Origin of the sequence: Microcoleus sp. Pol12B3 (assembly GCF_036701355.1) — a bacterium.
Classification (GTDB): Bacteria; Cyanobacteriota; Cyanobacteriia; order Cyanobacteriales; family Microcoleaceae; genus Microcoleus.
The window spans coordinates 1-57,671 of record NZ_JAUBQS010000013.1 but is presented as its reverse complement, the minus strand read 5'-3'; the positions used below and the strand labels follow the sequence as shown (position 1 = coordinate 57,671).

Here is a 57,671-nt window from a genome sequence, read left to right as displayed (position 1 = left end):
TCGAACTCACGTTTTCCCGCTCCAGAGTCGGGTCCGGAAACTCGAACATATCGACAGCAGCGAGACCTTTTTTCGCTGGTTGGCGAGTCTTCGACTGCGGAGTTTTGCTGGTTCTGGGTTTTCTGGGGTTAATTGCCGATCGGGGATCGGATAAAAAGTCTTGTGTAGCAAATTCTTCCGAAGATGTGGGAGAATTTGCTCCAATTCTGCTGCCGCGGCCCTGTGGCAGTGGCAAAGTCGCAGGTTCGGGCGATCGAATTTCTGAATTGCCGTTTTGCGGTTGGGGAGGGCGGCGGCGGCCCGATTTGCCAGACTGACTTGCTTTGCCGGACTTAGGCTGCTTTGAGCCGGAGTTGGGAGAGGATATCGACGAGGATATCACCGATAATATCGATCCTTTGGGAAACCGCTCTGCCACGTCTTACTCCTTCATCACTAATGTAAAGTTCAAGTTTAAGATTTTTCAGCTTGCCAGCCAATCAATTTTAGATTTTAGATTTTAGATTTTAGATTTGCCCCAGACGCTGCATGGTATCAGCAACCAGGTTTATTGCTCGCAAATTATCGCAAAGCTTAGGTTTTTAGTCAAGAAACCCTGTTATGAAAGTGACAAGTGGGTGCAGGAAAGTTTTCTGTGAAAAACAATCCTCAATCTCACATCCCCAATTATCAGCATTTGTCCTAGCTATCCGTTGGATTTTCCGGTAACGCCCCATCCAGAGTATCAGAATTTGCCTCTCGTGGGTAAGTTTTGATTGCCCATTCTGTTTGGCGGAGGACGCCCCGCAGCATGGCGACTTCATCCACTGTCGGATAGGCTCTGTTGTACAAACGCCGAAATTTTTCCATCCGGCTTGCTGCTGTGTGCTGCTGCAAATATCCTATTTTTAACAGCAAAGTTTCTAGTTGCTGGTAATATCCCTCTAAATTTTCCAAGGAAGCACTGGCGAGGGGAATTGAGGGATTTTCTGTCTGGCGGGTGGCAAGTTGTTCTTGGTAACAAGTTGATAAATTATCTGTGGCATCGGGTATTGAAGAGGCAGAGCCTCTGGATATGCGTTCCCTGGCTGAGCCTGGGAACGAGGCATCTTCTTCTTCCTTCCCTCTTCCTTCTTCCCTCTTCCCTCTTCCCTCTTCCCTCTTCCTTCTTCCTTCTTCCCGGTATAGTTCGTAACAGCAGATAGCGACGGCTTGGGCGAGATTTAGGGAAGTGTAGGCATTGCTGCTGGGAATGCGGATCAGGCGCTGAGCGCGGTTTAATTCGGCATTGGTCAAGCCGCAGTCTTCTCGACCGAAAATTAGGGCGCTGGGGGCTTCAAGGAGCCAAGGCAAGGCATCTGCGGGTTCTTCTAGTTGTGTTGGCAACGATCGACAATCATCCCCTGTAGTTGCGATCGCTCTGACACACCCAACCAAAGCAGCGGGCAAACTCTCGACTACTTTGGTAGTTTCCAATATGTCGGCGGCGCGAACAGCCATCAGTCGGGCTTCTTCCCCTAAATGATCGCATTGAGGATTTACCAAAACTAATTGGTGCAAACCCATATTTTTCATGACACGGGCAACAGAACCGACATTCAATGGACCGGCAGGTTCGACTAAGACGATTCGGATGTTGGCGTCGGCCGTTTCGAGCATTTTTATTTCGGGAGGTGTTAGGCAGAAATTGGTTGTTTTGTTTGTTTTGATTAAAATTTAATCTGTAATGTAATGTCAAAGTTAGCATGGCCAAGCAGCGATCGAAATCTGATTTACCGACAAAAATGTGCCCAGTCTGCGATCGACCTTTTACGTGGCGCAAAAAATGGGCCGACTGCTGGGATGAGGTCAAATACTGCTCCGAACGTTGTCGTCGCCGCCGTTTGGCGGCTCAAGATTAAGAAGTTAGGGCAAGTTGCTCGATCGAAGCTAAGATTGCAAAGGAAAAATTTTAGGTTATTAGGTTATAAATTATGGCATCGCAACAAGTGCAACCAAAGCTAGTTATTCACGGCGGTGCCGGCAGTTCTCTACACAGTAAAGGCGGAATTGAGGCGGTGCGAAAATCGCTTTACGATGTTTTGGACGAAGTTTATCCGCTGCTGAAAGACGGTGCAAGTGCCGTAGATGCAGTGGTGCGGGGGTGCCAATTGTTGGAAGATGACCCGCGATTCAATGCCGGTACTGGTTCTGTGGTGCAGTCGGACGGTCAAATTCGGATGAGTGCTTCGCTGATGGACGGTTTGATGCAGCGTTTCAGCGGGGCGATTAATGTTTCTCGCGTTCAACATCCGATCGAACTTGCTCAATTTTTGCAGCATTCGGACGATCGAGTTCTCTCTGATTTTGGTTCGGCGGAATTGCTGCGAGAACTTCAATTGCCGATTTACGATCCGATGACGGATTTGCGCTTGCATGAGTGGATGCAGGAACGCCAAGGCAATTTTAGTAAAGCAATGGCTGACGTGGTTGCCGAACCGGCCGGTATGGGTACGATCGGAGTCGTAGCTTTGGATGTGCATGGACGCTTGGCTGCTGGAACTTCGACTGGTGGCAAGGGTTTTGAGCGGATTGGGCGGGTTAGCGACTCGGCGATGCCGGCGGGAAATTATGCGGCCCAAAGTGCGGCGGTAAGCTGTACGGGGATTGGCGAGCACATTATGGACGAGTGTTTGGCCGCGCGAATTGTGGTTCGGGTGACAGATGGTTTAAGTTTGAAAGCTGCTTTTGAGCGTTCTTTTACTGAAGCTGACGAGCGTCAACGGGATTTTGGCGCAATTGGAATTGATGCTAGCGGGGCGATCGCTTTCGGCAAAACTAGCGAGGTGATTTTGGGTGCTTTTCACAACGGTATGGAAATGGGTGATACTTTGGAAATGAGCAAGGGAACGCTGATTTTTATTGCTTAGCAAAGATTAGATTTGTTGCTTTTTTTGGATGCGATCGCGTATTCGCCGCGCGATCGCATGATTGGGACTACCTCCTGTTTACGTCTTAACCGTCTTGCCGGTAGCTCTACATAACATGAGTTCAAACGATATTAAAGAATTAGCAGAACTGCTTCGACGCTTGCGGCAAGAAGATAAAAATCTTCGCGTGTTCGGCGCAGATTCTCACCAATACAAACTGGAACAAACGCTTGCGGAAGCTGAGTTGCAGAGTTTCGAGCAGAAACATAAAATCAAGCTGCCCAAAGATTACCGTTTATTCTTGAAAGAAATTGGCAACGGTGGAGCAGGGCCCTTCTACGGTTTGGAGCTTCTTGAAAAGGCCGCACAGTATCGCGATTTGAGCAAACCATTCCCTTTCACCAAAGCAACAGACTCTTATTCAGATGAGGAGTTGGAGGAGTGGGGCGATAGAGACGAATATCCCGGCGTGTTGGAGTTATGCCATCAGGGGTGCGCCATCTACTCTTATCTCGTTGTAAACGGCCCCGCACACGGCACGATTTGGAACGGCAGGGAGGATTTCTATCCAACGGAATTGTCTTTTGGCAGATGGTATCGCCGCTGGGTTGAGAAGGCATTGCGGACTCTTGAAAATGAGCCGCTTGTGGATAAGCTCGCATTGGGAATGTCCAAGGAACAAATCTTAGCGGCAGCGGGAGGCGACTGGCAAGAACGAAAAGCCCTTTGTAACTCAATTTATTTCTTTGAAGCTCCAGAAATCCCGGCTCAACTTGAGTTAAACGAAGACAAAATAGTTATCAAAATCAACCTTTGGCCTTTCATATTAGCGCAGCCATAGGAAGGGCGGCATTACGCCATAATTAATAACCTCCTAATAGCCTTGGCGGTTGCTATAATACCCGCTTTATTTTTTAGTCTTTTAGAGAGGGACTTCGTTTGTGTAGTTTGAGGTAAAAAGCGATTTCAATCGCCGAGTGACACAGAAGATAACTAAAATGGATTTGGTAGAAAAAACATTAAATCAATTATAGTACAACAATTTAAGCGATCGCGTCACCTTTGTAATCTTAAATCTGCAGTTGCCAAAGTTTAACAGTACCGTTCTCCCCGCCGCTAACCAGAGTTTCAGCCAAAAGCCCGATCGCCACCGCAGACACAGGGCTAGAATGTCCATCTAAAGTGTGCAGCAATTCGCCGCGAAAATTCCAAAGTCTAACAGTACCGTCAAAACAGCCCACTGCAAAGTATTTCCCGTCGGGGCTAATTGCGGCGGCGGAAGTAATGCGAATTCCTGTGTGCACGGAATGCAATAAGTCGCCTGTTTGCAAATTCCAAAGTTTGATAGTTTGGCCACCATGATTGACAAGAATTTGGCTATCGGAAGAAATCGCTACATAATTTTCGCTGCCAAATGTTCGTCTCACTTCGCCTCCGGGCAATTCCCACAAAGTGACTGTGGCGCGACAGAAACCGCTGGCTGCATTGAGGCCGCTGGCCACTAGCATTTTGCCGTTGGGACTCAGGGCGATCGCACTAATGTCATCCCCTTGATAGCCTTCCAAAACTTGCAGCAGTTGGCCGCTGTTGAGGTGCTGAAGCTTGATTGTGCCGCGGGTGGTGCCGATCGCCAAAATTTGCCAGTCGGGGCTTACGGCGACAGATTCGTGGCGGTGCACGTCTGCCAAACGCTTCAGCAGTTGGCCGTTTTGCAGGTTCCAGAGTTTGACTGTGCCCGCGCGCGATCGCGTCAGCAGCGTTTTGCTGGCGGGACTGAAAGCCACTAGCAACACGGCTGTTGAATGTCCGAAAATCGTCTGCCGCAGTTCCCCGCTGTGCAAACTCCAAATTTTCACTGTACTGTCGTCAGAGCCCGTTGCCACTAATTGTCCGTCGGGACTGATAGCTGCAGACAAAATCCTGTCTGAATGGTGAAGAGTGGCTTTTAAGATGGCGCCGGTTGAGGTTTTTAGCTGCGTTTTATATCCTGCTATTTCCAGCCAGTCGATCGCATCTCTCCAATTTTTGAGAGCATTTCGGGGTCGATTTGTCAATAATTCTATGTATCTGTACAAAGTTTTTGACAAATCAACTTCGACACCTTTGATTTGTTTGTTCAGAAAAACCGCGATTTCCGCTGGGCTGTAGCCGCACAACAAGCCACAGAGATGCCGCTTTTCTACGGGTGTCAGCCCTCTTCTGGTGTGGGGGGCGAATTCTTGTTTGGCATTTGCCAAGTCGGTGTAAAGCTTTTGGATTTCCCAGCGGTTGCTTGCCCGTGCAAATGGTTCTTCTGGTCGATGGAGGGTAGAGGGTATCATTTGCGGCAGTCGCGATCGAGTTCCTAGTCAAATTCCTAACCAAAATCCTAACATTCGCTGTGCGCGATCGAACTGTTGTCACCGCTAATCTATTTTTAACACGGCCAACAGGGTAATGAGTTTCAGGTAGAAAATCTGCTCTTTTACTGTTGGCAAAATAACTATACATCAATCGGAGAAATAGAAAATGCCTGGAATTGCGATCGCTTTATTTTTCATCCTAGGTTTAGTTTTAAGTCTTGTTGGCTATTTTTGGGGATTAGTTCAAGCTTTTGGACAGGAAACTATTTGGGGAGTGCTTTACTTGCTTGTCCCCTTGGCTTCATTGGTTTTTTATATCAAAAATTGGAGCAATAAAAAAATTAGAAAAACATTTTTACTTCAATGTGCGGGATTGCTAATGTTTGTATTGGGAGGCATTACTGCTTCAGTATTTTATGGCAAAAATTTTGTAAAAATCTCTGACTCTGGGCCTAATGTAAAGCAGCCGGCTAACGAGCAATCGCCCTCTTCTTTTCCTTCTGATTTCAACACTTCTCAATCACCCTATCAAGAGTTATCTCCTGCTTTCGAGTCATTTCCTGTTGCCGCAGCACCTGTTGCTGAGCCTAATTCTGCTCCTGTTGCTCAAAAAGATCACTTCAAACAATCGATGAAACTCGGCTATATCTACTACGGGCAGGGAGACTATCAAACCGCTTTAATCAATTTTAACAGAGCTTTACAGGTACGTCCGGGCGATGCTTATGCTGTTAAGGCTGTTTATAACACCAAAAGTGCGATCGTCCAAAGCAATGTCAAATAATAATCCGTGCATTAAAAGTTGCCTACAGCGGATAGATAAGTAATTTACATTGTTTTTAAACTCAACAACTATTAAACTAATGAAAATTTTCAAGAAAACAGCAAATAAACTAATAATTAAAACTACGAGTTTCTGATAGTCTGCTATTAATTTGTTTCTTCCTCATCATTGGATTATTGCAGATTATTTTAGCATCAAATTGGATAATGGGAGGTATATTTATGTTGTTTTCGCTGTCCTTGTTGGACGGCGCGATAGATGAAACATACATTTCTGATAAAACTTTTAGCAAAATGACTGTTAAACGACGGGGTGTATGGTTTAATGATGTTACCGAAGGCTCAACTCACGAGATTTCTGCGGTGGAATGAGAGGAAGTGGGAGATAGCGATGGAAATCGTAGCTATTATGTTTATTTGTGGATGTTCGGGGGCTATATCATCTGTTTAAGAAGCTATTCACTAACAGAACAACACAAAATTGCTGATTTGATTCGCAGCTATATCTCGATTAGCGATAATCGCACCCTTAGCAATGTATTTGCTTTGCAAGGCCGTAAATCGTAAGTATCCTGTGGGGAAGCCCAAATTAATAACTAACGATAATTAAGCAGGTGTAAATAAACTTGACAATGTAACAAAATGTAAACCTGTACTCACCTGGGTGATTACTTTCCTACAGATTGCGAAGCTAACTTTTTATTCGCGATCACATAATTAATATATTTTTAAGATTCATCTATTTTAAATCATAAAAAGCTATCTTAAACCCAGCAGGTAAATTCGCGAGATTTGTTGTCGGTTAGAAGTTTTAGTGCTAACCTATTACCAAAATAAAAGGGGTCAGGGCAGAAGACGACTTCAAATAATATATAAGTTAACAATTCGACCGATCGGGTTAGTAAGGCGATCTGTAACATCATTTTTGGAATTTAAGGGCCAGGTAAATGAAAATAATCAAGCAAACAGCAAGTGAATTAATAATTCAGACTCAAAGCATATTTGATTTTTGGTTTCCTAGTTGTTTATTCATGGCTTTTGGACTGTTCGGGCTGGCTTTTGATTATCATAAAGCAACTCTGAGCTGCCAGCGATTGCAGGCAAAACAAGGCAGTTGCCAAATTGTGCGATCGAATTTACTGGGTTCAAAAATCCAAGAAATTGAGCTTGCTTCTTTGCAGGGAGCTAAAGTTCAAAGATGCGGCTATAAAACCAGAGTTGTACTTTTAACTTCTGTTGGCAATGTTCCTTTCACTCCTAACTCCACTAATTGGGGAACCCAAGACGCTGTTGCTTCCGACATCAATTTTTATGTTAAAAATGCCAAAGATCGATTGCTGCGTTTAAGTCAAGAAGATCGCTGGTTGGGATGGACAGGAGGCATATTTTTGCTCGCAGCAGCCGCAGTGATCGTTTTGAGAAATAATGAAACCTACAGCTTCGATGGAAATTTAAACACCTTGACTGTTAAACAGCGGGGTTTGTTGGCACGTAAAGTAATTGAATACTCTCTGTGCGAGATTTATGGTGTGGAAGTAGATCGAACCAAAGATAGGCAAAATGACACTTGGTATGAAGTCAGACTGTTAGTTTGTGGAGGATCTCGCATATCCCTGCCCAACACTATGAGCCCCTACGAGCAAGTAGAAATCGCTAAAGCGATTAACAACTATCTGCACCAGCAAAAATAAAAAAAATAGCCGATCGCGATCAACCCGATTTCTCAAGTTTGCCGACTTACGCAGAAACCGGGTTTTTCACCAAAATCTCTTCTACAGTGCCATCGCTTCCGTTATAAAAACCCGGTTTATTTGGTATTTAGTGCGAAATTCGTGGGTGGAAACTCATCATCTAAAAAGTGAACAACCGTTCACTTTTTAGGTTCTTTCAACTTCCAACCTGGTTTGACAACTTGCCGGGAACGCGCAATTACTAAACAATCCTTCGGCACATCTTCTGTCACCACAGAACCCGCAGCTACAGTAACATCTTCTCCCAAAGTGATCGGTGCAACCAGCACGGTGTTAGAACCAGTTTTACTCCGATCGCCTATTTGAGTTTTGTGCTTGTTTTTTCCATCATAATTTGCCGTAATTGTCCCAGCACCGATGTTGACTTTTTCTCCCAAAGTCGCGTCGCCTAAATAAGACAAGTGAGCGACATTAGTTCGATCGCCTATTTGAGTATTTTTCAATTCTACAAAATTGCCGACGCGGCAGTTCGCCCCAATTTCTGCGTGTGCCCGCAAGTGTGCGTAAGGGCCAATTCGCGAATTTTCAGAAACCATACTGTCAGAAACCACCGAATAAAGCACAGTCACATTTTCTGCAATTTGACTGTTTTCGATCAAACTGCCGGGGCCGATGCGACTCCCCGATGCGATCAAAGTGTTTCCCCGCAAGTGAGTTTGCGGTTCAATTACCACATCCGGCTGCAACTCTACGGTATCGTCAATGGTGATGCTGTTGGGATCGAGCAGCGTCACTCCCGCCGTCATCCACTTGTCCTTTATCCGCGTTTGCAAAATATCGCAAGCTGTAGCTAAATGCTTGCGATCGTTAATTCCCAATATTTCTTGATAATCTTCCACATCCACCGCCATCACCGGACTGAGGAAATTTACCGTATCAGTTAGGTAATATTCTTTTTGGTCATTATCTGCCTTCAATTCTGGCAAAATTTTCTCTAAATCCGGCCAATGAAAGCAGTAAACACCTGCATTAATGCGGTGATTTTGCTTTTGAGCTTGTGTGCAGTCGCGGTCTTCGACAATTTGCTCGACTAAGTTTTGACTGTCGGTAAATACTCGGCCGTATCCTTGGGGATTCGGCAAATTAGCTGTCAATAAAGTAGCAGAGTTTTGGTGCTTTTTGTGAATGGCAATCAATTGTTTGATAGTTTCTGCCCTCAGCAAAGGAACATCTCCATTTAAGACCAGCAAGTCTCCTTGAAATCCCTCTAAGTGAGGCAGCAATTGTTGAATGGCGTGACCTGTTCCTAATTGTTCGGTTTGTTCAACAAATTCTAGGGAAGGAAGTTGAGAATTTTTCCCTGATATTTCTTGACCTCTCATCAGCGATTCTTTAACGAGTTCGCCTCGATAACCGACGATGACAAGTCGCCTGGTAATTTGAATTTCTTGACAACTTTGGAGGACTCGCTCAACTAGCGATCGACCGCCCAATTCGTGTATAACTTTGGGCAAGTCAGATTTCATGCGCGTGCCGCGTCCAGCCGCTAAAATTGCTATTGCTACCATTGTGCGATCGAGTTATTTGCTATAAAAACTTGAATATTGACTAACTGATGATATCACTCGCTGCCCACCGATGACACTGCGATCGCACAAATTTTTCATCTAAAATTTCCCATCTCGCATCTGCGCGATCGAGGCTTTTTGCAGCCGGATGTCGCTTTTAGGGGCGATGCTTGCGGTTCAACTTAAGGCTGTTACGGTATCTGGACTTGCGCGCCCGGTATCAATTACCAGGTTGAAGCAGCGGTATTGGGCTACCGAGGGAGCATTGGTAACAAGTTAAGCTAAGAAAGCATTTGTCAATCAGCAATTATGCTCAACATTTACTCGGATTTTGGGCATAAAACTGAGATTTGGGCGATCGAGGAATCCTGCCGAGGGTGATATTTATACCTACTCCCTCTCAAATCGTGAATTTTCCACTCCTCAAAAAGCAGTTTTTTTGAGTAATATTACTGATTGACAAATGCAATTAAGTTTTAACTTGTCACCAATGCCGAGGGAGAGGATTTTCGCCTGTCCTGCAAACCTGAGTTCGGTTTGTAGAAAGGACTGAAGTCTTTTCCCAAGGGATGCCAGGGGTAGCGAGAGTGATAATTTGCATCTTTGGGCTAGGATTTGCCACGATACATTATACTATTTGTTGAATTTCAGTTATTGTGTTTTCAACTCCAAAAAACTCTTTCTGACTTTTTCATTTTTTCTACCTTTTACCTTCTACCTTCTATCTTCTGCGTTATCAGGTGTCCAGCTATGACAGAGCTTAATTTTCAGGAACTTGCCAAGCAGGGAAATCTCGCCACTGCGATCGCATCTTGGCTAAACAGCAAGTTGCAATCTGAAGGCATCACAGCCTCGGCAAATCTCGACGGCGATTGTTTGGATGTAATTGTTGAGGCCGAGCAGGTACCCATAGAAGATACATTAGTTGATTTTGTTCGCACCGAGCTGACGAATTTGCAGCCGGATTCGATTCGCAAAGTTAAGGTTGAGGGCCGAGAAAGCGGTCAGATTGCTGCTGCTTGGAGTCAAGAGTTTAGTGTGGAGAACAGCAATTTTGAACCGCAGAGCTTAGGGGGAGAATCTGTGCCAAATAGTGCTGTTGCTAATATGGACGATCGCACAGAGATGGAGAACAATTTTGAGGAGGAAAAACCGCCCGAACTTGCTGCATTTGAGAATCGGCTGCGATCGACTTTCATTGTAGTTGGGCTAGTAACGGGTATGTTGGCGATCGCCGTGGTGGCGTTTGTCGGTAAAATTGTGAACCAGCCAGCAGCAACTGCGGGGAATAATCCCGATGAAACAGCAAATTTAGCAACTGCACCAGATACTTTTCGAGAAGCCGTTAACAGCGCACTCAAAGCAGCAGAATTAGGGCGATCGGCTAAAACCAAGGAAGATTGGACTACAGTTACCGATAGCTGGCAAGAAGCGGTTTCATTAATGAGAAGAGTACCAGTCTCTAGCCCCAACCATCAACTAGCTCAAGCAAAAGTGATCGAGTATCAGAAATATCTACTTTACGCTCAAGAAGCAGCAGTAACTCCTCCTCTGCCAACTCCAACTCCCGCACCAGCCGAAAAATTACCTTCGGAAAAAGCAACTCCTAAAAAATCAAATTCGCCCAAAGAAACTTCGGAAAAAGCAACTCCTAAAAAATCAAATTCTGAAAATAGAGCTTCAGAGAAAGCCAATTCTAAGAAATTTCCTTCCGACCAAAAAGCAGAACCAGAGAAAAAATCTCCTTCTAGATAATGTTAAAATATAGATTTGAATAATTATGACTGACAACACTTTAATTGTTTCTCCTGAATGGTTAGCCGCCAATACCGACAATCCGCAAGTTGTAATCATTGACTGTCGGTTTTCCCTGGCAGACCCTGAATTGGGACAAAAACAATATCAAGAAAGTCACATTCCGGGAGCTTTCTATTTAGATTTAAACCGCGATCTCGCGAGTTCAGTGGGCAAACACGGCGGTAGACATCCACTGCCAAATATTGAAGAATTAGCTGAGAAGTTGAGCGCGATCGGTATTAATTCACAAGAAACTTTAGTTGTAGCTTATGACGATTCACGGCTAGCTTTTGCGGCTCGTTTGTGGTGGCTGCTGCGGTATATGGGACACAGCAAAGTGGCTTTGTTAGACGGCGGTTTCAGCGCATGGAAAGTGGCGGGCTATCCGGTAACAAATATTTTGCCAGAACCCCGTGAGGGTAAATTAGTTCCTCACTTGCAGCCGGATTTGGCGGTAGATATTGAGGCGGTAAAAGAGCGTAAAGACTTGCCCGGAAAGGTTTTGGTTGATTCCCGAGAAAGTGAGAGATATCAAGGTTTGCGGGAGCCGATCGACCCCATTGCAGGTCACATTCCGGGTGCGGTTAACTATCCGTGGCAAGGGGTGACGGATGAAACTGGAAAAGTGCGATCGGCATCCGAACAAAAACAGCGGTGGACGGAATTAGAAAAAGCCGAAGAAATTATTGTTTATTGCGGTTCCGGGGTGACGGCTTGCGTTAATTTACTATCTTTAGAAATCGCCGGAATTCCCGATGCTAAACTTTATGTCGGTAGCTGGAGTGACTGGTGTTCTTATCAGTTGTAGTGCCCAGGATCGAGATGATTGTTGACTGTTGACTGTGAGTTGTAGGGTAGCCAGCATTGATGTCAACTTAACGTTAAACCCTAATGCCAGCAGCGGTTGAAACAAGAGCCTCAAAACGAAATTCCTCGCTAAGCTGTTGCGGGATTTAAATTGTATGTCAAAAAAATTAAAGTCTTGTGGGGTGGGCGTCCCGCCCGCCCTGAATATACAATTTAAATGCGCGACAGCTTATGAGGACTAATGAGTTGTTCAGTCCTCTTTGAGAGGACTTTAGCTATGAGACAGGGAATTCATTCCCTGGCAGATTGTTGAGTGAGCGGGATGACTGGCGAACTAAAAGTTTAACTTGACACTAATAGGTAGCGGGGAATCACTTCGGCCCACCTCAATGTCGTCGTAGGGTGCGCTGCACCTTACGGCGAAGTAAATAATACCCTAAAAATCAAAATAAATATAAGGCAAACCCCCTTCAGGAGCCAACACCCAAACCGCATACAAACAAAGCGGAACTAACACCAATTTCAGCGGCCAATTTAACTCCAATTTCAAACCCCGACTCAACGCATAATTCCCCAGCATCGCCGCAGCCAAAGCCGCCAAAATCCAAGTTAAATGCACTCTTTCCAAACCCAAAGCTTCGCCATAAACTTTCTCAGCAAACTGCACGTCAGCAGTGTGTCCCCACAAATGCGAAATCGCCCATCCAGAATCCTTTAAATCTGGAAGACGGAAAAATATCCAACTACCAAAAACCATCGCCTGAGTCAACAGCCAACCGATCGCAATCCCGATCGGATTTTCCCACAAAAACTCGATCCGCAACCGCTTAAACACTACATCAGTCAGCCTGTGAACCGCCAAAGCTAAACCGTGCAAACCCCCCCACACAATAAATCCCCAAGCTGCCCCGTGCCACATTCCCGCAATTAACATGACCAGGGACAAATTCAGACAAGTGCGCCACAAACCGACTCGCGAACCACCCAAAGGAAAATACAAATAATTGCGTAGCCAATCACCTAAAGTCATGTGCCAGCGCCGCCAAAAATCAGCTATGCTGGCACTAAAATAAGGAAAATCAAAATTTGGCGGCAAATACCAACCCAGTAGCAAAGCAGTACCGCGCGCCATGTCAACATAGCCACTAAAATCGAGATAAAGTTGCAGCCCGTAAGCAAAAATCGCCAGCCACAAATCCTCGCTACCCGCCCGCTGCAAGTTGGTAAAGCTTAAATCGACATAAATTCCCAAGTTATCTGCGAAAAGACCTTTTTTTACTGCACCAAAGGCGATCGTCCAAAGTCCCTCAGAAATGCGATCGGGGGTCGGAAATTGCTGGGTTTTCAGTTGATATATCAAGTTGTGATACCGAGTAATCGGGCCGGAAATCAGTTTTGGAAAAAACAACTTGTAAGCAGCAAAGTGCAGCAGCGAAGTAGCAGCAGGCGCGCCTCGGTACACGTCAATCAAATAAGCAATGCACTCAAAGCAAAAGAAACTTAATCCCAGGGGTGCGATGACGTGACTTTTCACCCAGTCAGCTCCGTCGATAGCTAAAGGCCAATTGAACAAAGTGCCGATCGAACTCAATAAAAAAGGCACATACTTAAAGCCCAGAAGCAGCAACACATTCAGGCAGATGCCTATCCACAGCAGCAACAAACGGCGGCGGTTCCAAGATTCATTAGCAATCCGCCAATCCAGAGGTTCCCCAATCGCCATCGCCAAGCAGTAATTAAACAAAGCACCGACTAAAAGCAGAGGAATGTACCAAATTTGCAGCGAAGCGTAAAAAATTAAACTACCCGCCAACATGATGAACAGCCGCCACCACCGCAGCGGAACCAACCAGTAAGCCGCGAACATAACTAATAGAAACAGGGCATATTGAAGGGAGATGAAAGTCATACCATTTTAGATTTTAGATTTTAGATTTTAGAATTGGGAAGTGGGAATTGTGAATGGCTTATTTTTTATGGGTTTGGATTACGCGCCTACAGTTGCATTTTTTTATTAATCGAGACTTTGCTAAGAACAAGATTTATCATGGATGTTAGCCGATCGCCGACACGAAAATAAGCCCTCGGTAAGTCCCTACTATATAGTCGGCAACTGAGAACTGCTACATTTTACAGCACAAAGGTTAAATGCTGTTGCAAATTAAATAAATTTTGCCTGCTATAAATTATCTATCTTACGCACCATATAAAAATCGCTGAAAAAATATAATTAGGTTCGCAGCATCCGACTTCAGTCCTCAAAAGCTAAAATGCCTGATATCGTTTCCCTTCGCATCGGAATAATACTTTTTATCTTACAGTCCTAGCATCCCGCACAGCAAAAAAGTGATGTAACCGAAAATGTTTGGAATTCCTCACGATCGCAGGTATTTGACAAGTAGCCCCATCGCCTTTCAACTCTTCCCAAACGTCAAATTCAGTCAGACCCAGCATCGTAATATCCATAAAAATTGGGCTCGGCTGTGCTTTGCCGAACCCCAACTTTCAGCACCGTGGGCGACTTATATCGCAGTACAAGGAATTTCTGCCAGCAAGTCTTTCAGCAAATACCGAAAAACTATCTTCATCCTCCCCAATCAAAACTTTTGTTGCTGAATCCGGCACTGGCGATCTAGAATTTGCGATCGCGTGCGGTATTTCATCTGCCTTACCAGCGGACATTTCCAAAGGATTTTCTTCCTCTCCAGGATACAGAATTGGCAGTGTGACAAAAAAAGTCGAACCAACTCCGGGTGAACTTGTGATTTCAATACTTCCCCCTAGAAATTCCGCCAGTTTTTTGCACAGAGACAATCCCAATCCCGTGCCTTTGACGCCCTTCTGCAAGGGGTTTTCGAGTTGGACAAATTCTTCAAAAATCCGCCTTTGATCGGCTGGGGGAATGCCGATGCCCGTATCTGCTACTGAAAAAGTAACTGTTCCTTCCTCTCCCATTTCCGCAGCAACTCGAACTTCACCTGTTTCGGTAAATTTGAGGGCATTAGAAATCAGATTTCGCAAAATCTGAGAAACTTTTCCCTCGTCGGTTGTGAGGATGGGAAGTTCGAGAGGATCTTCAAAAATTATAGAAACGGGAGAGTTTGGGGGAAGCAGGGGGCGCATCATTCCTCGCAGCGCGCTGAACAAATCTTCGACTTCAAAATCAGCCACGCGAAGAGTTAGTTTTCCGGCTTCCACTTTGGCTAAATCTAACGAGTCGTTGACAAGTTCTGCGAGAGACTCGGCGGATTTGTAAATGTAATTTACTTGCTTGTCCTGTTCGGCTGAAAGTTCTCCGTCGAGGCGATTTAACAATATTTCCGAAAGGCTCATAATTGCCGTTAGCGGAGTGCGAAACTCGTGGCTCATATTGGAGAGAAAGCTGGTTTTGAGTTCGCTGGCGCGCCGGAGAGATTCGGCCTTGTCGTTCAATTCAGCGTAAAGTGCCAGGACTCCGCGATTGGTATCTTTTAGTTGTTGATTTAATTGTACGAGTTCTTCTTGACGCTGGCGGAGTTCGTCTAAAGTGCGTAGTAATTCTTGATTTTGCTGCTGAATTTCGGCATAGGGATCTTCGGGAATTTGGCGCGCTAGTTTGTCAACTAATTGATTTAGTTCGATCGCACTCAGCGCAGGCATATGTTTGGAAAACTGCTTAATTAATTGTACAGCCGTTCCGCGATCGGGCGCCGAGTCGATTTGCACTTCGTCCATCAACCGTTTGGCTGCTGCTAAACCGAGTCCCGCGCCGGTTTGCGATCGAAAATTGGGGCTTAACACAGCCGGTAAATCAGCAATTCCCGGCCCCGTGTCGGAAATCCGAGTCCGAAAAATTTGGGGCGAGTCCCCTTCCACAATGAATTCTACTTTGCCACCGCCGGCATATTTGAAAGCATTGCGGGCAATTTCGGAAACTGCTGTGGCGATGCGGGTTTGTACTTGGGAATCGAATCCCAGCCCTTTAGCAATTTGGCGAGCTCTTTGGCGTACTTGTACGATGTCTTGTTCAAAGCGGACTTCCGTCGTCAGGATTGGGTAACTCACGCTGCTTCTCTCACCTTGGCTACTATAACTGTCATGTCATCGCGAGTGCGTTTGAAGTCCCGGTAGAGCACGGCTGCGATTAAAGCAGGATGCCTGGAGGCTAAACCCGGGTAGCGGTTTAAATTCCACTGCGCCGCCAAACCGTCGGAGTGCATGATGAGTAGGGACTGCTGCGACCAAGGATAGACAAATTCTGCTACTTTTCGCATCATATGTCCAACTGTGCCGTTGTAGGAAACCATGCTGCGGCTTTGGTTATCTGTGACAACTACACCGCTGATGTTGCCAATTCCGGCAAAACAAATTGTTTGTTGGGTAGGATCGATTTGGGCGATCGCCGCAGCCGCTCCTCTGGTATTTTTTAAAGCAGCGTGCGCCTTCTCTAAAATTGCTTTGGGCCCGAGTTTGGCGTTTTCCTCAAATACGCGCACTGCTTCGCGAGACGCTTCCTCCGCCAAATCCCCGTAGCCGAGTCCGTCAGCAACTAAAATCAGGTTTTTGTCAAGGTGATTTTCCGCCGCCCAGGAATCGCCGCAAATTTGCTCTCCTACTTTCGGCAAGTGGATGACCCCCAATTCCAAGTAATTGCTGTTTTGGAAGGCTTCCCGGCTATTTTGGGTCGGTTCCAGCCGCATTAATAAGGCTGTTCCCAGTTTTGGTACAGAATGAATATCAAAAAAACTAGAGAGGCGTTTAATTGCCCCCAGTCCTGTTCCAGGGCTTCCCGCTGTAGAAAAACCGTCCCGCAGACAAAGCGCGACATTTGCCATTCCTTGGCCCCGATCTAGCGCTACTATTTCAATGCTATATCCTGCCGCTGTTTTTAATGTTCGCAGCAAAATTTCTCCTTCGCCCCCGTGCTTGACCACGTTTTTTGCTGCTTCGGTGGTAACAATTGCCACTTTACCGCGATCGGTCTCGTTAAATCCGACTTCGGCCGCCAGGGCCACTGCGATTCGCCGCGCTTCTCCGACTTGACTTTCTTCTGTTAGGGGCAGGGCTACGGCATCTATCATTTTTTATCAGCTCTTATAATGAAATCCTCCATACGCCAACCCTCTTCGGGTATGGTATGGGATTCCAAGAATCACTTCTTGGCTTTGCTGGTTGCTCTTTATACCAATTTAAAAAATAATACAACTATACGCAAGCTCCAAACCCCGATCGTCCTCACTCATTCCCAATGCTTTAATCTAAAATCTCAACTCTCAAATCGTATTTACTTCTTCAGCGCCAGCGGACGATCGCAATTTTAGTCCCCTTACCCACTTTGGAAACAATCTCAAATTCGTGCATCAACCGCTTGGAACCACTGAGCCCCAAACCCAAACCGTGATTAGAAGTATAACCGTCAGTCATTGCCAATTCGATGTCTGGAATTCCCGGGCCCTTGTCTTCAAATATCAGCCGCAGCCCTTTGCGGGTCCCTAATTGCAGCATTTCGAGAGTTACAGTTCCCCCTTTGCCGTACTCTACAGTATTGCGGGCGAGTTCGCTGGCTGCGGTAACGATTTTCGTTTGGTCTAATAAACCGAATCCCATTGCTACAGCCCAAGTTCGCACTTGCTGTCGTACGTGGACTATATCGGATGACGATCGGATTTCTAGTATCTCACGTTTTGACATGGCGGCTACTGTACCAAAATAGAACTTCTCCCCAAAATATAGGACTTACGCTCATCAACTTAGTTTCTCCTAATAGGACTTACGCGCTTACTACGATTTTCTCTCAAAAGAGAACATAGTGCGGGAATCTTAAACCCTTGATTTAACTTCCTTGAGTGCGTAAGCCCTTTCCTAAGAAATCTTCTGTTTGTCAACAAGGTATCTACAAACAAATTAGGTTTCTTGACTGCCTGTGCCTCGGTCAGGGAACAACTAATCGACTGCTTACCCTTGCTCGTCAAGAGACCAACCCAAGGAGTTTCTTAACAAAATCATGCCCTTTTCAACGCTTAAAGCTGTGCGAACTCCTGTCAGGGAAAGCCCCAACTCAACGAGGGTAATAGCAACCGCTGGCTGCATCCCGACTACAACTGTCTCCGCATCTAAAATTCGTGACATACTAGCGATATTGTTGATAATACGACCGATAAAAGAATCAACTATTTCGAGGGAAGAAATTTCAATTAACACACCTTTAACACCTGTTTTGACGATGCGGTTTGTCAGGTCATCTTGCAGTGTAATTGCTAAGCGATCGTGCATATCTACTTGAATTGTTACTAGCAAGAATTCTCCCATTTGAAGAATTGGTATTCGTTCCACAAATTCACCTATTTGTTGTTAAGTTTTGCTTAAGATTTTCTGTCAGACTGCAATATGTTTATCTTTCCTCTTTAAGATTTTTTATAGTTAAACCTTGGCGCTGCAAAGCGACTTTAAAAGCATCTGCTAAAGTCGCTTTTGTCAGAATATCCTGCAAGTCAACTCCCAAATGAACAATGGTTTGAGCTATTTGCGGGCGAATGCCGCTGATGATGCACTCAGTACCCATTAAACGGGCGGCGGCGACAGTTTTTAATAAATGTTGAGCAACTAAAGTGTCAACTGTCGGCACACCTGTAATGTCTAAAATTGCAAATTCTGAGCCGGTTTCCATGATTTCTTGCAACAGAGTTTCCATTACTATTTGAGTGCGGGCACTGTCGAGAGTCCCGATCATGGGTAAAGCAAGAATACCTTGCCAAAGTTTGACTACTGGTGTTGACAATTCGAGCATTTCTTGCTGCTGGCGTTCGATGACTTCTTCGCGAGCTTTGAGAAAAATTTCTGTCACCCAAAGGCCAAGCTGGTCTAATAAACTGGTGGAAAGCCAAAGTTGTTCGACAAGTGCGTCGCGGTTTTCTGTCAGTTCATGACAAAGCCGATCGAACAATGGCTTTTTGAAGCATAAAATGAAACTCGCTATCTCTGAGGGAGTAAAGCCTCTCTGAACGCGCGATCGTGAAACTTCTGCTAGCAGCACCCGCATATTTTCCCATTCGGGTGTCTGGATGTCGCTAAAGTTACCGTTCCCGACTGCAATGTGGAGCAATTGCAGGAACTCTTGACACTCGGAGCGCAATTCTTTGGCTCTCATCAAGTCGTCCCGCCGCAGCCCGGTATTTTGCAGTTCTTTGAGCCAGTCTGCTAGTAATTCTGCTTTGTGTCTTTGTAGGATTTCCGCGATCGTGTTATTGCTTGTGAGTTCCATTGAAATTCTCTCCTGCTTAGGAATTGGGATGAAGTTGTACGAGCGATTCCCTACGGGATAGCTTCGCCGCGCGTACCAAGCGTTTTTTTTGATGGGGCAACTTCTGAGTTTAGCTCACTGCTTGCTATTTGCGAGTAAGGGTTAAGTACCTAATTGTAAAATGCGTTTGACGATCGCACTGGTAGAACTCGGAACTTCTATTTCGATCAAGGAAATCTTGCCACCTCCGGCGATAACTGCCGGTGCTTCCGGCAGAGTTTCGACTTGATAGTCGCCTCCTTTAACGTATATATCAGGCTTCAGGATATTTATCAGTTTAGTTGCTGTAATCTCGGAAAAAATTACTACGGCGTCTACTGGTTTGAGGGCAGCTAACACTTCGGCTCGCTGGTTTTCCGGTACGATCGGGCGGGGTGGCAATCCCGGCTGCTGGGGTTTGATAGCTTGCACGCTGGCGTCGCTATTCAAGCCCACCACGAGCGATCGCCCCAATTTTTTTGCCGCCTGCAAATAGCGAACGTGGCCACAGTGCAGGATATCGAAGCAGCCGTTAGTAAACACGATCGGACGCCACTTGTCCGGAGCGGATGCGATCGATCTTTCAAGTTCTCTCAACGTGTAAATATCAGAAATCATTGCAGTCATTACCACCAAATTTGAACAGCGATCAAAATTATTCTACCAAAAAAAGTGAAATTTAGCACTTTTACTATTGAATAATAAATCATTCAAGCCGGCAATAATCAATAGTTAACAGCGAGGGAATATTGATTAGTAACGTGTGACTTTTAGGCAAGAATGGCTAAGTAAAAATTACCTGCGATGAAGCTGATATAGCAAACAGAATTACTGACAAAAACAACGCTAGTCGTCTATTAGTGAGTGCCGTATCCTGCTGTTGGTAATTAGAGGTTAAAAATGTTGGTAAACAATTATTTATTCCCGCCCTCTCTTATATCAATTACTATAAGACAAGGGATGAGAGTTCCACCGCCTCGGGCAGGTGATCGGGTAGTGGGAGCCCTAGGGGGTGAAACCCAACGCAACGCGCTCCTCGTGTGTCTATTATTTCTGGCACGACCGCGCGAGCGAAAGCTAGTGAAAAGCTGGAACCTAAGCGTGCAGAGCCCATCTTTACGGTGGATTCGTCAGACTATAGAAGAAGCCAGCAGTTGCTTGCTGCTGTTTCTGTGCGCCATGTTGACCAAGCGTTACAGCCAACCCAGAAGCGCACAGCCTCCTGTGTCCAACTCTATATAGCTGTGCAGAAACTACACCTTTTGACTCGCAACCGCTGCCGGTGAAAACCCAGAGGAAAGTCGAGGTCGGTATCCGAAGCAGCTATTTTGGTGGAAAATAGCTTAAAACTCGTTCAACAAAATCCACCCAACTACCCCCTTTAATCTAACGGTGTAGAATTATCTAACACGAATTATGAAAGCAAGTAATAGCCGTCAATTTTCTTCAGTAGCTGCTCGAACTCTAAAAGTAGTCGGGATTATCTTGATTCTCTCTGCTTTGCTTGACTGCATTGTTCTGTCGCTGCCGGGAGAAACTTCAGACCTTCTCAATCGAGGCTGGCAGTTGGCTGCAGCAACTCAGATAGTTGACAGGGGCATTATTCCTTTGATCGGTATCGCCCTCCTGATGACTGGCTTTTGGGTTGACAGCAGCAGTGGAGTCTCTATTGAGCGACGCAAGGTTTGGCTGGACTTGCGATTCTGGGCGCTGTTGATTTCCAGCTTGCTAGGTCTAGTTTACCTATCTCTGGTTCCCGTTCACCTCAACAATACTCGTTTGGAACTCAAGGATGCTCTGGCTCAAGTCGATCAAGAAGCGGGACAAGCGGAAGGTCAACTTGAGGCACAACTTAAAAGCCCTCAATTTAAAGCTCAGGTAGAACAGCTCAAAAGCCAGCGTCGCAGCCAGATAGGGGCGCTGCTGGAAGACAACGGGAAGCTGCAACAAGCACTCAAGAGTCCAGAGGTTCCCAAAGAATTGAAAGCTGTGCTTGAGGAGTCGAAAACTGACCCGAAAGCCGTTGACAAGTTCCTGGAACAGCAAGCTCAAGCACTTCCGACTCAAGCTCGTAACGAGATTCGCACCCGCAAGCAACAAAAAGAGAAAGAGTTAAGAACTCGATCGAGAAATTCGAGTTTGCAGACGGGAATCACCAGTTTGCTGCTAGCGATCGGCTACATTACTGTTGGTTGGACGGGATTGAGAAGTATGGGAATTCTGCGGTTCGGCCGCCGCAAAAATTGACCGGCGCTGGCAGGGATTGCGCTGGTCGAGACATCCCTGAGAAATAGTTTGTTTACCCAATAGTTTGCCCTTACTGAAAGCTGGGAATGTTCTCAATTTATATTCTGACTTACAACGAAGAGATTGATATCGCCGCTTGCATTGAATCGGCACTGCTTTGTGACGATATCATTGTAGTTGATTCTTTCAGCACCGATCGCACCCTTGAGATTGTTCAGAACTATGCCGTGCAAACAGTGCAGCACCGCTTTGAAACTCACGGACGCCAGCGGACTTGGATGCTCCAAGAAGTCCCGTGCAAGTACGAATGGGTTTACATCCTCGAAGCTGACGAGCGGATGACACCTGCACTGTTTGCTGAATGCTTAAGGGCGATCGAAAGTCAAGAATATATCGGCTATTACGTAGCTGAAAAAGTAATATTTATGGAGCGCTGGATTCGCCGCAGCACTCAATATCCCCGCTATCAAATGCGTCTCTTTCGCAAAGACCGAGTGTGGTTTACTGACTACGGTCACACGGAACGGGAAGTCTGCAACGGGCCTACTCACTTTTTGAAGGAAACTTACCCTCACTATACTTGCAGCAAAGGTCTTTCCCGCTGGATTGAAAAGCACAACCGCTACTCGACTGACGAGGCTGCTGAAACTCTCCGTCAATTAGAAGCTGGTCAAGTAAATTGGTGGGATTTATTGTTTGGCGCGTCGGAGGTGGAAAGGCGCCGCGCTTTGAAAGATTTTTCTTTGCGGTTGCCTTTGCGGCCTGTGGTGCGCTTTTTCTATATGTATATTTTACTGGGCGGATTTCTTGACGGCCAAGCGGGATTGGCTTGGTGCACGCTGCAAGCTTTTTATGAATATCTAATTTTGTTGAAAGTGTGGGAAATGAAACATTTACCACTGCCAACTTTAGAGGTAGCAGCCGAACAATCTATTTCGGAAGTAGTAACTGTTGAACCGTCGAAAGTTTCTTATAATCTTGGGGCTTCCGATACTCGAAATTAAAAATAGAGAATTAAAAATTGGGCATTAAAAATTGGCATTGGTAATTAATACAACTTAAACAAGAAGATGATTTACGCAATTCACTGGATGACAACCCCGTCAGAACATAGATGTAATCAAGAATATAGCCTTGATACAAGTCTAAAAAAATGGTAGTTTATAGCGCCTAATTATCATTGATTCGGCTTGGCACAATTGGAGGATAATTCTTAGGGGGAGTATGGGTGAAGCGTCCCGCCTGCTGTGAAACTACACGCCTTCGGGAGCATTGGCACACCTAAAAAAAAAGCAACATCCTCCCGCTATTATGCAACGCTCCGCCATCAGTAGGTCTTGTGACGGTTTTGTTACCCTGTCCAGATATTCATCACAACAAAACAAAAAAAAACCGATTTCTTGGAGAAACCGGATTTCTGAATACCCTCAAACTTTTAGGTTTAATAAAGTTTTGATTCTTCTTAACTCAAAACTATGACGACTCACAACTTAAAACTCTTGAGATTTGGCTGTTGTTTTTGCCCGATCGAGTTTTAAAATCAACACCCCCAAAGGTGGCAAACACAAGTCGATCGAATAAGCACTGTTGTGGAACCACCACTCCTCAGTCCACTTACCGCCCAAATTCCCCATATTGCTGCCGCCGTACTCCCGCGCGTCGCTGTTAAACAACTCCGTATAGAAACCTGGTTCCGGCACTCCTACGCGATAGTGAGAGTGCGGCTGGGGCGTAAAATTGCACACCGTCACCACAAACTCGTCGCCATCCTTCTCTCGGCGCACAAAAGCCACGACGCTGTGTCGGTTGTCGCTGCAATCAATCCACTCAAACCCATCCTCAGCAAAATCTTGACTGTAAAGTGCCGTTTCGCTGCGGTACAGATTGTTCAAATCCTTAAAAAATAGCTTCAACTTTTGGTGTGGTTCAAATTGCAGCAAACGCCACTCCAAATCCCCCCAAACGTTCCACTCTTGCCACTGACCAAACTCCATCCCCATAAAGATCGTTTTCTTTCCGGGATGAGCAAACATAAAAGTAAACAAACACCGCACGTTTGCAAACTTTTGCCATTCGTCCCCTGGCATTTTCCCGATGATGTGGGCTTTGCCGTGGACTACCTCATCGTGGGACAAAGCCAGCATGAAATTCTCGCTGTGGTTGTACCACATACTGAAAGTTATGTTGTTCTGGTGGAACTGGCGGAACCACGGGTCCATGTGGTAATAGTCGAGCATATCGTGCATCCAACCCATGTTCCACTTCAGGTTGAAACCCAAACCCCCTACATAGGTCGGCCAAGATACCATCGGCCAAGAGGTAGATTCTTCGGCGATCGACAGCGCCCCTGGGAAATAGCTAAAAATGACGTGATTCGCCTGTCGCAGAAAATCTGCCGCCTCGATATTTTCCCGGCCCCCGTACTGGTTGGTCAGCCATTCTCCGGGTTCGCGGCAGTAATCCAAATAAAGCATCGAGGCTACGGCATCTACGCGAATCCCGTCGATGTGGTACTTGTCAAACCAGAACAGAGCGTTTGATACTAGGAAATTCCGCACTTCGTTGCGGCCGTAGTTGAATACTAGGGTTCCCCACTCTTTGTGTTCGCCCTTGCGGGAGTCGGCGTGTTCGTACAAATGAGTTCCGTCAAAGAAAGCCAAGCCGTGACCGTCTTTGGGGAAATGTCCCGGTACCCAGTCCACGAGTACGCCAATGCCGTTGGCGTGGCACTGGTCAACAAAATACATGAAATCTTCAGGTTTGCCGTAGCGGGAAGTTGGGGCAAAATAGCCGGTGACTTGATAGCCCCAAGAACCGTCGAAAGGATGTTCGGCGATGGGCAGCATTTCGATGTGAGTGAATCCCAAATCTTTGACGTAGGGTATCAGCCGATCAGCTAATTCCCGGTAAGTCAGAAAGCGCGCGCCGGGATTGAGTTCCGAAACCTGCACGGGGGGTTCTATTTCCCCATTTGGTAGCACGGCGGGTTCGTCAGTAGCGGCGTGCAGCCAAGAACCGATGTGGCATTCGTAAACCGAAATCGGCTGCGTCAGTGGGTCTGTGTGCCGCCGCTTTTCGATCCAAGCGCTGTCGTGCCAAGTGTAGGTGTCTAAGTCCGTGACAATTGATGCTGTTTTCGGCCGCACTTCTTGCTGGAAACCGTAAGGATCGGACTTTTCGTAGGGATGTCCGTCTTGGTTTTTCACTTCGTATTTGTAGGAAGTTCCCACGGACAGTCCCGGAATAAATAATTCCCAGATGCCATTTTGCGATTTCCGCATTTGATGTTTGCGGCCGTCCCAATAGTTGAAATCTCCTAAAACAGAGACATTGCGAGCATTCGGAGCCCAAACGGCAAAATATACTCCTGTGATGCCACCTACCTGGGTGAGGTGCGCCCCGAGTTTTTCATAAATGCGGTGGTGATTGCCTTCTGAGAATAGATGCTGGTCGAATTCTGTGAGTTTGGGCGATCGAAAGGCGTAGGGATCGTAGATGAAGCGCTCGTGTTCCCCTTCTTTGACCCGCAATTGATAGTTTGCTAGTTCTGGGGTGTCGATCGTACATTCAAAAAAGTGAGGGTGATGCTCTGATTTCATCGGGTATTCGGCCCGGGCCTCCGGCACAACTACGGATACTGCATCCGCATTCGGCAGATAAGCTCGGACGACCCAGACTTTTTTGCCATTTTCTTCGATCGCGTGAGGGCCTAGCACTTCAAATGGATCGTGGTGCTGATTCCAAACAATGCGGTCAATCTGTTCAAAGGGGACGGTCGCGGGCATAAAACTACTTACCTCAATCTTTTAACTAAATGGCTTTCAAAACCTAGAGCGGCGCTGCACTTTACATTTCGATACATTTTTGATCGCTGATCCTACCACTGATTAGCATGATCTTGCCTGCTGCATATCCAGCGCGCGCCCTTGCACGCACAGCAGGCTGTTGCCTTGCCGGCGGCGGAGCTGGAGTTTGACTGCTAACATCTAAGTATAGAAATATTAAAACAAATTGAAAAATTTATATTTTTTCCCAACTACGATTGACTTTTTATTTAATATGTGATACTAAATTTTTCCAACTATTGTCGATTTGCCACTGCAGGATGGTCAACCCTCTAAGTGTTGGGCAGGAGTTAATAGTTTACCTGGAATCTTTATACAGGGACGATCCCCCGATCGGTAGACTTTCACCTCCCGGAGGCTGGGTTTGCCCACAAAGCCCATGACTTTGGGCAATACGCTCAAACAGCAAAGGATGCTTAACTCGATATTGAAGAATCAAAGCTAAAGGACTCAGCATGGCGACAGCAGCAAGGAATATCTGCCATGCTTAAGGCATCGCCTACCAAACTAGCACCATCCTACCAGCGACGGTGCAATAGGTTTAAAGCAGCACTGAGGCGCAACAGGAGCGAGTTTTGCTGAGGCAGGGTTAATACCGAACTGAAGCTGCGCCAATTGAATCACTAAACTGGCTCAAAACAAACGGGTCGATTTGCTTGCCCGCACCGGGGCGAAACTCGTAGTCCACAAATCGAGTAGCCATGCCGATTCTGTCTTCGAGCCAGTCTTAGAGCATCCAAGCCTCAGCTTGCTTTTTTCTCGTCTGTGGGAACAGCGGCGGGGAAGGAAAGCGAGACTCGATCGACAGTGCAAAATTTGCGTCAAGTCTGCGAGATCCTCCAGTGGATATTCAGTTGAAGCAGCAGCACTGGCAATGTCCTCAAACATCTTGTCACAGGCTTGAGTTTCAAAACGTGCAGGCCGGGAGTCAAATTTTCTAGTTGAAAGGGAATGCTATTGTAATGCCGCGAATCAGCGGAATTTGCTGCTGTAAGGGCGCGTAGTGAACTTGAGTAGTAAAAGCATTAGACAATTACTAACACCCAACTTGAGACCTAGACCTATGAGATGAAAAAATGCGAGGAGCGAAGGATTTTTCACCGGGAGGCTAGGCTCGTTGGGCAAACACTCTCGGATCGCCCTAGTTAGGGAGACGTTTTAGGAGAAGGGGAAGCTTTTCCAGCACCCCCTGCTCCACCAGCCCCTGCTCCACCAGTCCCAGGAGTGGACTTTGGAGATGGAGAAGAAGCAGGAGGAGTAGTAGTAGTAGTGCCAGTGCCGCCAGTGCCGCCCGGAGAGGGGCTAGAGCTGGGGGTGGTGGTCTCACCGCCGCAGGCGCCGAGGGCTACTGCCAAGCCCACTACCAAAGTCAAACGAATTAATCCCTTGTTCATAAAAACTCCTTAACATTGAAAACCCATCGCAAGGAAGGGAATAGTTTACTTGAGAAACAATGCTGGCACGAATAGCTCAACGATTCGCTCGTTGATTACAATACTGCATTTATTCATAAATTTCACATAGATTATCGCTAACCAGCAAAGATTTCTTTTTTTTGGCAAATCCTGAAGTCAAAGAGACCGGTGGTAGGATGGGTTGGTTGGCTTGTGAGGTATCTTTGGTAAGGATAACCGATCGAACGCAGATCGCCAGTGGTGGCGATCTGGGAGACAAAAAACTCTTAACCTCAATCAAGCTGAAGCTACCCCACTTTACGTATTGGTGAACTCTATGACCGCTGCTATCAGATCCCCGGATTCTCCCCGCTCCCGATCGGCCCGCAAGCCCGCTGCTGGTCCAGCCAAAAGCAAAGTTACTTCTATTGCCCGGGCTAGGCGGGCGAAGACAGGACCGGTATTGCCCAACTACTCGCCAGCCGACGAACAGACTCAGGCTCGGTCCTCGGCATCGGTGATAAAAGTCCTGCCCGATCGCCAGCAGCAGCCAGTGTGGTTGCGATCGCTCCTGCAGGCACAGCGCGCCTCCTCAGTCGCAGCACTTATGCTTTTGGGCGGTGCTCTGAGTCTCTACGGCTTGACTGTTTACGGCGAGCAGCGCTGGAGCCAGGAGTATCAAAAGCTGGAAACTCTGCGCCTCCGGGAACAGCAATTGAGTGCTTCTAGCGAAGTCTTGAAACACCAACTTGCTAAAGAAGCCCAAAATCCCGAAACCGGTTTGGCTCCGCAGAATCCTGGGGACACGATTTTCTTGCAGCCGGCCCCTGAAACTAGATCGCCCCTTGCGACACCAAATTCTGAGCCCGCTCTCAAGAATCGATCCGGTGTGGAAACACCGCTGGGCTATTAAACCTGTGTCAAAGCGTAGAGCGCCCGAGGACCTGAGTGTCCGAGGGCCTGAAAATTCGAGGATCTAATTTCCTTTTTGACTTTTTTGCAAGTCGCCATCGATTTTCTGCTTTCAACCGGAAGTTACAGATTAAAAATAATAAGACCCCTTAAAAAAACAGAATCCAACTGTAGGTGTGAGCCCAACCCTGCTCATTCCCAAGTTGTAAATTTTATCTTTTAAGATTTAAGTTATAAATTATAAATTCTAAAACGCTCTAACTTGCTATTGAATTTTTAATGCCATGAGCTACGACCCCCGTTTTGACCGCTACAGATCGCCGAATTTCAAACGCACAAAACAGGCGGGCGATTCCCTACGGGATAGCTTCGCCGCGCCTACTGGGTGGCAAAAACCAGCCAAACCTAGATCTTCGGGCAGTTTCGGCCGATCGGCACAAGAGACGGCTGCATCTTGGGGGCGGCCGGTGGAGCGTTTAAAGCGCAGCAAGTTCCGTTTGTGGGCGGTGTGGGCGGTGTTGATGCTGGGGGGGCTGGGGTTGGCTGTGAATTTGTTTTATTTGCAGGTGACGCGAGCTCCGGCGCTACGTAAACAGGCCGAGCAGCAGCAAACTCTCAAAACGAAGCCGTTTGTACCGAGACGCCCGATAGTTGACCGCGCGGGGAATGTTTTGGCGATCGACAGACAGGTGTACACGCTCTACGCTCACCCGAAGTTGTTTAACCACTCGAAGGCGGAAATAGCTGCTAAATTGGCTCCGATGCTGGCGATCGAACTGAGTCCGGGAACTACCTCGGAAACTGAACTGATACGCAGGTTTAATCTTGCTGAAAGCGGTATTACAATTGCGGAGTCTCTGCCTCAAGAGGTTGCCGATCGTGTCGCTCAGATGCAAATTAAAGAGAGTCTGGTCGATGGCTTGGAGTTGCTGCGGCAGCAGCAGCGTTTTTACCCGCAGCAGGAGTTGGCGGCGGATATCCTCGGTTATGTGGACGGGGAACGGAAGGGACAAGCCGGGGTAGAATACAGCCAGCAGAATTTGTTGGAACGATCGATGCCGTCGATTCAGTTTAGCAGGTCGAGCAATGGGAATTGGGTGCCCGATCGGCTGACGGCGGGATTTGTGCAGCTTGATGACTTGAAATTGCAATTGACGATCGACACTCGCTTGCAGCGGGCTGCACGAATTGCGCTTAAGGAAAAAATGAAGCAACACGATGCGAAGCGGGGCACGGTGATTGTGATGGATGCCAGTAACGGGGAATTGCTGTCAGTTGTAGCGGAACCTTCTTATGACCCGAATCAATATTTTAATTTCGATTTGTCGCGCTATAAAAATTGGGCTGTAACTGATGTTTATGAGCCTGGTTCGACTTTTAAAGCGATTAATGTGGCGATTGCTCTGGAAGCTGGTGCGGTGAAACCTAATACTGTCTTTAAGGATGAAGGCAGGATTTACATGGATGGCTGGACTATCCAAAATTCCGATTACAAATTCGTAGGCGCACGCGGTCCTTCGACTGTTACTGAGATTTTGAAACATTCTAGCAATGTGGGGATGGTGCACGTAATGAGAAGTATGAAAGCTTCTCTTTACTATCAAGCTTTAGAAAAACTCGGACTCGGACAAACGGCAGGGAGTGATTTGCCTTTTGAAGTAACCAGTCAGCTTAAAAATCGAGAGCAATTTATTAACTCTCCGGTGGAAGTTGCTACTACGGCTTTTGGGCAAGGTTTTTCGATTACTCCGATGCAGTTGGTGCAGCTTAACGGCGCTTTGGCTAACGGTGGCAAGTTGGTGACTCCTCACGTTGTGCGGGGACTTTTTGATAGGGACGGTGAAGCTTATTGGAAGCTTCCGAGGCCGGTTCCGAAGCAAGTTTTTTCGCCGGAAACTACTAAGCAGGTGTTAGAAATGATGGAAACTGTGGTTGATGGTGGTACGGGGAAAGCTGCACAAATTCCTGGGTATCGGATTGCTGGAAAAACGGGTACGGCTCAAAAAGCTAAGGCTGGTGGGGGTTATTCTGACAAGGCTATTATTACTAGCTTTGTGGGGATCATGCCTGTGGAGGCACCTCGGTATGTGGTTTTGGCGGTGATTGATGAGCCGAAGGACGGTTCGGGGGGTACGGTGGCGGCGCCGATTGTGGAGTCGGTGATGGAGGCGCTGATTTCTATTGAGAAGATTGCGCCGAGTAAGAAGTAGTTGATTATATCTGAGATGCGGCGTCAGGAATTGACATCGAATATAACGCTCGACAACAAGGCTATTGAGGAGACGGCAATGCCGTTTTCCTGCCCCAAAATAGTTGAATGCGCGATCGGATATAACGATCGACAACAGGGATATGAAGGACGCGACAATGCTCCAAAATAATCGTAGCTTGCCGGGTTCCGGGCGATCGGGCGATCGGATGTAACAATCGCCCAATTTGTAGGGAAACATCACTTCCGTGTCCTGATTTCCGGTAATATGGTTTTCCCGGACGCACGCTACCTCAGTGACTCAGTAACAATATCTTTTGTCTTGAGCTTTGGGTTGTCTTTGGGAGATGCGTTTATGTCCTAGGAGAGTGGAAATGATGATGCAGCGTTGGCTGTTTCTTAAGTTGGGATGATATAGCGTTAGGGTTCCTTTGGCTCTTATACTCGTTAGGGTGCAGTCATGGTCGCTTCGAGATACGGGGCAACCTCGATGGTTGAACATGACTCGCCGGATTGTGCCATTGGTTTTTTGCTCGTTGTTTTCATTTACTTGGAGCACTGTTGTTTCATCTGTATCTATTTTAATTTGCGGTTCTAGGTTTATCCATTGACTGGCCGGTACTTGAGCTGGGGAAATGTCGGCTGGGTGAACGGCTATTTGTACATTTTCTCCTACTTCTTTGAAGCTGGCTTGCCATGAAATTTTGGATCGTTTGGCGTTGCTGTGGGCAAGTTCCATTGCCCAGTAAGCTCGATCGAGCGATGCCTTTAAACGGTGGTTGTTGATGAACATTAGCCATGAGGGGGCGACGATCGCACTAAATATTCCTATGATTAAAATAATTATCAATAGCTCTATCATTGTAAAACCTGCAGCAGGTGTAGTGGCTCTGGCTTTGAGCATTTTATTTATTGACACGTAGATGCACTCCCTGATATTTAGCTGGCCAAAAAAACAGCTAGGAGGAGCTATTTTTTATTGAGTATATTTTAACTTTGGGTTGGGCGAGTGTGTAGATCGGTATTTACTGAAAATGTATGCGACTTTAAAAAAACTGCGGGTAAGAAAACGGCAGTCAGGAAACGGTAGTGCGGTTTCCCTACAGCAATTTTGTCGATCGCCCGATCGCACCAGAGCGCGAAGGTATGTAGAGAGCATCTCAATGAAAGCAGCCAAGCTAGAAGTTGGAGTTTTGAGGCAGGAGGCATAAGACAGGAGGCAGAAGGAAAGGCTCTCCTGAGTTTATGGCGTAAAATATAGCAATCAATACAGGTAGAGCGATTAATTTTCATTTAAACTATCTATTAGACTTGCCTGGAGTCAAGGTGGAAACTTATACTCAATTTGAGGGACAAATTTAGTTTCGACTGAGTGTTTTAGCGTCAAGAATAGTTTGTTCTCAGTGTGAAAATTATACAGAAAAACTCCATCAGAATCTTGCGGAGTTCTGGGCGATCGCGCGATCGGATGTAACGATCGCCCGGGCCGGTTAATAGTAGGGAAACGGCACAGGGGTTTCCTAATTTAGGGTAACGGGTAAAATCAACCGGATCGGATGTAACGATCGCCCAATTTGTAGGGAAACGGCAGTGCCGCGCCCTGATTTCGGGTCATATCGTTTTCCCTGACGCACGCTACATCAGTGACTGTGTGGTTTTTGATGCGGGCGATCGCTCCTCCGGCACTAAATATGGCTGTACCTAACGGTAAATTGTTATTAGCAAGGGGGCGTTTTTTATTGGAAGACCAGCGACAATTACTATTAAAATATCAAATGGATTCAATTTTTATAAAAAAAAGCGACGGCGGTGCTAATTATGCTAAAATTGCTACTGCTAGGGAACTGGAAATTCCGGTTGTGATAGTGCAGCGGCTGCAGATTCCCTATGCTGAGCAGGGTGCTGATGTGGAAGGGACGATCGCTTGGTTAATTAAGCAGTTATTAGTTATTAGTTAAATCCTTGGGGTGCTCGGAATGTGCCAGCTCGCCTCCACTGAGGCTGTAGCAGCCAGACTGTAAGAATTGCTCTCCCCCTTAGTCTATAACCACTTAGACTACTATCAGCAGTTAGGTTTAAGATCGCTAATTTGACGGGGTGACAGCGCCTCTATCTTTTTGAGAGCGATCAATTAAAAAATTTCTCAGTGCAAGGCTTTCCGGTTGCTGGTCACTGCCTCAGTAAAATTATTCTAATACCCATACTAAATAAGGAGACTCAAATATATGCAATACAAAAACGGTATGCCAATTGCCATTATTGGCGCGGGAATATCAGGAATTACGACAGCCCATATTCTCAATAAAAATGGTTTCGCAGCAGTTGTTTTCGAGAAATCCGAAAAGATTGGCGGAGTATGGGCACTTGCATACCCAAACGTACACCTGCAAAATATCAGGGAACAGTATCATTTATCTGATTTTTCCTGGCCATTCACCCCTGATTTACATCCTACCGGAGAACAAATCCTGAATTATTTAGAGCAAGCGGTCAACCATTTAAATCTTGATGTGCGGTTAAATCATGAAGTTATGGAACTCAAAGAAACAGAAGATGGCTGGCTATTAAAATATAAAAACCAGGATATAGTTCACGAAGAATTATTTGGATACGTCGTTATCTCAGTTGGGCAATATACAGAAGGAAAGTATCAACCTGAATTTCCAGGTATAGAAGATTTCGGCGGAAAAATCATCACTGAACGAGATGTCCACACGCTTGATATATTCGACAATCAACGAGTTGTAATCGTTGGCTTCGGAAAAAGCGCTTTAGACATGGCGACTTTCGCAGCCAAACAAGGCGCACAAGTAAATCATGTATTTCGTACACCGCGCTGGCTTGTGCCAGAACGAATTTTGGGCGTACATTTTACCTACGCATTATTCAGCCGTTTTGGAACAGTGATGATGACAAGTTGGGCACATCCAACCGCCATTGAACGTTTCCTGCACAATCGCCTTGGTTTCATTGTTTCAGCTTTTTGGGATTTGATTGCATCCATCTTCCGCTTTCAAGTTCAGCGAAATGTTTCTGGAAAAGATCGAGAGGCCCAGCGCCGCATCAAAGCTGTACAACCAGATCACAAATTATTGCCTGATTTACGTTCAGCCACAGCGGTTGCGCCTGAAAATTACTATCCGTTTATTGCAGAAGGAAAAATCTCGCCCCATCGTACAGAATTATCGGGTTTTTCGCGAGAATCAGTAAAGTTGAAAAATGGTTGCGAGATTCCATGCGATTTAGTCGTTCTATCTTTGGGTTCGCAAACGCCGGTTTTTCCATTTTTGCCTGATAAATATCGAAAAATGTTGGAAAGCGAATCCGATGGCGTGCAGTTATATCGTCACTTGCTTCATCCTCGCATTCCTGGCATTGCCTTTGCCGGTTTCAATCATGGATATATGCACGTGCCAGCAGTCGAAATTGCCACACAATGGTTATGTGCTTACTTGCGTGGTGAACTTGAGTTACCTTCCTGCGAAAATATGGAAAAAAGTATTGAATATATCCGCGAGTGGAAACGCGCAAATATTCAATTTGAACCTTCGCGATCCTGTGCGATCAATACTCGCTTTCAACAATATATTGACATCATGCTTAAAGATATGGGTGTTTCTCCTTATCGAAAACTGCCTAATATTTTCGCTGAGATATTTGGCAGATATCAACCATCAGATTATCGGGGCGTATCGGAAGAATATAATCACAAAAATAAAACTCGCTCTACTCCATTACACCCTCTTCCGTTGGATACATAATTGCTTCCCAAGCTTACCAGGAGTCAATCGATCTCAATTCCGGTGCAACCGGAATGATTGTTGACTGTTAACTGTTCGTCGCAAAACTCAATGATAGTTGAGTAGTGACTGTTGATTCGATTTTATAAGGCCGATGCTAGCGGAGTTGATATGACGCGCTATTCTGCTGCCAATTTCGCACTGATTGCAAAGGATATCCAAGCGTGGGTAAATTTATTTGCTGAAGATTAGGCATGATTGTTCGATCGCCTAAATCTAAGTTTTATACCCAAAACCTGAGTAAAAGCTGGGCATAATTGCTGATTGACAAATGGTTCCCTAGCTTAAGTTGTTATCTTAGCAATGGGCACTGCCTGGGAATACAAATTCCTCGGCTAGGCTTCCAATTCCAATAACTCATGCCCCATTCCCAATTTTCACTACCAAATTATTTGGATTTTTTCGGACTATTCAAAGAGTTAAGATGATTGTTCATATCCTGCAAATATTTTGATAAAATTGGGTATTGTGCAGTTGCTAGCAGTGCATCTTTTTTCTGGCTGACAGTTGTTTGTAAGGGCAAAACGCGATAGTTCGTTTTATTGTTTTGAGTATAGCGGTGAACCCAAGTTGGAATGGTTTGAATGCTGCTAATTTCTGTGCTTTTTTCGGGAAATGTTTTGCGAATATTTACTTGCAAAATTACGCCTAAATCGGTATATTTTTTATTCTGACCGGAAATGAAGTTTCCCATTGAATAAATTGCTACAGCTTTGCGGGTTTTCCCATTTTTCCCGGAAAATTTAAAAATTTTGTAAGGTTGGACGACGTGGGGATGGCTGCCGAGAATGATGTCTGCACCAGCTTTTAATAGGTTTTCCACTAATTGTTTTTGTTGGGTGTTTGGCTGTCGCTCATATTCATTGCCAAAATGCAGGGAAATTGCGATAATATCTGCTCCTTGTTTTCGGGCTTTGGCAATGTCTTTGACTATCTTTTTTTCGTCTATTAGGGAAACTAAGTAATCTTTGCCTTTGGGTATGGGAATGCCGTTTGTGCCGTATGTGTAGGCTAGCATGGCTAGTGAAATGTTGTTTTTGGTGCTGATTAAAGTGCGTGAAGCCTCGGCGGCTGATGTGGCTGTTCCTGTTGAGGCAATTTTACGATCGCTCAGATTTGCGATCGTCCTAATTACCCCTTTTTCTCCACGGTCTAAAGCATGATTATTCGCGGTTGTCAAGATATTAAATCCGGCTTTTTTAGCCGCATCAGCTAATTGAGCCGGTGCGTTAAATAGCGGATATCCCGTATATCCGCCCGCATCTTCGCCCGCTAAAGGTGTTTCGAGATTTCCGATGACCCAATCGCCTGTTGATAGGATACTTTTAACTGGTGCGAAGAAAGTCTCAAAATTGTATGTTTTCTTTTTTGCGTCGTAGCCCGATCGCGTTTGGGTACTGTGCATCATGATATCGCCGACAGCAATTAGTGTTGCTTCTTCGATCTCAGACTTTGGTTCGGCGGGAATAGGGGCTGCAATTGGCGATCGACTTTCTGTAGGCTGTGTGTTGGTTTGTGGCGTTTGGATATTGCAGCCTGCGATCGAAAGCAGAGCAATTAGCGAGAGCAACCGACGAAAATTCATGATTTCTGAGAGTGATTTGTCGGCTTATATGGTATCATGACCAGGACTTAAGCAAATAACATAAGTATGTCATTGCGAACGGTAGTGAAGCAATCGCAGCATCTATTTTTTATGGTTCTACGTAAGTCCTGATAACTAAATTAGTTGGAACTAAATAAATGACTAATAAATATCTAATTATTGCCTTGATTATTTTTGTATCAATTACGGGTTTTGGGGTTTTAACTTACGCCCAAACTTCTGGAGATAGACCTTTTGAATTTGCCTTGATTGGCGATTTACCCTACAGTGCCGAACAAGAAGCAAAATTTCCGAGTTTAATTGCAGATATCAATCGATCCCCTGCAGCGTTTGTCGTCCACGACGGCGACATTAAAAACGGTTCTAGTGTCTGCGATGATGCAACTTTTGTCAGCCGAAAGCAGTTATTTGACAATTTTGAGATGCCGTTTATTCTTGCCTATGGCGATAATGAATGGACGGATTGCCACCGTTCAAAAAACGGCAGTTACGATCCAGTAGAAAGACTCGCTAAACTGCGGGAAATCTTCAGCCAGGGTAATCAAAGTTTGGGAAAGCGCACCTTAACTCTCACCCGTCAAAGCGAAAACCCGCAGTTTGCTAAATTCCGCGAAAATGTTCGCTGGATTTATCATGGCGTTGTGTTTTTCGCGATTAATATGCCGGGAAGCAACAACAATTTTGGCCGCACTCCCGAAGCAGATGCAGAATATGCCGATCGCAATTGGGCTAACTTAGCCTCGATCAAAGAATGTTTTGCTTTAGCCAAACGCAGCAATAGCAAAGGAATTGTGTTAGTTGCACAGGCAAATCCGGGATTTGAATTCGAGCCGACGGACAAAAGAAGAAGCGGCTACAACGATTTTATCGCAACTCTGGAAACAGAAACAGGCAATTTCCCAGGACAGGTTGTATTCGTTCACGGCGATACTCACTATTTCCGCATCGATAAACCTTTACCCTATTTTACCGATGAGACTCAACTACCGAGAATGAAAAATTTTACTAGAGTTGAAACTTTTGGTTCTCCCAACGTGCATTGGTTGCGGGCTTTTTATGACCCCAAAAATCCTAATCTGTTTGAATTTAAACAGCAGATTGTTCCGGAAAATTAGGCGATATAGCACCATTTTAATGCAAGATAAATATTTTTTTTGCTTACAATGAAGATAGGTAGAATCGAGGAATTTATTTATGACAATCGCAACTGGGCGCCTCACCCTTGAAGAATTTCTGAAGCTGCCAGAAACCAAACCTGCCAGCGAATACATTGAGGGGGAGATTATCCAAAAACCTATGCCGAAAACTAAACATTCTCGTCTCCAGGGGCGATTCCTGAGTGTCATTAATGAAGTAGTAGAGGAACCCAAGATAGCTTATGCTTTTCCAGAGTTGCGGTGTACGTTTGGCGGTCGATCGATTGTTCCAGATATTGCGGTACTATTATGGGAACAGATTCAATTTGATGACAGCGGTGAACCATTGGATGATGTGCTAATTGCACCGTATTGGGCGATCGAAATCCTGTCGCCCCAACAAAGCTCAAATCGCGTAACTAGAAAAATTATTCACTGTCTTCAACATAATTGTCAGTTGGGGTGGCTAATCGATCCAGACGATAGATCGATTTTAGCGTTTTTGCCCAACCAACAACCGCAATTCTGCGAAGGTAGCGATGTCCTTCCTGTGCCCGAAATGATCCCCCTGAATATCACAGCCGAACAGGTATTTAGCTGGTTAAGAATGCAACAATGAATCAGGGCGATCGTCTTTTTTGTACCACTTTAAAAAATCTCCCGGTGTGGTTTGTAGTGAAAACTTTAGCTTTTATCTCAACTAAGGACTGAAATCCTTACTACAAACCAAATTCCCTATTGCCGCCACCTGTCAAATTGGTCTTCGGAACAGCCATTAATAAATTGATTGCTTACCCAACCGTCAAGGATTGTCAAAGTTTCATTAGGAGGATTACCCGAAAATCTGGCCGCAATTTTCACCCAATTACCTTGTCTGCTGACAGCCCTAACTCCGTCTCCTCTTTTCAATTTAGCAACAACCGCGTACTTAGTGCCTGGGCCTTTGCGAATGTTAACAGCGCCACCTTCACCTGTAATAAACGAGCAATGAGTTTGCTTTTTTAAAGCTTCTGCTTTTGCGGGAGAAAGATTTTGCTGCTTGCCGAAAACAGGAAAGCTGTAAAGTGAGAAGCTAAGACTTGCAACTACGGCTGCAATAAAAAAAGCTTTTGATTGAGTAAAAATTAGCATTATTTCATTTCCTTGAATTGACCGAACTGAAGTCCTGACTGTGATTTTTTGGAGAAAGACTTCAGTTTTTACTACTAACTGTTATTTGACGGACGCAAACCATTCGGTAACACCTTGGGCGATCGCCTCAGCTAATTTCTTTTGTTCTGTCGGATTCACAATCCATTCAAACTCTTCGGGATTGATCAAAAATCCCAATTCCATTAAAACAGATGGAGTAACGGCAGGACGAGTCATGGCTAAGTTGTTCCAGAATACACCATAGCTCGGACGGTTTAACTTGGCAACTAAATAATTGTGCAAAAACATTGCCAAACTGTGCGCTTGCGGGTGAAACCAGAAAGCTGCGACGCCTTTAGTCTTAATGGCATCGCCGTTATCCGGCAAAGCATTGTAGTGAATTGAAATTGCGATCGCAGGTTCTTCTTTTTGAATCCTTTCCACCCTCGGCGGCAAATCCAAATCGACATCTTCTACCCGCGTCATTACCACATTCGCGCCCCGATTTACCAATTCCTGTTGCACCAATTTCGACACTGTTAAAGCTACTGTTTTTTCCCTAATTCCCACTGGACTGACAGCACCTCCATCCTCCGGCCCGCCGTGTCCCGGATCGATGAGAATTTTAATTCCCGATAATGGTTTTGCTTGCGAATTGGGCATCATGCTTGTATTCGCAGGCGGGTGTTTTAAAGACAACACTAAAGTTGTACCATCGTATCTCAACTTGTAACCCCACTGCTGGGTAGATTTGAGATTAAAAGTGTATTTTACTTGCAGCGGCGAGATTTGTTCCCATTCCAAACGTGAAATTACGGGGTCATCAGAAACGCGAATAATGTCAGTTTGAGCGGTGGTATTGTACAGCGTTAAAGTAAAAGTGCCTTCTCCTTCCTGCACGGTGACTGGGACAGGTGTTTCTAAGGGGAATAACACCTCTGTCCAGCCGGAAACTTGACGCGAACTGGCGCTGCGGATAATCGACCGCGGAGGCACTGAATCCTGGACAATTCGCACTTCCGATGCTTTAATCCAAGCACCGTAATCGAGTCGAATCCATTCTCCCTCGCGCCCGATAATTGTTGATCGGGTTCCCTTCGGCAGCGGTGTCATCCGAGAAAAATCTGTACTTGCCCCGGTTCGGGCAACACCAGGATCTGCTGTTACTTCGGCTATTTCTAAGTCAGCCGGAGACAGAATAGAAATCTTGCCAGTACCTTGTTGGCTGATAGTTTGATCGTTCATTGTTAGCTCAAACGATGGCACGCCTAAATCAACTGTTTTTCCCTTAGATGAGAGGGCGTTATCAGGGGTTTTAGCACAGCCTTGATACTGTTGGCTGCCACCTTTTTTGATGGGGGAATTTGCGTCTAAAAGTACAGATGCGTTGTCGGGTAATTCGACTTGCGATCGCGCTTTTAAAGGAATAGTAACGCCCGCCAATTTTACTGAAACTTGAGCATTCGCAGGTGCGATCGCCCCAAAGCAAATATATTCCCCCGGCAAACTCGCCACATCGACTTTCGGCGTCAGGGAATCTTTAGCAAAAGCCAATCCTACAGGGGTTTCTGGCTGATTCGACTCGCGCGTCACCTTAATTTTGACTTCCTGATTTTCGTAACGCAAGGTAAAGATATTTTCGCCGAGTTGCAGCGGAAAAGTCGGGGCGAAATGCCCGGATGCGGTGCGCGAAATTTGGTTGCCATTGACCAACACTTGTCCCGGTGCGGGCGCTGTACCGATTAAAAAAATGCGATCGGCTGTAGTTTTGTGGTTTGTGGGAGGATAAGCGAGAAACAAAGGTTGAACCGCGACAGCTACAGAGGCGATCGCCATTATCAAGCCAAACACACATAATCCTAAAAATTTTCTCATTCTAAATCGCAACTAATTGAGACTCTGTTGGTTATTTATACTAGAACTTGCGCTAAACCCGGGAGAAACCTGGGAAGAAACTTGCTTTCTGAGGATTAGCCGTAAGTCCAATTTCCTCTACTGGCCAATTTTATCAGGTTTCTAGTTGCAATTGAGCGATCTGCAATATAAATTCCCGCGTAAAACCATTAAGTTTTAATTAATTCAGAGGGCGTTCTCCACAGTTGCTCCAACCGATTCGCCGGCATCGTCAAATACAAAACATCCCCCGTACTCAGACAACAATTCAGCAAATCCCAGCCGTGAATAGTTTGACCCTTAGTTTCCGCATAAAGAGGCACAAAATCAGCAGACATAGCAGCATCTTGAATGCGGTGGCCACAGAAAGGATGTTTTGGCGTAATCAATGTGGCCAAGCAAACCCAGAGACTATCAGCAGTCATTCCGTTGCCCAAAATTCGACCTCCAATCGCCGCCGCCGCGAAAGCAGGAGCCGCCAATTCCGTCGGGTTCAAAACTCCTTCAAACTCAAAAACTTGCTGCACCATTAAAGCAAAATGTGGGTCTTGATTGCGGACAATAACTGATAGTTTTGGCGCTAATCCTTTAGCGCTCAAGGCAATTTCGACATTAGACATATCGCTGCTAGTTACCGCCAAAAGTGCTGCCGCTTGCTTAACATTAGCAGCTTCCAGAGTTGCGGGCAAACTGGCACTTCCCTGAATGACCGGAATTTTCATTGAGCGAGCCGTGTTCAGAAAGCGACAGTTCGGGTCTTGCTCGATCGCCACAATATCGTAACCGTTAGTGTGCAGTTCTTTAGCAATTTGGATACCTATTCCTCCGAGTCCGCAAATAATGTAATGATTGCGCTGCGGAACTCGCGCCACATCCCAATATTCGGTAAATCGAGTTCCCAATACATAATCGTTGAGCAGTGCGTAGCAGATACCGATGATGCCGGCTCCAACTAACATCATGACAACTGTAAATAGTTTAATGCTTTCAGGAGCTTGTTCGGCCACTTTTTCATAGCCTCCGGCTCCCGTAATCATCCCTACTGAAAAATAGAGAGAATCGACAATTGAGATATTATCCTCAACACAAATATAGGTAGCAGTAGCAACGGCAATCATTGCCAGCAGCGTCAGTACAACGATTACTGCTGCTTGGCTGTGCTGCTGAAATCGGCGCAGGTTAGTTAATGTTTTGAGCAGTTTTTGAGTTAAAGTTTTTTGGGGGCTACGCACAGTCGGCTGAGTGGCAACAATTAGCCGATCGCCCTGCTGACACTGCCGATCGGCAAGCACCGCCGATACTAAATCAGTTTTGTTAGCAGCCGGCAGATAATAAATTAACATTCGCGATCGATCGTCCCACAAATCGCTCAGTTTGCGATTTTTCCAAGGATGTGTTTCATCGATATATTCTTCGTGAATCGGCCAAGTGCGATCGAACAAACGCAACTGTCCGATCGCCTGATTTCCGAGAGCCGCAAAGGCAAACACCGGAGCCGCCAAGGATGAAACGCTCATGGAAGTGTGATCGGGCAAAGTGTGGTCAATCCTGTCGCCCAAGCTAGTATTGAACAATCTGTTAATGATGCGAATCTGAGGATTGAGAATCCTCGCTTGCATCAAAATTGCCAAATTGACAGCATCATCGTCTGCTGCAATTACTAAAGTGTGAGCATTTTGAATACCCGCCGCCAACAAGGTAGAAGCTGCTTGCAAATTGCCGACAACCACATCAGAAGTTTCGCCGCGAATTGGGCGATCGCTAATACCAACAACAATCGCTCCTTGCTGTCTCAACAAACAAAAAATCTTGTGTCCCGTGTGGCCCAACCCGCAAACAATGATTCGAGGTTTCATAAAAATTTATTTGCCAGCCAATTTCGGAGCTGTCCTTGTAGTTTTACTTACCATTGTTGACTCTCCTGGCTTTGCAGAATGTAGCTAAAAAGACTATCTAGGAAACTTGTGCCACAGTCTCGAAGTTTTGTAAACAAAGAAAAAGCTGTGCCGTGTTCCTAAAGCCACGTTCCCAAGTGTTGAAATAAACACACCACACTGCCATGTACCTACAGACATGAGGTGTAACTAACCTGATTTAATATTTGAAAAATATCCGGGTGCGACAGCCAACCAGCGGAATTTGAAGAGGTAGGGACACGGCACTGCCCCTACAACTATGACTTCCTAAATTTATTTAGCTGCCTTAGCGGCAGGAGTTATTATGAAATTCACTGCACCCTTATTAGCATCCGCTTTAGTTTTCGCCGGTACTGTCGCCTTGGCAAGCCAAGTGCAAGCAGCTCCAGCCAGCAACTCTTTGAATAACACTAAAACAACATTTCAGTGCGTTACTTCCGGTCGCAATTTTGTCACAATTGCGCGGCGGGGAAATGTCACGACAGATCCGATGATTCTTTGGAAATCAACCGAGTTCGGCCGCGAATATACACCTTGGCAGCGCTGTCAAATTGTTTCCAATAGATTGACCAAAGCTGTTGCCCAGAATGGCGGAAGATTGAGCAACTTGCAGTTAACAACAGGAATTGTTAATAACTTGCCCGTAGTTTGTTATGTGAACGGACGGGGGCGCTGTAACTCTCAAAATCTGCTGTTCACCCTAGACAAGCGCAATGCTAAAAATCCCGGTGATGCTTTAACGAGATTGATTAATTTTGCCCAAGACGGCGGCGGGCCAGTTACAACGTTCAGAACAGGAACTCAATCATCTGCACCGCAGTTTGTTCCCTTTGGAGATATGGTCGATCGAGCTTTTAATTCTCCAAACAATAAACCGTCAGTTCCTGTAGGGAAACCGCAGGGCGATCGAGGTATTTAATAGCCACGCCTCTAACTTGCACCTGACAAATTTTGAAACTATTGTGGGGTGGGCTTCTAGCCCGCCCTTAAATATTTAGACTAAAAAAACTACACTGCCACCCCTTCAATTTTCTCATCAGTCAACTCGTACAACTCGCGCAACTGCTGCAACTTATCCGCATCCGGGAGCCAAAAACCCCGGCCGTTAGCCTCCAACATTCGCCCTACAATATTGCGAAAAGCTTCAGGATTGGCCTCCCGCAACTTCTTCGCCATCTCTTCATCCAAAGCATAAGTATCAGCCGCCTGATCGTACACCCAACTATCAGTAAAATCAGCAGTTCCGCCCCAACCAATTAACGCTGTCATCCGCTGCGAAATTTCATAAGCGCCGCCAGAACCTTGATTTGCCATCGCGTTTGCCCATTTAGGATTGAGCAACTTAGTTCGATATTCCAAGCGCAGCAAATCTTCTAAATTGCGAGGCGTTGTATCCTTGGAAAAACTTTCGACAAAACTCGTGTTAACCTTTTTGCCGCGCTGCTTTTCTGCGGCTTTCTTCAAACCGCCAGTATTCGCATAATACTCTTGAATATCAGTCAAACCGTATTCAACCGAATCAATTTCTTGAATTATGCGATCGCACCCTTGCAACAACTGAGTCAAAACCTCCGGCCTCGCTTCCCCCTTATCCTTCCTCCCGTAACTAAAGACATTGCGGCTTTCCCAAGTTTTCCCCAACTCATCCCCCGATTCCCAACTACCATCAACAACCCTATCGTTAACCAAAGAACCAAAATCCCCAGCCGGATTAGAAAACAACCTTGCCGAATAATTCTGCACACCTTTTGCCTGCAAAACTAAAGCGTGTTTGCGAATAAAATTCTCCGATTCCGGTTCATCAGCATCCGCCGCCCGCACGAACAAATCATCCAACAATTCAATAATATTCACAAAGCTATCTCGGAAAATCCCAGAAAGATTTCCCAACACATCAATCCGGGGATGACCGACATTAGCTAACGGTTTTAATTCATAGCGAACAATGCGGCCAGTACCTTCTTTTAGAGGTTCAGCCCCCACCAATTCTAGCAGAATTCCAATAGATTCACCGCGAGTCTTAATAGCATCCAAACCCCACAGCATCACTGCCACAGTCTCAGGATAATTCCCCTGTTCCTTAAGGTGCTTATTAATAATTTTTCGAGCAATTTCGCGGCCTCTTTCATAAGCTGCCGGAGAAGGCATCCGATAAGGATCTAAAGCATGAATATTCCTGCCAGTTGGCAACACGCCAGCCCCGTCCCGCAACAAATCCCCGCCCGGTGTCGGCAGAATATATTCCCCATTCAAACCCCGCAAAAGATTAGTTAACTCATCCGAAGTTTGCAACAACAAATCCCGCACCAGCAACCCCTCCTCAAAAGCCCCATTCAACCCCTCTTGCTCTTCCTCTCTGCGCCCTCTGCGCCTCTGCGGTTCATTTTCTTCAAAAACCAGTTTTTGCACCTGTTCCTGTGATAACCTCTCCCCAAAATAAGCCTCAAGATAAGAGGTCATTTCCTCAGAATTAGGCGGTTCCCCGAGAACGTGCAAACCCGAAGAAAACAAGCGACATTCTACCACCTGCAAATACTCGTAAAGCTTCACCAAATAGCGGTTAAAAGCATCAGCACTGAACATTCCCACCGTCTCAAAACTAAAAGCAATACCCAACTTGCGAGCTTCATTAAACGGACAATCCGCCTCCAAACCGCTATCTAAAATTTTTTTACAAATAGCCTCTTTCAGCACATAATTCTTTGCCGGATCTTCCCGATATTCGGCAATCAAATCCCGCAAATCAATCAATTCCTTATATAAGCCAGCGCGACCGTAGGGCGGCACGTTGTGAGAAATCAAAACACCGTAACCGCGACGTTTGGCTAACATCGATTCCGAGGGATTGTTGGCAGCATAAATATAAAGATTCGGCAAACTTCCCAACAAAATATCCGACCAAGAATAGCCAGTATTTCCCAGAGGAGAACCGGGCAACCATTCAACAGTGCCGTGCATTCCGAAGTGAACCACAGCATCAGCTTGCAAATCATTTTGCAGCCACTTGTAAAAAGCAGCGTATTGAGGGTGAGGCGTCAAATCGCGATCGAACATTAAGCGCATCGGATCGCCCGCAATTCCCAGCGGCGGCTGCAAACCTATCCAAACATTCCCCAGTTGAATGCCACCGATTTGGAACTCGTCGCCGTCCGTCTTAATGCCCGTACCCGTTAAAGATTTCCACTGTTTTTCGATACGACTTGTTAACAAGTAGCCCAGCCATTTCTCCAGAGTTTTAACATTCACAGTATTGCCATAAATTCCCTCCTTATGTGCGTTCATCCCCGTTAATCCGCCCCCATCTGCGGTTGCAGCATCATCCGCTTCTTTCACCCGGCGAATTAACTCCTCACCGTCAGCAGGAATTTCTCCAACTGTATAACCTGCTGCTTGAAGTTTGTGCAGGAAATTTAGCAGCGATTTCGGTACATTAAGTAAAGCCGCCGTACCCGCCGCGCCGTAACCGGGAGGAAACCCGTAGAGAATAATCGCAATTTTGCGTTTTGAGGGCGGAGTTCGACGTAGGTTTACCCAATTGTTAATTCTACTTGTCAGGCGTTTCGCGCGATCGGGAACCAGATAAATATCCTCACCCACCAAACCGCCTAGGGGAACAGGATCGATCGCGCCATCCAACTCAGGCAAAGCATACAATACCACACTTTGCAAACCCCCAATCCCCTGACGAGTCCAAGAATGGATATCTTGAATCAGCAGAGGTGCGGACACAAAATAAGGTACATTTTTAGCAGTTAAAATCCGCTTAGCAACTTCCACCTGACGCCCCGCCTCCATCGAACCAGCAGGCCCGCCAACTAGCGGAAAGCCAATAGTAGAAACAATAGCATCAACTTCCACAGCATCTTTAGAAAGTGAAAGAGTTTCAATATTGCCTTGTTTTCGCCGCGCTGTTTCATCAGCAGTCGTCATCCAATCCCGCACCGCCACATGGCCTTCAACGCCATTGATAAAAATCGGCAAAGGCACAATTCCTGCATCTTCAAAATAGCGGATTAAGTGAGGAATATAAGGCTGCTTGGTGATAACGTGCTTGCGGTAAAGCAAAAGGCCCACAACAGGGGATTTTACTTGATATGAATTTTGGAACGAATTGGTTCCAAATTTTGTGGAACGGGCATCTTGCCCGCCCCTAGCACCTTGGTAACTCAGATACCAATCCAAATATTGCCGAGGCGATTCAAAATAACCATTATAATCGGGATGCAATAAACCCATATTGGGAGTTTCCACAGGAGGCGGAATTTCTGCAACTTTCAGCCCCAAATACTTTTCGGCAATAATCCAAAACATCGACACAACATTATCCGCACCGCCCGCATTCCAGTAACCGTAAATAATCAGCCAGTTTCGCAAATCTTGCACTTTTTGCACCGGCACATATTTTAATAATTTCGGCCCCACCTTCAAAAAACTGATATAACCAGCCAGCTTATCTTCTTCTCGCCCATTGCTGAACTTATCCAGAATAAACTTAACAGGCTTCGGCATTCCCTTCGGTTTGTCGCCAATTTTAAAAGCACCAATTTGAGTAAGACTCATCAATTCCAAAGCCGACTCAAAAACCAGGCGAATCGGAATATTCTGCACCCTTTCGCGCAGCCACATTACCGCATCGTAATCAAACAGCAAACTCCCGAAAAATACATCAGCATTCAAGAGGGCGGCTGCTACAGCGTCGGGTTCGTCTGCGAGGGCGCGATCGCTAAAAACCCGTACTTCCAATCCCTGGCACCCAGAAACAGCCAACTCGGCAGCTTTGCGGTACAAATCAGCATTAAAAGATTCAAACCCTGCAATTAAGACAATGCGTTTCACAGCCAAACCTCGAAATATTTGCTTCTTTTAATGATAAACTAATCGCAGAAATGCACAGGCAAGATGCCTGTGCCACTGACAGACAGAACAAAAAAGATAAACTTCTGCTTTCTCTTACTTCGCGCCTTCGCGGTTCATCAACTATGTCTTATTAAAGTAAGCACCGATTAAAATAATCAAACAAATCCAAACACAGCCATATTTACAACCGTGAATCGAGTTCCTCCCGCAATTGTTATCTTAGGTCAAAACAGCCTGCCGATCGCCAAAAAAATCTCCGCACATTTCCCCGGTTCCCAGATTTACGGTTTAATCGATCGCACTTCCAACACAGACATCAACTTTAGCAACTTCGGCGAAACCTTGCGGGAACTATTTGCAACAGAAACCCCAATCATCGGCATCTGCGCCGCCGGAATAATCATCCGTACCCTCGCCCCCCTGCTGTCAGACAAACGCGCCGAACCGCCTGTTTTAGCCGTCGCAGAAGACGGAAGCGCCGTCGTACCGCTGCTGGGCGGTTTGCACGGCGTTAATGATTTGGCCAGAGAGATTGCAGCCGCCCTCGGCGTACAGCCTGCAATTACCACCACCGGAGATATCCGGTTTCGCACCGCGCTGCTGAGTCCTCCCCAAGGCTATTATTTGGCGAATCCAGAGGACGCGAAGACTTTTATTTCAAATTTGCTCGCCGGGGCAAAAGTACGCCTAGAAGGGGCTGCAAGCTGGCTTTCCGAGAGCAATTTGCCGTTAGCGAAGCCCTCGAAGAGGATCGCCCCCGACGCAAAATTGACCATCCGCGTCACCGAAAAAGCAATTGCGCCAACGCCCGATTGTTTAGTTTACCATCCGCAAATTGTGGCATTTGCACTCACAAAGCTATCGAATATTGAGCCGGAAATAGCGGTTTCATTAGTCCAGCAAGCCTTGGAAAAAGCTGGTTTAGCGCCAGCTTCCGTTGCCGGATTTTTTGCATTAAAAGATGAGATGGGAAATCCGGCACTTGAAGCAGTTTCACAATATTTTAAAGTCCCCGTCCGCTTTTTGAATCTCTCCGAACTTGTCGAATTAGACTCAATTGAATTCAGCGAAAATCAGGCCGCACAAATTGCCCTGACAGCAGCCGGTGCAAACAGTCAGTTAATCGAATGCGATCGCCCAAACTCCGTGAATTGCGCGATCGCCCTCGCCGCCGAACCCATAAATGCTAGCGCGATCGGAGTTAGCCGCGGCAAACTGGCGATCGTCGGTACCGGCCCTGGAGGCGCGCCCTGGATGTCCCCGGAGGTTAAGGAAATTTTGCGCGAAGCCACGGATTGGGTGGGTTACAAGTTCTATCTCGACTTAGCTGGAACCCTGCGGGAAGGACAAAAGCGGCACGATTCCGACAACCGCGAAGAGATCGATCGCGCCCGTTTTGCCCTAGATTTAGCAGCATCGGGAAAATCTGTCGCCGTGGTTTCGTCGGGAGATCCGGGGATTTTTGCGATGGCAGCAGCGGTGTTTGAGGCGATCGACTTTGATGCCAAACCCGAATGGCAAGGCATAGATATTCGGGTGGCACCGGGCATTTCAGCCATGCAGGCGGCCGCTGCTGCGATCGGAGCACCCCTCGGACACGATTTTTGCGCGATTTCCCTTTCGGATATTCTCAAGCCTTGGGAGGTCATAGAACAGCGGATTTCGGCCGCTGCGATCGCAGATTTGGCGATCGCATTTTACAATCCCATCTCGAAACAGCGGATTTGGCAACTCTCCAGGGCGATCGAGATTTTGTTGCAAAGTCGCGACGCTAAAACCCCCGTCGTACTAGGGCGAAACCTCGGCCGGCCAGGTCAATCTGTGCGGGTTTGCACCCTCGGCGAATTCCAGCCGCAAGACGCTGACATGAGAACTTTAGTGATTGTCGGTTCGAGTCAAACTCGGATTATTCCCCGCAAATATGGAGATGTTTGGGTTTACACGCCGCGCAGGTACGAAAAATAAGCAAAGAAGCAAAAACTTGGGAAATCAGCAATTGACTGACAGGTAATTGACTTTGACAATAAAATATTTTGATCTCGCTGGGGGGAGTCTAGGTTAACAAATGGCGGCGAATCACTAGACTGGCCTGTTATTTCACCTCATAGTTGTCACTCTCGATCGGTAATCCTCTTGGATTACAGAAATCCTCGGTACAGAGGAATCTCGGCTTCCGAAGGCCGATTTTTTCTCGCTGACATTGAGCGAATTTAGAACTAGACTCAACCCTAGTAATGGTTTCAGCTTCATTTTGGGAGAGATAAAATTTACTTCTCAGTAAATATTTTTTTATTATACATTCACGATAAAATCAATGGCGATCGAGGTCTGCTACATTCCTTAATCCTACGATAATCTTACGCTTACAACAAAAAGAGGGGATTCACCCGCAGCAGTCTTCTCTGTCTTTGGGTAGACCGGATTTGTTTTTTCTTTTGATAAGATTCCGTTAAACAAAGGTTAAAATAACACTTAAAAGAACATGAAATTCAACATTCCTTTAGCTCCTGGGGCTGTAACCCAATTTTTGCTTCGAGTGGTGACCTGTCTAGTTGTCATATCTTTCTTAAGTGAGATGACTGTGTACTTCTTGCCAGGTACTCCATCTGACAACTACTTCGTAAAGGTATTCAGCGTTGATTCCGAGCGGAACATTCCAACGGCATACTCAGTTTTGGCATTGCTATTTAGTTCTCTCTTGCTAGGTGTGATTGCTTATGCGAAAAATTTGGATAGTTGTCGCTACAAGCGTCACTGGAAAATTTTATCATTCATATTTTTATATTTATCTTTAGACGAAGCTGGTCAATTGCACGAAAACTTGATAAATCCAATGCGAAGTCTCCTAAATACCACCACAGGATTTCTTTACTTTACTTGGATTGTACCGTTCGGTTTTCTAGTAGCGCTCTTTCTCATATCCTACAGTAAGTTTCTGTTACACCTTCCTCTTCCTACAAAAAAAATGTTTGTTGCAGCGTGCGCTCTTTATATTGGAGGAGCATTGGGGATGGAACTGCTAGGGGGATACCAAGCTTCTAAAGTGGGAGAGGATAATATAGTTTACCAGATAATAGTGACCGTTGAAGAGTCATTAGAAATGCTCGGCATCGTTGTATTTATCCACGCCTTGATGTCATATATCAAGATATATTTAGGGGGGGTAAGTTGGAATATTTACATACCAGGCAAAAACCCACAATTTACTGACGATCGAAATATTGGCCTAGCTGGCATTAGCGAACCAGCAAACACAAGTGTATCAAGGTAAATCACTTGAAACCGGGTTTGAGCGACGATGAAAATACTCCATTCGGGTGTTTAATGTCGATAAAAAACCCGGTTTCTTTGGTACTGATGCGTCCTGGGCTGGAGGTCCTGCGATTTTCGGCACACCAAACGACTAATAGACTAATATGTAGGGTGCTTGCTGCACCAAACGACTAATTAGGCTTAGAACAGCTTAGTTCACAGATGACATCCTCACCTTTACCAGAAAATCGCTAAGAGCAACCTTTGCATGAGGATTTGACGGCAAATGACTTGTAAAACTTGCATCTTCTAATATATTAATTAGCCGATCGCGCTCTTGCTGATAAAATTCTATATCTGTATCTTCTAGCACTGATTTTTCCTCTCCTGCCAGCTTGCGATCGATCAAATCAGGTATATACAACAACTGGAACTTCTCGTTAAGTTTCACCAAATTCGCCTCCACTTCCCCAGTTTGCATCAAGTGAATCCCAGCCAGCAACACCCGATAAACGTACAGCAGCGGTTTCACCCGGCGCGGGCGTTCTTTCTCAAACAATTTCCATTGAGTTTTAGCAAAACCGAGATAGTGGTGGCTGTGGTGCTTGGTAATGCAGTTCGAGGCGAGTTCTTTTAATTCCTCGTGTTCCTTTGTACTGTAAACTATCAGCGGCGAATACAGTTGTTCTAGCACGTAGCCGTTGCGCTTCAACAGCATCTCAAAAAATTTCTTGATGTCGTGAGTTACTAAATCGAGTTGCATTCCCTCCCGAACTTCAGAAACTTCGATTGTTTCTTCTCCCGAAATTAGTCCAATTACTTTCGGTAGCGGCAAAATGTGTACTCCCCGCAAGTCGAAGTCAGAATCTGCGGAAGGAAACCCGTATAAGTGCGAACCGCTGACAGTCGCAAACAGCAGCGGATAAGGTTGAACGGAGATAATTTGGGCGAGATTCGAGATGTATTCTGTCATTTATTCCAGTCCATGCAGGCGGGCTTTGTTTCACAAAAAGCGATTTCAAGATCCGATTTCGATCGCACCTTTACGCGCTTCAATCAAAAACAGATTCGCTTTCTCGTAATTAGGACGTTCCGGTAAGGAAGTTGCAGCAAAAGCGCGATCGAACTCACCGTGCAAGCTCAACCGCCAGCGATTCACCTCATCCCAGGATACTTCTTGGTTGCGGATAGATAAAAGTTGCGATCGATAATCCTGCACGCGAACCGGTACAAAACCCTCCTTGAGTACCGTAATTCCTGACAGCAGCAAGCGAATTAAGTGCATCGCGTGCTTCCAACGAATTTCCCCGGTATTGCGGAGGTCTTGCTCCATTTTTTTAAATTGAGACAAAACGTAGCTATTGTAAGTTTGATAAACCAATTGAGAAAGAAAGATTTCCCTAATTTCGAGCAATTCTTGTGCTACAGGAGAAACAGTTTCTACTAAAGGCGTGTACAAACATTCTAGCACATTTGGATTAGCTTTTAGCGCCAAAACTAGAAACTTTTGCAGTTCCCAATAGCATTCCTGATTTTCCTTGTTTTCCAATTGTTCTGGAATGCCGTAAAGCGACCAATGAAGTATTGCGGGCGGCAGATAAATCCCGCGTCTGTCTGTATCAGATTGCTCGTTATCAAGACCGTAGGCTCTCGAACCAACAATGCAGCGGTAAATTACAGAATCATATAGGTTATATTCTGCCAGAAAATCTCCTCCTGAGTGCAATCCTTCGCTCTGAAACTGCTTGCGGATGCTGAGTTCGTGCCGCCGCAAACTAACTTGTGTTCCGTCTGGGAGTTTGACTAAATATGCGTGGGAATTGTCCGTAGGCGATTGAACGATGACACCTACTAATCCCGGTTTCCAAGATTGGTCGCCGCCGGGGTTTTTGACCTCGATTTTGGTGACAATTTGGGTTCCTGCGGGGATGATTAAGTTGAAATTTTGAGAAAGATTGGCATTTGCCATGACGGAACCTCCTGCGGGGCACGAGCTACAATGTTAGTGTAGCATAGGTGTAGTATGTAATGAAAGTTTTGGGCGATTCCCTACCCTTCGGGAACGCTTCGCGAACGGGATAGCTTCGCTTCATGCGGATTTGGCCTTGTTGAACATTGTCTAATTATCAAGGAGGAATATCGCCAGCGATTTGAGGCGAAGGTATTGGAGATTTTTGAGACTCACCCGACAATTGCAGGAATTCGCAATGCGGAAGCAGTGACGGACTTGCAACTGGTGGCCTGAGAACCTACTCTGAGGCAAGAATGGGCGGGGGGAAGGTGCAATTATCGGAGTCTAATATTTGCAAGACGTTTAATCTGAAGGTTAATAGTTGATTATCGTTTCTGCGAGAGTTGTTCGAGATTGAGGTATTGCCGGATTATCAGGAAGTGGTAAGGAGGAATTTTGAGGATTTTATTGCCCAGGGACAGTTTAACGCCAATCTGATTTAGGTTTTAAAGGCGGTGCAGAATGTGTTTTTGAAGAAGCGACAGTTGGAGTTCCGGATTTGTATGAGGCACCGTTGGATCAGTTTCCAGAAGATGCTGTGGAACGCTGGTTTACTCAGAAGTGGATGAGTTGATTGAGTTTACTGAAGAGTTAGCAGCTTAACTTTTTATATCCAAGAGGAGAGATATGAAATTTATTTCTTTGACATTGGTGGCTGCGCTTGGGGTTTTAAGTCCAGCAATGACCGCTTCGGCAATTTCAGACGTTGTGTGGAAACCTGTTCCTGGAACAAAGATTAATAATGATTTTTGGTATGTAGGAACTAACACCATAAATAGACAAGGCGCTCGTATTACCTTTGATGTTAGGACTAACTCAAAACAATACGTGCTGTACTCGGCAAATTGCCAAACTCGGATGATGCAGAGACTAGCAGAGGGAAGCGTTAAAACCGGAAAAATTGTAGTCTATGAAAGATATCGAGAAGCGTACTTTCCCCCTAATCAAGTTCAAAGAAAGGTGCTGAACTACGCCTGCAGTCAAAAAAGGTAGTAAAATCAGGTTTCTACAAGTCCCTGGTTTTAAATTGCGATCGCTGGTGCCGAACTTCGATCGCCAGTTAGCCCAATTTGGGAGAGATTACGATCGCCGGGACTTTGGAACCCAAAGCAGGATGAGGTTTTTAATCAGTGGCGCAGGTTACAAGGGAGTGATTGCTGAAGTTAGAGCATATTATGGGAATAAAAGTGCGGGAGTTGATGAGTTTTATAGATAAAAAAGGCTAGTTATAGAAGTTATTAAAATGTTAGAAGATGATGGTTGGTATTTAGCGAGAACAAAGCGCAGTCTAGGATGCGCTGGCTTTTAATGGAAGGTGGGGCTGGATGAGATTTATAATCTGTTATAGGGAAAAATATAGGAGTGGAGCGCTCGCACGCTCTAGAAAAGGGGTTGGTAAACGATATCGTAATGTCTCGTAACGAAGCGAACACCCGAAAAGAATTAATAGATAAAGCCCTAAAGACAGCGGGATGGAACCTCGAAGATCCAAACCTGGTGGGGATAGAGATTCCGGTGGATGGGTATGATGCTCAACCCTGGAACGGAGTTACGGATTATTGTCTGTATCAGGAAAACGGCGAAGTAATTGCTGTTGTAGAGGCGAAGCGACAACGCCGCGATCCAAGGGTAGCAGAACAGCAGGTGAGGCATTACGTTACAGAGATTGAGAAACGCCAGAGTTTTCGCCCCCTTGCTTTTATGAGTAATGGGGATAAGACATTTTTCTGGGATGTGGGGAACGAACATAAGCGCCAAGTGGCGGGTTTCTTCTCGCCCAGAGACTTGCAGAATTTGCTCTACATCCGTCAGAACAAAATCCCCCTGAAACAGTTGAGCGTGAATCTTGCCATTGCCAACCGAACCTATCAGCAGTTGGCAATTCAACGGGTTAGCGAACGCTTTGACGATGGACACCGGCGGGCGCTGGTGGTGATGGCGACGGGAACGGGCAAAACGCGCACGATTATGGCGCTGATTGAGTTGTTTTTGAGAGCGAATCAAGCGCGGACGGTGCTATTTGTGGCGGATCGAGATGCGTTGGTGAAGCAGGCCCTAGATGAGAATTTTAAGGTTTATTTGCCGAACGAGCCAAGAGATAGAATCCGAACCTACAACATTGATTACAGCAAGCGACTGTATGTGGGAACGCTGCAAACGCTGGTTAAGTGTTACAAAAAGTTTTCTCCTGGCTTCTTTGACGTGGTGATTTTTGATGAATCTCATCGATCGATTTACAACCAGTTCCGCGAGGTGGTGGAATATTTCGATGGGCGGATTATTGGACTAACGGCAACGCCAGCGGTTTTTATTGAGCGCAATACGTTCCAGCTTTTTCGCTGTGATGGTATTCCGACTTTTAATTATCCCTATCGAGATGCGGTGAATGAAGGCTATCTCGTAGATTACAGCCTTCGTCAAGCACAGACTCGCTTTCAACGGGAGGGGATACGCGGGGCAAACCTTTCTGAAGAAGACCGCAATACTTTGATTCAGCAAGGGTTAGACCCCGATGAAATTGATTATGAGGGGACGGAATTAGAGCGCACTGTCAGTAATCGGGATACGCTGCGGAGACAGTGGGAAGAAATTATGGAGGTTTGCCACAAGGATGAATCGGGGCAGTATCCGGGTAAAACGATTGTATTTGCGGTGAGTCAAAACCATGCTCTGCGGTTGGCAAGCGTGTTTGAGGAGATGTATCCTCAGTATCCCGATATGGTGCAGGTGATTACTTCCCAGATGGAACGCACTGATGATTTGATCGATCGATTCAAGAAGGAAGAGATGCCGCGCATTGCTATTTCTGTCGATTTGCTGGATACCGGGATAGACGTGCCGGAGGTGGTCAATTTGGTGTTTGTGAAGCCCGTCCATTCTCTCATCAAAATGCAGCAGATGATTGGACGGGGGACGCGCAGTAATGAGGCTTGCCGCTATTTTCATCGGCTTCCCAATGGGCATAAGGATGAGTTTCTGATTATCGACTTCTGGGAGAATGAGTTTGATAAAGACCCCAGTGAGGAGACGGTGACACAAAATCTGCCTGTTACGGTAAAGATTTTTAACACGCGGTTGAAGCTGCTGGAACTTTATTTAGATAATCAGGAATCGGCAGATTGTCAGCAGGCAATTAGGGATTTACGGCAGCAAATTAACCAAATTCCCCGTGATGCTTTTAGCGTGCAGCAGGTTTATTCTCAGATTGAGCAAGCTTGGACGGATGGGTTTTGGCGGTATCTGAGTCAGCGTAATATTGATTTTCTCCGCACTCAGGTTGCGCCGTTGCTGAGGTTTGTGGCGGGGGTGGATGTGGCGGCGGCGACGTTTACAAATAAGGTGGAACGGTTGAAGCTGGAAATTCTCACCGATGGGGCAAAACCGGGAACGTTGGAATCGATCGCGGAGGATGTGAGTCGGTTGCCGGATTTTGTGTTTGAGGACTCCCAGCGTCGGGGTTCGGCGGATTTTTGCTTGTCGCATCGGCTGCGGAGGGCGACACCGGAAGAGTTGAATCGGGCGATCGCGGATTTGGCAAATCAGATGAAAAATCGGCGTCAGCGTCCCAGTTCGTTTATTGAAATTGATTTGGGCGATCGTATTGCTACCAGTGGTTATATCACGTTAGGAGACGGGGGAGAACAGGTTTATGTGGAGGAATATCGCCAACGAGTTGAGGCGAAGGTGTTGGACATTGTGGAAAATCACCCAACAATTGCAGCAATTCGCAACGGGGAAGCGGTGACAGACTTGCAACTGGTGGCGTTAGAGCGTACTCTGAGGCAAGAGTTGGGTGGCCCAAACGTGCAGTTGTCGGAGTCGAATATTCGCAAGGCGTTTAATCTGAAGGTAAATAGTTTATTATCGTTTCTGCGAGAGTTGTTCGAGATTGAGGCATTGCCGGATTATCAAGATGTGGTAAGGCGGAATTTTGAGGATTTTATTGCCCAACGGCAGTTTAACTCCAATCAGATTCAGTTTTTAAGGGCGGTGCAGAATGTGTTTTTGAAGAAGCGACGGTTGGAAGTTCCGGATTTGTATGAGGCACCGTTAGACAGATTTGGAGAGGATGCTGTGGAACGGTGGTTTACTCAGAAGGAAGTGGATGAGTTGATTGAGTTTACTGAAAAGTTAGCGGCTTAATAGTTAATGATTGATTTCAGATAAATAAAAGAGCTATTAAATTTATGAATAACAACAGAGCGCTTTCGGTCACAGAACAAGCGATGGAGCTATTAAACAGGCAACAGGGTTCATTTAATATAGTAACAATCAGCCGCATTAAAGGTGACATTAAAGAAGAGATTTTGAGGCAGGTGTTAGATGCAGTTCAAAGCATTCATCCTCTACTAAACTCTCGGATTATTGGAACGCTAGATCATCTCGAATTTACAAATCAAGGAACAGAAAAAGTTCCTTTACGGGTGGTTTCACAGGGCATAAATGACAACTGGGAAGATGTTGTGAGAGAAGAATTGAACAAGGCTATTGATAGCAGTAAGGTTCTGCTAAGATGCGTTCTTATTTACAAACAATCCGAAATCAACATCAGCTATTTAATCACAACTGTACATCATGGCATATCAGACGGATTATCTTGTATAAGCTTACAATCAGAAATCTTGAAATGTTACCAAATTATTGCCTCTGGAGATTCCATTGATAGAGATTGCGAGTCTGCTATTCCACCCTTAGAGGAATTATTACCTAAATGGATGAAAGGCAAGAACGGAATCGACAAGGGCAAATGGTTCTTGCTGAAAACCAAATTACAAATGCTTTTACATCAACCAGAACAATTAGAGTCTGAAGAGACGGTTCCCCTTGAGTTTCGTAGTTGTGGCATGACTCATAGATTCTTACAAAAAGAGTTAACCCAAAAATTAATTGAACTTTGTCGCCAAGAAAATACCACTGTACAGGGGGTTTTATGTGCAGCAATGCTACTTACAGTAGGTAATAAAATTAGAGGGGAAAAACTACGAAGTATTAAGGTTTCATGTCGTACTTATGTAGATTTGCGTAGACGTATCTCACCTCCAATACAGCAGAAAAATTTGGGTTTTTTAGCTTCATTTTTAACTTCCTTACATAAGATTAAACCTCAGATGTCGTTTTGGGATTTATCAAGGGAGGTTACTAAAAATATTGAATTAGGCTTAAAAATAAAAGATGATATTTTTAAGCCTTTAACGCTATTTAGAAAAATTATTGAATATCATATTAATAATCCTGACGAATCGTATGTCACAATTGCGGTGACTAATATTGGCAGAGTTAATATTCCTGAAGTTTATGGGGATTTGGAAATAGAAGAAATCAGTTTTATTGCGTCTAATGCTATTATTGGCAAAGTTTTTACAGTGGCAACTGCTACTTTTCAAGATAAAATGCTTCTTAATTTCCTAGCATCTAAGCCTTCACTTAGTCAAGAGACGATAGAGATGCTTGCTACAGGTGTCATCAATTGTCTGATTGAGGTTTGCCAAGAAAAGGTTATAATGGCTGTCAAATAATGGCAAAAGAGGAAAGAATTTACTTATGCTCACTGATCCCGAACTGCGATCGAAAGTTGATACAATTTGGGATAGATTGTGGTCGTCGGGGCTCTCCAACCCGATGGATTCGATCGAACAATTCTCCTATCTGCTATTCCTCAAACGCCTAGACGACGCCGAGAACCAGCGCGAGAAACAGGCAAAACGCCGCAATAAACCCTTTGAACCGCAAATTGACCCAGAATTGCGGTGGTCGCACTGGATTAATTTTAAGGCAGATCTGGCTCTCAAGCATCTTCGCGATCGCGTTTTTACCTGGTTGCGGACGGCGGGGACTGAGGGGAGTTCTTTTGAGCGATATATGCAGAATGCTGAGTTTAAAATCAGCAAACCTGCGACGCTGATAGAAGTCTGCAACTTGATTGATGAGATGAAAATCTCGGAACAAAATCAGGATGTTCAGGGCGATTTGTACGAATATCTCCTAAGTAAACTCAATAGTGCGGGACGTAACGGACAGTTTCGCACGCCTCGCCATATTATCCGCATGATGGTGCAGATGGTTGACCCGAAACCGAAGGAACGAATCGGGGATTTGGCGGCGGGGACTTGTGGGTTTTTGGTGAATGCCTACGAGTACATTTTAGAACAGCACAGCGAACCCGATGAGAAAGGAAAACGGCAGTTAATCGGAGATTTACTCAGCGACGAAGAACGGGAGTTTCTGCAAACAGAAGCTACAGCAGATTCCAGGCAAATAGAGTACACCTTAATCCCAAACACTTACCAAAATGGTTGACAAACCCTTGCAACCGTACTCCATAAACCTG

46 protein-coding genes (1 of these 46 running past the window's edge) are annotated in these 57,671 nt (G+C 45.8%); 24 read left to right on the top strand and 22 right to left on the bottom strand.

The genetic code is table 11. The annotated features are described in order from the left end of the window. Both QUA53_RS09190 and QUA53_RS09185 read right to left on the bottom strand, forming a co-directional pair. Nucleotides 1–418, bottom strand: the beginning of a protein-coding gene (locus tag QUA53_RS09190; protein ID WP_333248803.1) for a serine hydrolase. It extends 1,208 nt beyond the left edge of the window; 418 of the gene's 1,626 nt are visible here — the first part of the coding sequence; it begins with the start codon at nt 416–418; the stop codon falls past the left edge of the window. 263 nt (nt 419–681) lie between these two features. Continuing rightward, nucleotides 682–1,638 (bottom strand): RNA methyltransferase, encoded by a 957-nt coding sequence (locus tag QUA53_RS09185; RefSeq protein ID WP_333096532.1) that lies wholly within the window; start codon nt 1,636–1,638, stop codon nt 682–684. Between the two features lie 86 nt (nt 1,639–1,724). Here QUA53_RS09185 and QUA53_RS09180 point away from each other — a divergent pair, with 86 nt between their 5' ends. From QUA53_RS09180 to QUA53_RS09170, 3 genes are all read left to right on the top strand, one after another. Beyond that, nucleotides 1,725–1,880 (top strand): DUF2256 domain-containing protein, encoded by a 156-nt coding sequence (locus QUA53_RS09180; RefSeq protein ID WP_006631540.1) that lies wholly within the window; start codon nt 1,725–1,727, stop codon nt 1,878–1,880. Between the two features lie 72 nt (nt 1,881–1,952). Continuing rightward, nucleotides 1,953–2,888, top strand: a complete 936-nt coding sequence (locus tag QUA53_RS09175) for an isoaspartyl peptidase/L-asparaginase (protein WP_333096530.1) — start codon at nt 1,953–1,955, stop codon at nt 2,886–2,888. A gap of 115 nt (nt 2,889–3,003) precedes the next feature. Next, nucleotides 3,004–3,729, top strand: coding sequence for an SMI1/KNR4 family protein (locus QUA53_RS09170; RefSeq protein ID WP_333096528.1), 726 nt, complete (start codon nt 3,004–3,006; stop codon nt 3,727–3,729). A 229-nt stretch (nt 3,730–3,958) separates the two neighbouring features. On the opposite strand, the gene QUA53_RS09165 is transcribed toward QUA53_RS09170, so the two are convergent. Next, nucleotides 3,959–5,209, bottom strand: coding sequence for a WD40 repeat domain-containing protein (locus QUA53_RS09165; RefSeq protein ID WP_333096526.1), 1,251 nt, complete (start codon nt 5,207–5,209; stop codon nt 3,959–3,961). 187 nt (nt 5,210–5,396) lie between these two features. On the opposite strand from QUA53_RS09165, the gene QUA53_RS09160 reads away from it, so the two are divergent. From QUA53_RS09160 to QUA53_RS09150, 3 genes are all read left to right on the top strand, one after another. Further along, nucleotides 5,397–6,014 carry a hypothetical protein gene (locus tag QUA53_RS09160; RefSeq protein ID WP_333096524.1) on the top strand — a complete coding sequence of 206 codons (618 nt, stop codon included), beginning with the start codon at nt 5,397–5,399 and terminating at the stop codon, nt 6,012–6,014. A 221-nt stretch (nt 6,015–6,235) separates the two neighbouring features. After that, nucleotides 6,236–6,385 (top strand): hypothetical protein, encoded by a 150-nt coding sequence (locus tag QUA53_RS09155; protein WP_333096522.1) that lies wholly within the window; start codon nt 6,236–6,238, stop codon nt 6,383–6,385. 575 nt (nt 6,386–6,960) lie between these two features. Beyond that, nucleotides 6,961–7,704: a hypothetical protein gene (locus tag QUA53_RS09150; RefSeq protein ID WP_333096521.1), complete on the top strand. Its 744-nt coding sequence runs from the start codon at nt 6,961–6,963 to the stop codon at nt 7,702–7,704. 179 nt (nt 7,705–7,883) lie between these two features. Here the strand turns inward: QUA53_RS09150 and glmU are convergent, their stop codons facing one another. Beyond that, the gene (gene glmU / locus QUA53_RS09145; RefSeq protein WP_333096520.1) at nt 7,884–9,272 is read right to left on the bottom strand and encodes a bifunctional UDP-N-acetylglucosamine diphosphorylase/glucosamine-1-phosphate N-acetyltransferase GlmU; all 1,389 of its coding nucleotides are present in this window, start codon (nt 9,270–9,272) and stop codon (nt 7,884–7,886) included. Nucleotides 9,273–10,022: 750 nt separating this feature from the next. Here glmU and QUA53_RS09140 point away from each other — a divergent pair. Next, nucleotides 10,023–11,027 carry a hypothetical protein gene (locus QUA53_RS09140; RefSeq protein ID WP_333096518.1) on the top strand — a complete coding sequence of 335 codons (1,005 nt, stop codon included), beginning with the start codon at nt 10,023–10,025 and terminating at the stop codon, nt 11,025–11,027. Between the two features lie 25 nt (nt 11,028–11,052). Further along, a complete protein-coding gene (locus QUA53_RS09135; RefSeq protein WP_333096516.1) occupies nt 11,053–11,877 on the top strand; it encodes a sulfurtransferase in 825 nt (274 codons plus the stop codon). A gap of 435 nt (nt 11,878–12,312) precedes the next feature. Here the strand turns inward: QUA53_RS09135 and QUA53_RS09130 are convergent, their stop codons facing one another. The 7 genes from QUA53_RS09130 to rfaE2 form a co-directional block, all read right to left on the bottom strand. After that, nucleotides 12,313–13,785 (bottom strand): MBOAT family protein, encoded by a 1,473-nt coding sequence (locus QUA53_RS09130; protein WP_333096513.1) that lies wholly within the window; start codon nt 13,783–13,785, stop codon nt 12,313–12,315. 596 nt (nt 13,786–14,381) lie between these two features. Then, nucleotides 14,382–15,920: an ATP-binding protein gene (locus QUA53_RS09125; protein ID WP_333096508.1), complete on the bottom strand. Its 1,539-nt coding sequence runs from the start codon at nt 15,918–15,920 to the stop codon at nt 14,382–14,384. Further along, nucleotides 15,917–16,936, bottom strand: a complete 1,020-nt coding sequence (locus tag QUA53_RS09120) for an ATP-binding SpoIIE family protein phosphatase (RefSeq protein ID WP_333096506.1) — start codon at nt 16,934–16,936, stop codon at nt 15,917–15,919. Before QUA53_RS09120 ends, QUA53_RS09125 begins: the two co-directional genes overlap by 4 nt. A 211-nt stretch (nt 16,937–17,147) precedes the next feature. Beyond that, on the bottom strand, nt 17,148–17,546 hold the full coding sequence (locus QUA53_RS09115; protein WP_333096504.1) for an anti-sigma regulatory factor: 399 nt from the start codon (nt 17,544–17,546) through the stop codon (nt 17,148–17,150). A gap of 264 nt (nt 17,547–17,810) precedes the next feature. After that, nucleotides 17,811–18,188: an STAS domain-containing protein gene (locus tag QUA53_RS09110; RefSeq protein WP_333077438.1), complete on the bottom strand. Its 378-nt coding sequence runs from the start codon at nt 18,186–18,188 to the stop codon at nt 17,811–17,813. Between the two features lie 58 nt (nt 18,189–18,246). Further along, nucleotides 18,247–19,116, bottom strand: a complete 870-nt coding sequence (locus QUA53_RS09105; protein ID WP_333040028.1) for an STAS domain-containing protein — start codon at nt 19,114–19,116, stop codon at nt 18,247–18,249. Between the two features lie 141 nt (nt 19,117–19,257). Further along, nucleotides 19,258–19,761 carry a D-glycero-beta-D-manno-heptose 1-phosphate adenylyltransferase gene (gene rfaE2 / locus QUA53_RS09100; RefSeq protein ID WP_333096503.1) on the bottom strand — a complete coding sequence of 168 codons (504 nt, stop codon included), beginning with the start codon at nt 19,759–19,761 and terminating at the stop codon, nt 19,258–19,260. A 789-nt stretch (nt 19,762–20,550) separates the two neighbouring features. On the opposite strand from rfaE2, the gene hpsJ-B reads away from it, so the two are divergent. After that, complete coding sequence (hpsJ-B, locus tag QUA53_RS09095) at nt 20,551–21,381, top strand: hormogonium polysaccharide biosynthesis protein HpsJ (RefSeq protein WP_333096501.1); 831 nt, start codon at nt 20,551–20,553, stop codon at nt 21,379–21,381. 86 nt (nt 21,382–21,467) lie between these two features. Next, nucleotides 21,468–22,385, top strand: a complete 918-nt coding sequence (locus tag QUA53_RS09090; protein ID WP_333096499.1) for a glycosyltransferase family 2 protein — start codon at nt 21,468–21,470, stop codon at nt 22,383–22,385. 486 nt (nt 22,386–22,871) lie between these two features. Here the strand turns inward: QUA53_RS09090 and glgB are convergent, their stop codons facing one another. Both glgB and QUA53_RS09080 read right to left on the bottom strand, forming a co-directional pair. Beyond that, a complete protein-coding gene (glgB, locus tag QUA53_RS09085; protein ID WP_333096498.1) occupies nt 22,872–25,166 on the bottom strand; it encodes a 1,4-alpha-glucan branching enzyme in 2,295 nt (764 codons plus the stop codon). Between the two features lie 1,205 nt (nt 25,167–26,371). Continuing rightward, nucleotides 26,372–26,620 carry a serine protease gene (locus tag QUA53_RS09080; protein ID WP_333096497.1) on the bottom strand — a complete coding sequence of 83 codons (249 nt, stop codon included), beginning with the start codon at nt 26,618–26,620 and terminating at the stop codon, nt 26,372–26,374. Nucleotides 26,621–26,957: 337 nt separating this feature from the next. On the opposite strand from QUA53_RS09080, the gene QUA53_RS09075 reads away from it, so the two are divergent. After that, the gene (locus QUA53_RS09075) at nt 26,958–27,533 is read left to right on the top strand and encodes a hypothetical protein (protein WP_333096495.1); all 576 of its coding nucleotides are present in this window, start codon (nt 26,958–26,960) and stop codon (nt 27,531–27,533) included. A gap of 283 nt (nt 27,534–27,816) precedes the next feature. Then, nucleotides 27,817–29,742, top strand: coding sequence for a penicillin-binding protein 2 (locus QUA53_RS09070; protein WP_333096494.1), 1,926 nt, complete (start codon nt 27,817–27,819; stop codon nt 29,740–29,742). A gap of 61 nt (nt 29,743–29,803) precedes the next feature. Here QUA53_RS09070 and QUA53_RS09065 read toward each other — a convergent pair whose 3' ends face one another. Then, nucleotides 29,804–30,028, bottom strand: coding sequence for a hypothetical protein (locus tag QUA53_RS09065; protein WP_333096491.1), 225 nt, complete (start codon nt 30,026–30,028; stop codon nt 29,804–29,806). A 14-nt stretch (nt 30,029–30,042) separates the two neighbouring features. After that, entirely contained in the window at nt 30,043–30,645 is a 603-nt protein-coding gene (locus tag QUA53_RS09060; protein WP_333096490.1) for a prepilin-type N-terminal cleavage/methylation domain-containing protein, read from the bottom strand. 130 nt (nt 30,646–30,775) lie between these two features. On the opposite strand from QUA53_RS09060, the gene QUA53_RS09055 reads away from it, so the two are divergent. The 3 genes from QUA53_RS09055 (at nt 30,776) to QUA53_RS09045 (ending at nt 33,502) form a co-directional block, all read left to right on the top strand. Next, complete coding sequence (locus tag QUA53_RS09055) at nt 30,776–30,952, top strand: hypothetical protein (protein WP_333096488.1); 177 nt, start codon at nt 30,776–30,778, stop codon at nt 30,950–30,952. 432 nt (nt 30,953–31,384) lie between these two features. Beyond that, on the top strand, nt 31,385–31,699 hold the full coding sequence (locus tag QUA53_RS09050; protein WP_333096486.1) for a precorrin-6A/cobalt-precorrin-6A reductase: 315 nt from the start codon (nt 31,385–31,387) through the stop codon (nt 31,697–31,699). A 267-nt stretch (nt 31,700–31,966) separates the two neighbouring features. Continuing rightward, nucleotides 31,967–33,502 carry an NAD(P)/FAD-dependent oxidoreductase gene (locus QUA53_RS09045; protein ID WP_333096485.1) on the top strand — a complete coding sequence of 512 codons (1,536 nt, stop codon included), beginning with the start codon at nt 31,967–31,969 and terminating at the stop codon, nt 33,500–33,502. A gap of 427 nt (nt 33,503–33,929) precedes the next feature. Here QUA53_RS09045 and QUA53_RS09040 read toward each other — a convergent pair whose 3' ends face one another. Then, on the bottom strand, nt 33,930–35,126 hold the full coding sequence (locus QUA53_RS09040; RefSeq protein ID WP_333096482.1) for a CapA family protein: 1,197 nt from the start codon (nt 35,124–35,126) through the stop codon (nt 33,930–33,932). Between the two features lie 158 nt (nt 35,127–35,284). On the opposite strand from QUA53_RS09040, the gene QUA53_RS09035 reads away from it, so the two are divergent. Beyond that, nucleotides 35,285–36,262 (top strand): hypothetical protein, encoded by a 978-nt coding sequence (locus tag QUA53_RS09035; RefSeq protein WP_333096480.1) that lies wholly within the window; start codon nt 35,285–35,287, stop codon nt 36,260–36,262. Between the two features lie 79 nt (nt 36,263–36,341). Further along, nucleotides 36,342–36,902: a Uma2 family endonuclease gene (locus QUA53_RS09030; protein ID WP_333096478.1), complete on the top strand. Its 561-nt coding sequence runs from the start codon at nt 36,342–36,344 to the stop codon at nt 36,900–36,902. 116 nt (nt 36,903–37,018) lie between these two features. Here the strand turns inward: QUA53_RS09030 and QUA53_RS09025 are convergent, their stop codons facing one another. From QUA53_RS09025 to QUA53_RS09015, 3 genes are all read right to left on the bottom strand, one after another. Continuing rightward, nucleotides 37,019–37,414, bottom strand: coding sequence for an SH3 domain-containing protein (locus QUA53_RS09025; RefSeq protein ID WP_333074456.1), 396 nt, complete (start codon nt 37,412–37,414; stop codon nt 37,019–37,021). Nucleotides 37,415–37,495: 81 nt separating this feature from the next. Next, on the bottom strand, nt 37,496–39,289 hold the full coding sequence (locus tag QUA53_RS09020; RefSeq protein WP_333096476.1) for an N-acetylmuramoyl-L-alanine amidase: 1,794 nt from the start codon (nt 39,287–39,289) through the stop codon (nt 37,496–37,498). Between the two features lie 188 nt (nt 39,290–39,477). Beyond that, nucleotides 39,478–41,163: an NAD-binding protein gene (locus tag QUA53_RS09015; protein ID WP_333096474.1), complete on the bottom strand. Its 1,686-nt coding sequence runs from the start codon at nt 41,161–41,163 to the stop codon at nt 39,478–39,480. Between the two features lie 364 nt (nt 41,164–41,527). Here QUA53_RS09015 and QUA53_RS09010 point away from each other — a divergent pair, with 364 nt between their 5' ends. After that, nucleotides 41,528–42,142, top strand: a complete 615-nt coding sequence (locus tag QUA53_RS09010) for a COP23 domain-containing protein (protein WP_333096473.1) — start codon at nt 41,528–41,530, stop codon at nt 42,140–42,142. A gap of 89 nt (nt 42,143–42,231) precedes the next feature. On the opposite strand, the gene bchH is transcribed toward QUA53_RS09010, so the two are convergent. Continuing rightward, nucleotides 42,232–46,059, bottom strand: a complete 3,828-nt coding sequence (bchH, locus tag QUA53_RS09005) for a magnesium chelatase subunit H (protein WP_333096472.1) — start codon at nt 46,057–46,059, stop codon at nt 42,232–42,234. A gap of 210 nt (nt 46,060–46,269) precedes the next feature. Between bchH and cobJ the strand changes: the two genes are divergently transcribed. Both cobJ and QUA53_RS08995 read left to right on the top strand, forming a co-directional pair. After that, complete coding sequence (gene cobJ, locus QUA53_RS09000) at nt 46,270–48,045, top strand: precorrin-3B C(17)-methyltransferase (protein WP_333096470.1); 1,776 nt, start codon at nt 46,270–46,272, stop codon at nt 48,043–48,045. A gap of 517 nt (nt 48,046–48,562) precedes the next feature. Then, on the top strand, nt 48,563–49,351 hold the full coding sequence (locus QUA53_RS08995; RefSeq protein ID WP_333096468.1) for a hypothetical protein: 789 nt from the start codon (nt 48,563–48,565) through the stop codon (nt 49,349–49,351). Nucleotides 49,352–49,543: 192 nt separating this feature from the next. On the opposite strand, the gene QUA53_RS08990 is transcribed toward QUA53_RS08995, so the two are convergent. After that, a complete protein-coding gene (locus tag QUA53_RS08990; protein ID WP_333096467.1) occupies nt 49,544–50,305 on the bottom strand; it encodes a DNA polymerase beta superfamily protein in 762 nt (253 codons plus the stop codon). A 45-nt stretch (nt 50,306–50,350) separates the two neighbouring features. Further along, a complete protein-coding gene (locus QUA53_RS08985) occupies nt 50,351–51,301 on the bottom strand; it encodes a DNA polymerase beta superfamily protein (RefSeq protein ID WP_333096465.1) in 951 nt (316 codons plus the stop codon). 669 nt (nt 51,302–51,970) lie between these two features. Between QUA53_RS08985 and QUA53_RS08980 the strand changes: the two genes are divergently transcribed. The 4 genes from QUA53_RS08980 (at nt 51,971) to QUA53_RS08965 (ending at nt 57,640) form a co-directional block, all read left to right on the top strand. Next, nucleotides 51,971–52,336, top strand: coding sequence for a hypothetical protein (locus tag QUA53_RS08980; RefSeq protein WP_333096464.1), 366 nt, complete (start codon nt 51,971–51,973; stop codon nt 52,334–52,336). Nucleotides 52,337–52,753: 417 nt separating this feature from the next. Beyond that, the gene (locus QUA53_RS08975) at nt 52,754–55,486 is read left to right on the top strand and encodes a DEAD/DEAH box helicase family protein (protein ID WP_333096462.1); all 2,733 of its coding nucleotides are present in this window, start codon (nt 52,754–52,756) and stop codon (nt 55,484–55,486) included. Between the two features lie 44 nt (nt 55,487–55,530). Further along, a complete protein-coding gene (locus QUA53_RS08970) occupies nt 55,531–56,859 on the top strand; it encodes a phthiocerol/phthiodiolone dimycocerosyl transferase family protein (RefSeq protein WP_333096461.1) in 1,329 nt (442 codons plus the stop codon). A 25-nt stretch (nt 56,860–56,884) separates the two neighbouring features. Then, nucleotides 56,885–57,640, top strand: a complete 756-nt coding sequence (locus QUA53_RS08965; RefSeq protein ID WP_333096459.1) for a type I restriction-modification system subunit M N-terminal domain-containing protein — start codon at nt 56,885–56,887, stop codon at nt 57,638–57,640. The last annotated feature ends 31 nt before the right edge of the window (nt 57,641–57,671 follow it).

Coding starts and splice junctions, on each gene's coding strand:
- QUA53_RS09185 (WP_333096532.1), bottom strand. CDS start 1,638: ATGCTCGAAACGGCCGACGCCAACATCCGAATCGTCTTAGTCGAACCT.
- QUA53_RS09180 (WP_006631540.1), top strand. CDS start 1,725: ATGGCCAAGCAGCGATCGAAATCTGATTTACCGACAAAAATGTGCCCA.
- QUA53_RS09175 (WP_333096530.1), top strand. CDS start 1,953: ATGGCATCGCAACAAGTGCAACCAAAGCTAGTTATTCACGGCGGTGCC.
- QUA53_RS09170 (WP_333096528.1), top strand. CDS start 3,004: ATGAGTTCAAACGATATTAAAGAATTAGCAGAACTGCTTCGACGCTTG.
- QUA53_RS09165 (WP_333096526.1), bottom strand. CDS start 5,209: ATGATACCCTCTACCCTCCATCGACCAGAAGAACCATTTGCACGGGCA.
- QUA53_RS09160 (WP_333096524.1), top strand. CDS start 5,397: ATGCCTGGAATTGCGATCGCTTTATTTTTCATCCTAGGTTTAGTTTTA.
- QUA53_RS09155 (WP_333096522.1), top strand. CDS start 6,236: ATGTTGTTTTCGCTGTCCTTGTTGGACGGCGCGATAGATGAAACATAC.
- QUA53_RS09150 (WP_333096521.1), top strand. CDS start 6,961: ATGAAAATAATCAAGCAAACAGCAAGTGAATTAATAATTCAGACTCAA.
- glmU (WP_333096520.1), bottom strand. CDS start 9,272: ATGGTAGCAATAGCAATTTTAGCGGCTGGACGCGGCACGCGCATGAAA.
- QUA53_RS09140 (WP_333096518.1), top strand. CDS start 10,023: ATGACAGAGCTTAATTTTCAGGAACTTGCCAAGCAGGGAAATCTCGCC.
- QUA53_RS09135 (WP_333096516.1), top strand. CDS start 11,053: ATGACTGACAACACTTTAATTGTTTCTCCTGAATGGTTAGCCGCCAAT.
- QUA53_RS09130 (WP_333096513.1), bottom strand. CDS start 13,785: ATGACTTTCATCTCCCTTCAATATGCCCTGTTTCTATTAGTTATGTTC.
- QUA53_RS09120 (WP_333096506.1), bottom strand. CDS start 16,936: ATGATAGATGCCGTAGCCCTGCCCCTAACAGAAGAAAGTCAAGTCGGA.
- QUA53_RS09115 (WP_333096504.1), bottom strand. CDS start 17,546: ATGTCAAAACGTGAGATACTAGAAATCCGATCGTCATCCGATATAGTC.
- QUA53_RS09105 (WP_333040028.1), bottom strand. CDS start 19,116: ATGGAACTCACAAGCAATAACACGATCGCGGAAATCCTACAAAGACAC.
- rfaE2 (WP_333096503.1), bottom strand. CDS start 19,761: ATGACTGCAATGATTTCTGATATTTACACGTTGAGAGAACTTGAAAGA.
- hpsJ-B (WP_333096501.1), top strand. CDS start 20,551: ATGAAAGCAAGTAATAGCCGTCAATTTTCTTCAGTAGCTGCTCGAACT.
- QUA53_RS09090 (WP_333096499.1), top strand. CDS start 21,468: ATGTTCTCAATTTATATTCTGACTTACAACGAAGAGATTGATATCGCC.
- glgB (WP_333096498.1), bottom strand. CDS start 25,166: ATGCCCGCGACCGTCCCCTTTGAACAGATTGACCGCATTGTTTGGAAT.
- QUA53_RS09080 (WP_333096497.1), bottom strand. CDS start 26,620: ATGAACAAGGGATTAATTCGTTTGACTTTGGTAGTGGGCTTGGCAGTA.
- QUA53_RS09075 (WP_333096495.1), top strand. CDS start 26,958: ATGACCGCTGCTATCAGATCCCCGGATTCTCCCCGCTCCCGATCGGCC.
- QUA53_RS09070 (WP_333096494.1), top strand. CDS start 27,817: ATGAGCTACGACCCCCGTTTTGACCGCTACAGATCGCCGAATTTCAAA.
- QUA53_RS09060 (WP_333096490.1), bottom strand. CDS start 30,645: ATGCTCAAAGCCAGAGCCACTACACCTGCTGCAGGTTTTACAATGATA.
- QUA53_RS09055 (WP_333096488.1), top strand. CDS start 30,776: ATGTATGCGACTTTAAAAAAACTGCGGGTAAGAAAACGGCAGTCAGGA.
- QUA53_RS09045 (WP_333096485.1), top strand. CDS start 31,967: ATGCAATACAAAAACGGTATGCCAATTGCCATTATTGGCGCGGGAATA.
- QUA53_RS09040 (WP_333096482.1), bottom strand. CDS start 35,126: ATGAATTTTCGTCGGTTGCTCTCGCTAATTGCTCTGCTTTCGATCGCA.
- QUA53_RS09035 (WP_333096480.1), top strand. CDS start 35,285: ATGACTAATAAATATCTAATTATTGCCTTGATTATTTTTGTATCAATT.
- QUA53_RS09030 (WP_333096478.1), top strand. CDS start 36,342: ATGACAATCGCAACTGGGCGCCTCACCCTTGAAGAATTTCTGAAGCTG.
- QUA53_RS09025 (WP_333074456.1), bottom strand. CDS start 37,414: ATGCTAATTTTTACTCAATCAAAAGCTTTTTTTATTGCAGCCGTAGTT.
- QUA53_RS09020 (WP_333096476.1), bottom strand. CDS start 39,289: ATGAGAAAATTTTTAGGATTATGTGTGTTTGGCTTGATAATGGCGATC.
- QUA53_RS09015 (WP_333096474.1), bottom strand. CDS start 41,163: ATGAAACCTCGAATCATTGTTTGCGGGTTGGGCCACACGGGACACAAG.
- QUA53_RS09010 (WP_333096473.1), top strand. CDS start 41,528: ATGAAATTCACTGCACCCTTATTAGCATCCGCTTTAGTTTTCGCCGGT.
- QUA53_RS08995 (WP_333096468.1), top strand. CDS start 48,563: ATGAAATTCAACATTCCTTTAGCTCCTGGGGCTGTAACCCAATTTTTG.
- QUA53_RS08990 (WP_333096467.1), bottom strand. CDS start 50,305: ATGACAGAATACATCTCGAATCTCGCCCAAATTATCTCCGTTCAACCT.
- QUA53_RS08985 (WP_333096465.1), bottom strand. CDS start 51,301: ATGGCAAATGCCAATCTTTCTCAAAATTTCAACTTAATCATCCCCGCA.
- QUA53_RS08980 (WP_333096464.1), top strand. CDS start 51,971: ATGAAATTTATTTCTTTGACATTGGTGGCTGCGCTTGGGGTTTTAAGT.
- QUA53_RS08975 (WP_333096462.1), top strand. CDS start 52,754: ATGTCTCGTAACGAAGCGAACACCCGAAAAGAATTAATAGATAAAGCC.
- QUA53_RS08970 (WP_333096461.1), top strand. CDS start 55,531: ATGAATAACAACAGAGCGCTTTCGGTCACAGAACAAGCGATGGAGCTA.
- QUA53_RS08965 (WP_333096459.1), top strand. CDS start 56,885: ATGCTCACTGATCCCGAACTGCGATCGAAAGTTGATACAATTTGGGAT.